This window comes from Streptomyces sp. NPDC045968, from assembly GCF_056430475.1.
This window is the reverse complement of record NZ_JBWKLF010000006.1, coordinates 126,788-184,458: the sequence shown is the minus strand read 5'-3', so window position 1 is coordinate 184,458 and position 57,671 is coordinate 126,788. Positions and strand designations below refer to the sequence as shown.

Sequence of the window (57,671 nt, the reverse complement as noted above, 5' to 3'; positions counted from 1 at the left end):
TCGTCCGGCACGTTCTCCCGGGCTCCGTTGAGGATCGTGCGCTCCTCCTCATCGAGGTGGTGGGTCACGGCTTTCGCGAGCTCCTCCAGCTTCTCGTCCCACTCGTCGGAGCCGACCTCCTCCACTTCCATCAGGGCGAGGAGCGCCTCGTTGCCCTCGTGGTGCTCCTCTTCCCCATGCTCGACTTCCTCGTTGTCCACGTTCCGGAACCGCTTGAGTGCGGGGTAGACCTCGCCCTCCTCGGCCTCTCCGTGGGCGACCAGGAGCGCGGCAAAGTCCTTCAGAGCCGCCCCTCGGTCCTCCTCGACACTCCGCATTCGCCGCAGCAGTTCCTCCATGGTGCGATGGTCCTCGAGAATCACGGCCACCACGTCACGCGCTTCGGACACCACAACAAGCTCCTTTACTCGGCCAGTGCTCCCGCTGCTACCCCCGGGAGGGGCGAACAAGCGAGGACGGGCCACGTCGGCATGCCTCGGTCAGATGTCGCGGAAGATCTCGATCTGTGCCCCCACCGAGTTGAGACGCTCCGCAAGGTCCTCGTAACCACGGTTGATCACGTAGACGTTGCGCAGGACCGACGTGCCCTCGGCCGCCATCATCGCGAGCAGGACCACCACCGCCGGGCGCAGTGCGGGCGGGCACATCATCTCGGCGGCGCGCCAGCGGGTCGGGCCCTCCACCAGGACCCGGTGCGGGTCGAGGAGCTGGAGCCTGCCGCCGAGGCGGTTGAGGTCGGTGAGGTAGATCGCCCGGTTGTCGTAGACCCAGTCGTGGATCAGGGTCTGGCCGTGTGCGGAGGCCGCGATGGCGGCGAAGAACGGCACGTTGTCGATGTTGAGGCCGGGGAACGGCATCGGGTGGATCTTGTCGATCGGCGCCTCCAGCTTGGAGGGCCGGACGGTCAGGTCCACCAGCCGGGTGCGGCCGTTGTCGGCGGCGTACTCCGTCGTACGGTCGCAGTCGACGCCCATCTCCTCAAGGACCGCGAGCTCGATCTCCAGGAACTCGATCGGGACCCGGCGGATCGTCAGCTCGGACTCCGTCACGACCGCGGCGGCCAGCAGGCTCATCGCCTCGACCGGGTCCTCGGACGGGAAGTAGTCGACGTCCACGTCGATCTGCGGTACACCGTGCACGGTCAGCGTCGTCGTGCCGATGCCCTCGACCTTGACGCCCAGCGCCTCAAGGAAGAAGCAGAGATCCTGGACCATGTAGTTGGAGGACGCGTTGCGGATGATCGTCGTCCCGTCGTGCCGGGCGGCGGCCAGTAGCGCGTTCTCGGTCACCGTGTCGCCGCGCTCGGTCAGCACGATGGGGCGGCCGGGGGTGATCGAGTGGTCGACCTGCGCGTGGTAGAGCCCGTCCGTCGCGGCGATCTCCAGACCGAACCGGCGCAGCGCGATCATGTGGGGCTCGATGGTCCGCGTACCGAGGTCGCAGCCGCCCGCGTACGGCAGGGTGAACTGGTCGACCCGGTGCAGCAGCGGGCCGAGGAACATGATGATGGACCGGGTCCGGCGCGCGGCGTCGGCGTCGATGGACGCGAGGTCGAGCTGGGCGGGCGGGACGATCTCCAGGTCCACCCCGTCGTTGATCCAGCGGGTGCGGACCCCGATGGAGTTCAGCACCTCCAGCAGCCGGAAGACCTCTTCGATGCGCGCCACCCGGCGCAGCACCGTACGGCCCTTGTTGAGGAGCGTGGCGCAGAGCAGCGCGACACACGCGTTCTTGCTCGTCTTGACGTCGATGGAGCCGGAGAGCCGACGGCCGCCCACCACTCGGAGGTGCATGGGCCCGGCGTAGCCGAGCGACACGATCTCGCTGTCGAGCGCCTCGCCGATGCGGGCGATCATCTCAAGGCTGATGTTCTGGTTGCCGCGCTCGATCCGGTTGACCGCGCTCTGGCTCGTGCCGAGCGCGTCGGCGAGCTGTGTCTGTGTCCAGCCCCTGTGCTGGCGGGCGTCACGGATGAGCTTGCCGATGCGTACGAGGTAGTCGTCTTCCATGCCCGCACGCTATCTCAGATATGAGATGAAGATCGCGGTGGGGGCGGGGTGTCGCGCACCACCGGTCGCTGCCCGGCGGTGGTCGTACCTCCTATGAAGGGTCCGTCGGGCCCGGTGAACCCGCACGCCGGATGCGCCCGTACGGGTGGCGGCGGTAGCGAAGGCGGTAGTGGCGGCGGCGGTCAGCCGAGCCAGTGGCCGTCGCGCATGAGGTCGCGTCCCCGCAGCTCGTTCGCCTCACGCCAGGCCTGGATGCGCCGCGGCCGGATCGCGAAGTACTGGTAGGCCTGGACGTCGGGTTCGCGCGGGTCGAAACCGGTCTTGGCCGCGAACGCGTCGCCCGTCCCGGGAGCGAGGTCGTCGAGGTCCACCGGCTCGGCGGTGCCGTCGACGATCACGACATCGCGGGTCGGTCCGAGGCTGAGCCGCACCCGTCCGTCCGCCAGCAGATTGCGGCCGGTGACCGAGGCGCGCGGCGTCGAGACGAGGAACGTGTTCCCGTCCCAGAGGTACGAGAGCGGGACGAGGTGAACCCCGCCCGGCGAGCCCGACGTCGCGACCCACAGGTCGATGTCGCTCTCCAGCCGCGCCCGAGTGTCGCGCAGCCTCTCCTCAAGTCCCCGCGGCGGTACGTCCGTCATGCTTCCTCCGGTTCACTTCGTGGCGGAGCCCCTCGTTCCGGGAGGGGCGCCGTCCGGTTGTCGCTCGGTTCACTCGGGCCGCGGGCCGGCACCTCAGACCGCGGTGGCCGACGATACGGCTTCCCAGGCGAACCCGTCCGGGTCCGTGAAGGCCTCTCCGTCGCCGACGACGGCGATCCGGTGTGATCCCGTGCCGTCGGGCGAGACGCCGACGTCCTTGGCCAGGGCGCGGTGCCGGTACAGCGCCAGTTTGACGGGGCCCGACCCGGCGGCGAACTGCGCGTACGTCCGGCCGAAGCTCTTCTCGACGGCAAGGCCCTGGCCGACGTAGAACTTCCTGCTCGCGGCCACGTCCGCGACTCCGAGCAGGAGCACGATGTCGTCGATCTGCCGGCTGGCGGGGCCGGTGTTCTTCTTGGCCGAGGTCGCGACCTTCCAGATCGTCCCGTCCGGGGCCTGTACGGCACCGCCGTAACCCCAGAGCGACTTCGACGCGGGCTTCACCGTCGTGGCCCCGGCGCCGAGGGCGGCGTCGATGAGACTGTCGACGTCGGCCGGCTGGGACACCGTGAGCGACAGCGTGAATCCACGGAAGCCGGTGGTGGGTGCCTCCGAGGCCCGCAGACGGATCTGCGTGTCCAGGCCGAAGGCGGTGGCGTAGAAGTGGGCGGCGGCCGCGGGGTCGGCCACGTCGAGGGTGATGTGTGCGATCGATGTCATGGTCATCACGCTAGTTGTGGCTCGGCGGCGGGCGCTTCTTGATTCCTGACCGGTCCTGTCCCCTGCTCGGCCGCGTACGGCGGCACCCCCGCGGCGCCCGTCGCGCGGCGCCGGTAGGCGCTGGGCGACATGCCGACCAGCTCGGTGAAGCGGGTGCTGAAGATGCCCGGGGACGCGCAGCCGACCGTGGAGCGGACGTCGCTGACGCTGAGGTCGCCGCGACGCAGGAGCGCTGTGGCGACCTCGATGCGACGCGCCATCAGGTACGCGTACGGCGAAGCGCCGTAGGCCAGCCGGAACCGGCGGCTGAGGTGCCCGGCGGACATGTTCGCGTCGCGGGCGAGCGCCTCGACGTTCAGCGGCCGCGCGTGCTCCCGGTCGATCTGGTCGCGGACGCGGCGCAGTCGCGCGAGTTCGTTCAGACGCTGCGCCGCGGCGCGTGCGCGGCCCCATGCGGGGTGGCACATGACAGGACTCCACTTCGTTGATGTCCGTGAGCGCCTGGGTCGCATGCCGAGGTGCCGGGCAGGGCGCTCTATGGCGAAGACCGGCTCGTCGGAGTCGAGGAGCCGGTCGCAACAGCGACAGCGGCCCGGAGGCGGGCCGCCGCATCACGCGCAGACGGTCACCGTCCGGCCGTCGGGTCCGGACCGGTGACCGGAGGACTCAGCGAAGCTCCTGAATGCGGATCAGGTTGCCCGCGGGGTCGCGGAAGGCGCAGTCACGGATCCCGTACGGCTGCTCGGTCGGCTCCTGGACGACTTCGGCGTCCCCGGCCTGCACCTTCTCGAAGGTGCCGTCGAGGTCCGGGGTGGCCAGCAGGATCCAGCCGTAGGTGCCCTTGGCCATCATCTCGACGATGGTGCGGCGCTCGTCCTCGGTGATGCCGGGGTCGGCGGCCGGCGGAGCCAGGAGGATGGACGTGCCGGGCTGGCCGACGGGCCCCACCGTGATCCAGCGCATCTTGCCCTGGCCGACGTCGCTGCGGACCTCGAAACCGAGGATGTCGCGGTAGAAGGCGAGGGACGCGTCCGGGTCGTCGTGCGGGAGCGCGCTCGTGTGAATGGTGATGTCCATGACGATCATGCTAGGACGGGCCTGGTGACCCCGCTTCTCGATTCCTGACCGATCCACCACCTGATTCCCGGGGCCCGCGCTCGCGGAGGTACGCGTCCAGCTCGGCGGCCCCGGTCAGCATGGCCCGCCCGCGGGCGGACAGCCGGGCGCGCCAGTCGCTCAGGGCGGCCTCCAGCGGCTCCAGCCCGCCGGCCGCCCGCACCTGGGCGATCAGCGGGGCGATCTGCTCCAGCAGGTAGCCGCCCCGCCTGAGTTGGTGGGCCAGCCGGGCGTCCCGTACGTCGGCCTCGTCGTAGACGCGGTACCCGGTCCGCGGGTCGCGGCGCGGGCGCACCAGCCCGGCGCGCTCCCATGCACGCAGCGTCGCGGGCCGGATGCCGAGCTTCCCCGCCAGCGGCCCGATGAACGTGCCGCCGGCCCCGGACCCCGCGCCGGCCCCGGACACCACGGCCGGCTCGGTCCCCGCGCCAGGCCCGGGCGCCGTGATGGGTTCCAGGTCGCGCAGGGCGCTCTCCACGGCCTGGACGGTCCGGCGGTCGTCGAGGAGCTGGGCGTGGCTCTCGTCGATGAGGCGGAACGCCTCCTCGGCCGCACCCTGGTTCACGGCCCGCATGACCGACGTCGCCGTCCGGTGGCCGTGGCCGGGCAGCAGGGCAAGGAACGCGCGCAGGGCCCCCGCGTGCAGCGAGGTATAGGTGCGGTAGCCGTGGGGTGTGCGGTCGGCGGCCGGAAGGATGCCGGCCTCCTCGTAGTTCCGGATCGCCTGCGTGGACAGACCGTGCGCGCGCGCCAGATCGACTGGCCTGAGCCGCTCACCACTTTTAAGGTTTTGTCCCATGGTCCTGCCGATGCGCTGCCGATATCGCGGAAAAGTTTCAACCGAAGGTTCAACGATAGCGTTGAAGGCATGGCTACTGACATCCAGGACACCGTCCATGCCGTCGAGGCCGCCGCCGTCATGGCGCTGCTTCCGGCCCGGCCTCGGCTGCTCGCCCTGGGCGAGCCCACCCACGGCGAGGACGCCCTGCTCGACCTGCGCAACGAGCTGTTCCGGCAGCTCGTCGAGGAGGAGGGCTACGGGACGATCGCGATCGAGAGCGACTGCATGATGGGCCTGGTCGTGGACGACTACGTCACCTCGGGAACCGGCACGCTCGACGAGGTCATGGAGCACGGATTCAGCCACGGCTGGGGCGCCTCCGCGGCCAACCGCGAGCTCGTGCGCTGGATGCGCGCCCACAACGCCGGCCGGCCCGCGTCCGAGCGGCTCCGCTTCGCAGGCTGCGACGGCCCGCTGGAGATCACCGGCGCCGCGAGCCCCCGCCAGGCCCTCACCGCACTCCACGGCTACCTCGCGGCCCGGACGGACGCGGACCTGCTCCCCTGCACCGGGGAAACGCTCGACCAGTTGCTCGGCGCCGACGACCGGTGGACGGAGCCCGCCGCGATGAGGGACCCGGCCCGGTCCGTGGGGCAGTCGGCCGAGGCCGGCCGGCTGCGGCTGCTCGCCGACGATCTGGTGGCCCTGCTCGACGCGCAGACGCCGCACCTGATCGCGGCGACCTCGCGGGACGACTGGGACCGGGCGTGCCTGTACGGGCGCACCGCGACCGGCCTGCTGCGCTACCACCACTGGATGGCCGACACCTCACCGGCCCGTCTGACCCGGCTGGTGGGCGTGCGGGACCAGATGATGGCCCACAACCTCCTCGCCGCCGCCGACCGGGGCCCGGCACTCGTCCACGCCCACAACTCCCATCTCCAGCGGGAGAAGAGCACGATACGCATGGGCGGGATGCCGCTGGAGTGGTGGAGCGCCGGCGCGCTGGTGAGCGCCCGGCTCGGCGAGGAGTACGCCTTCGTGGCCACGGCCCTCGGCACGATCCGGCACCAGGGAGTGGACACGCCCCCGCCGGACACCGTCGAAGGACTCCTGTACGCGCTCCCGCAGGACCGCAGCGTCATCGACGCCCGGCGGCTGGCCACCACCCTCGGCGACGCGCGCCCCGCGCCCCGCGAGTCCCCCTGGTTCGGTTACGCCCCGCTCGACCCGGCCCACCTGGCGGACAGCGACGGGATCGTGTTCGTCAAGGACGTCCCCCGGCGCTAGCGCTGTGACCGCTTACGGTCACCCGGGTCGCCACGACCTGTCACCTGGGTGGCCGAAAAAAATCTCAGTTGATCTGGAGCCTGGCGTCCGAATAACTGGCTGTCGTCCCAGTTGATCTGGACTGCTTCCGTCGTTTCGAACTGGACTAGCCGAAGGGCCTGCGAGATTGACCATGCACGATGACCAAGCGGACGTGACCACCGCCATCGTTGCGGCCTTGATCCAAGAACAGTTCCCTCAGTGGAGCGGCAAGGCGATCCGACTCCAGCCGTCGACCGGGACGGTCCACGCCATCTTCCGCGTCGGGGACGACCTCTCCGCGCGCTTCCCGCTGCGTCTGGCCGATGCCGAGGAGACGCTGGCGGTTCTGGAACGGGAGGCCCGGGCGAGCGCGGAGCTGGCACAGGTGTCCCGGTTTCCCGTTCCGGAACCCATCGCCCTGGGAAAACCTGGAGCGGGTTACCCCATGCCGTGGTCGGTCCAGACATGGCTGCCGGGAACGGTCGCCTTCGATGCCGACCCGAGCGGGTCGGACGCTTTCGCCGAGGACCTCGCGGCCTTCATCGCAGCCCTGCGGGACGCCGAGACGCGGGGGCGGCGTTTCAGCGGCGAGAACCGTGGCGGCGTTCTCGCTCACCACGACGACTGGATGGCGAAGTGCTTCGAGGAGAGCAGGGGGCTGCTCGACGTGCCCAGGCTGCGCCACGTGTGGGGGCACCTCCGGGAGTTGCCACGCACGGCTGCCGACGTGATGAGCCATGGTGACCTGATTCCCGGCAACGTACTGGTCGCGGGTGGCCGGCTCGGCGGCGTACTCGACACCGGCGGCTTCGGCCCGGCCGACCCCGCGCTGGATCTGGTCAGCGCCTGGCACCTGTTGCAGCCGGGCCCACGGGAAGTGCTCCGGCAGACACTGGCCTGCGACGATCTGGAGTGGGAGCGAGGCAAGGCATGGGCCTTCGAACAGGCGATGGGTCTTGTCTGGTACTACGTCGAGAGCAATCCGACGATGAGCGGAATGGGGCGCCGGACACTCGACCGCATTCTGGAGTCGACGACGTGATGTCGCCCCGGGCGCAGGCCGTGACGGAGACGGTCGCTGCATCCACGTACGACAGCCCGGCGTACGGCTCCGCGAGACCCGCCCGACCGGTAAGGCCGCCCAGCGCCCCCCCCGTACGTCCCCTCGCACGACCAGGTTCGCCGGCAAAGAAGCCGGAACGACTGGGTTCGCTGTCGAACGCCTCGATTGGAGGACAGCGGTCAGCGGCGCCCGGGCATGACCGCGCGGCGGCGATGTACTAGAGTTATCTCGACATCGAGATATCTGCCGAGGCGTACCGCAGCCGCCGCTCGGTAAGGGTTACCTAACTAATCCTTACCTTAGCGGATGGTGGGAGCCGTAGGCGGCACCACGCGGCGCCGGCCGCCAATGAGGCGCGGCGCGGTAGTACGCGCACATTGAAGAAGGAGACTGTCGTGTCGGCGAACAGCTTCGACGCCCGCAGCACGCTGCGCGTGGGCGACGAGTCGTACGAGATCTTCAAGCTGGACAAGGTCGAGGGCTCCGCGCGCCTCCCTTACAGCCTGAAGGTGCTGCTGGAGAACCTGCTCCGCACCGAGGACGGCGCGAACATCACCGCCGACCACATCCGGGCGCTGGGCGGATGGGACTCGCAGGCCCAGCCCAGCCAGGAGATCCAGTTCACGCCGGCCCGCGTGATCATGCAGGACTTCACCGGCGTCCCCTGCGTCGTGGACCTCGCGACCATGCGTGAGGCCGTGAAGGAGCTGGGCGGCGACCCGGCGAAGATCAACCCGCTGGCCCCGGCCGAGCTGGTCATCGACCACTCCGTCATCGCCGACAAGTTCGGCACCAACGACGCGTTCGCGCAGAACGTCGAGCTGGAGTACGGCCGTAACAAGGAGCGCTACCAGTTCCTGCGCTGGGGCCAGACCGCCTTCGACGAGTTCAAGGTCGTCCCCCCGGGCACCGGCATCGTCCACCAGGTCAACATCGAGCACCTGGCCCGTACGGTCATGGTCCGGGGCGGCCAGGCGTACCCCGACACCCTCGTCGGCACCGACTCGCACACCACGATGGTCAACGGCCTCGGCGTGCTGGGCTGGGGCGTCGGCGGCATCGAGGCCGAGGCCGCGATGCTCGGCCAGCCGGTCTCCATGCTCATCCCGCGCGTCGTCGGCTTCAAGCTGACCGGCGAGCTCCCGGCCGGCACCACCGCCACCGACCTCGTGCTGACCATCACCGAGATGCTCCGCAAGCACGGCGTCGTCGGCAAGTTCGTCGAGTTCTACGGTGAGGGCGTCGCCGCCACCTCCCTCGCGAACCGCGCCACCATCGGCAACATGTCGCCGGAGTTCGGCTCCACCGCCGCGATCTTCCCGATCGACGACGAGACGCTGAAGTACCTCCGTCTGACCGGCCGCGACGCCAAGCAGGTCGCGCTCGTCGAGGCGTACGCCAAGGAGCAGGGCCTCTGGCTGGACCCGGCCGCCGAGCCGGACTTCTCCGAGAAGCTGGAGCTCGACCTCTCCACGGTCGTCCCCTCCATCGCCGGCCCGAAGCGCCCGCAGGACCGCATCGTCCTCGCGAACGCCAAGGCGCAGTTCGCCCAGGACGTACGCAACTACGTCACGGACGACGAAGAGGCGGGCAAGGAGTCCTTCCCGGCCTCCGACTCCCCGGCCACGACCAACGGCGTCCCGTCGAACCCGGTCACCGTGACCGCCCCCGACGGCACGACGTACGAGCTCGACCACGGCGCCGTCACCGTCGCCGCGATCACCTCGTGCACCAACACCTCGAACCCGTACGTCATGGTCGCCGCCGCGCTCGTCGCGAAGAAGGCCGTGGAGAAGGGCCTGACCCGCAAGCCGTGGGTCAAGACCACCCTCGCCCCGGGCTCGAAGGTCGTCACCGACTACTTCGACAAGGCGGGCCTGACCCCGTACCTCGACAAGGTCGGCTTCAACCTCGTCGGCTACGGCTGCACCACCTGCATCGGCAACTCCGGCCCGCTGCCGGACGAGGTCTCCAAGGCGGTCAACGACCACGACCTGGCCGTGACCTCGGTGCTCTCCGGCAACCGTAACTTCGAGGGCCGGATCAACCCCGACGTCAAGATGAACTACCTCGCGTCCCCGCCGCTGGTCGTCGCGTACGCCCTCGCCGGTTCGATGAAGGTCGACATCACCAAGGACGCCCTCGGCGTCGACCAGGACGGCAAGCCCGTCTACCTCCAGGACATCTGGCCCTCCGAGGCCGAGGTCAACGAGGTCGTGGCGAACGCCATCGGCGAGGACATGTTCAACAAGTCCTACCAGGACGTCTTCGCGGGCGACGCCCAGTGGCAGGCCCTCTCCATCCCCGAAGGCAACACCTTCGAGTGGGACCCGCAGTCCACCTACGTGCGTAAGCCCCCGTACTTCGAGGGCATGCAGATGGAGACCACCCCGGTCACCGACATCTCCGGCGCCCGCGTGCTGGCGAAGCTGGGCGACTCGGTCACCACCGACCACATCTCCCCGGCCGGTGCGATCAAGGCCGACACCCCGGCCGGCAAGTACCTCAGCGAGCACGGCATCGAGCGTCGCGACTTCAACTCCTACGGCTCGCGCCGTGGCAACCACGAGGTCATGATCCGCGGCACGTTCGCCAACATCCGCCTGCGCAACCAGATCGCGCCGGGCACCGAGGGCGGCTTCACCCGCGACTTCACGCAGGCGGACGGCCCCGTGTCGTTCATCTACGACGCCTCGCAGAACTACCAGGCGGCGGGCGTCCCGCTGACCATCCTCGCGGGCAAGGAGTACGGCTCCGGCTCGTCCCGCGACTGGGCGGCCAAGGGCACCGCGCTCCTGGGCGTCAAGGCCGTCATCGCCGAGTCCTACGAGCGCATCCACCGCTCGAACCTCATCGGCATGGGCGTCCTGCCCCTCCAGTTCCCGGAGGGCCAGACGGCCGCGTCCCTCGGCCTGACCGGCGAGGAGACCTTCTCCTTCACCGGCGTGACCGAGCTGAACAACGGCACGACCCCGCGTACGGTCAAGGTCACCACCGACACCGGTGTGGAGTTCGACGGCGTCGTCCGCATCGACACCCCCGGCGAGGCGGACTACTACCGCAACGGCGGCATCCTGCAGTACGTGCTCCGCAGCCTGATCCGCAAGTAGAGCGCACCGCACACCACTGAGGGCCGCACCCCGTCGTACGGGGTGCGGCCCTTCGGTCCGTTCAGCGCTTCCGCAACGGGTCAGCCGACCGACGGGGTCCGCCGCACCTCGGTGATCCGGCACTTCACATCGCTGGGGGCCTTGTCGAGCCCCTGCGCCTTCTTCTTCGCGGTCTGCCCCGGCGCGAGGCCGACCACCCCGACGATCCCGTCCGCGACCCGGGTGCCGTCCCGGTCCACGAACTCCACGGTCACGTAGTAATCCGCCGCGCCCCCGGAGCCGTTCACTATCTCCATCCGGGCGGCCGGCCACGAGGTCAGCGAGTCCACGGCGCATCCGGCGATCCGGACGTCTTCCTCCGCGTCCGTACCGGTGGGCGTGAGTGTGGGCGTGACCGAAGGCTCCTGGCTGGGTACCGCTTCGGCCGACGCACGCGTACGCGGTCCCGCAGACTCCGTAACGGTCTTGCCCACGAAGTAGAGGAACGTCCCCAGGAGGGCCAGAACGAGGACCGCGCCACCGACGGACAGCCCGACGATCAGCCCCGTGTTGCTCTTGCCCTTGCGAGGCGGCCACGGCCCGCCCTGCCCCGGCGCCGTGGCCCATGGCGGTTGCTGTTGCTGATGGGGCGGCGGTGGCGGCGGAAAGCTGTCGGACATGAGGTCCCCCCTCGGGAAAACGTGCAGGCAGGACCCTACGGTAGGCGACTACCGCGCCACGCCCCGACGTGGCGCCGGGCGGACGCGCCGCAGGGGTGGCCGGGCGAGGCTCATCCGCAAGTGCGATCGTGGGCCCGGGCGTTCGCACCCGCGACAGCCGCGCCACCGAGACAAGAGAGCGGAACCACCATGGGCGAGCTGATCCTGATCCGGCACGGAGAGACCGAGTGGTCCCGTTCCGGGCAGCACACGAGTTACACCGATCTGCCCCTGACGGAGCTGGGGGAGCGTCAGGCGAAGGCCCTCGTGCCCCTGCTCGCCGAGCGCCACATCGGCCTCACCCTGACCAGTCCGTACCTCCGTGCCCGCCGCACCGCCGAACTCGCCGAACTGCCCGAGCCCCGCGAGACACCGGACCTGCACGAGTGGGACTACGGGGCGTGCGAAGGAGTGACCACGGTCGACATCCGCCGCACGCGCCCCGACTGGAACCTGTGGACCGACGGCGTCGCCCCCGGCCCGGCCGAACACCCGGGGGAGACCCCGGAACAGGTGGGCGCGCGGGCCGACCGGGTGCTGGCGGAGGTGGGGGTGGCGGCGGCGCGGCTCGGGGACGCCGATATCGCCCTCGTGGCGCACTCCCACTTCCTGCGGGTGCTCACCGCCCGCTATCTGCGGCTGACACCCGCGAGCGGTGAACTGTTCCAGCTCGCCACGGGAGCGGTCTCCCGGCTCGGTACGGAGCACGGCAAGCCGGTCATCACGGCGCTCAACATGGCCCTGCCGGAAAGGCTGTTCCGGGCGGTGCGGGTCTGAACAGTCGGCGCCGGGATGCGGCTCCGGACGCACGGACGGCCGGTACCTTGCCCCCGAGGTACCGGCCTGGGCCCATGGGCGGATGTCATACCGCCTTCTTCAGTGAGGTGAGGTGGGCGAAGACCACCACGTTGGCCGAGTAGCCCCCGGTCTTCTGGTCGAAACGCCCGCCGCAGGTCAGCAGCCGGAGTTCGGGCCGCCCGGTCGCCCCGTACACCTTGTCGTCGGGGAACTTGTCCTTCGTGTACGTGTTCACGGCATCGACCGTGAACACCGCGGTCTTCCGGTCCGCGCGCACCACATTGACCTTGTCGCCCCGGCGCAGCGCGTTGAGGTTGAGGAAGATCGCGGGGCCGGTCCTGGTGTCCCGGTGGCCCACGATCAGGGCCGTTCCCGCCTCACCGGGGGACGCGCCCTTCTCGTACCAGCCCGTGAGTTTGGGCTTGCTCAACGGCGGGGCCCCGAGCCGGCCCTTCTTGTCGAGGCCGAGGCCGGTGACCGGGGCCTCGATGAAGATGGCGGGAATCGCGACCTTCAGCGGTCGGGAGGGCGCCAAAGGGGCGTGTGAGGCGGGTACATGCTCCTGTGGTTTGTGCGGCGCCCTCCGGAACGGCGCCGGCCCGCCGCCCGCGGCGTCGCTGCCGCGGGCGGCGGTGACCGACGGGGTGTCCTCGGAGGAGTCCGAGGACACCCAGGCGATGCCGGTCACCAGTGAGAACGTCACGCACAACGTCATGGTGAGACGGCATGCGCGACTCGGTCCTCGTCGTCGCCGTCGGCAGCGGGCGTTACGCCTCGCCACGGGCACGGCGACGTGCGGACCGGCCGGCCATGATCAGGCCCGCGACTCCGGCGGCCCCGGCGACGAGTGCGGCGGTGGTCCCGGCGTTCGAGTCGCTCTCGGAGCTGACGGTCTCCATGTCCGGGACACCGCCGCCGCCCGCGGGCACCGCGCCGGACGGCTTGTAGTGCTTGCTGCCGCCCTGGCCCTCACCCTCATTCCGGCTCTGGTCCTGTCCCTGGCCCTGGCCGCGCTCGGGGCACTCGACGTTGAAGCTCTTCTGCTTCGGGCCCGCCGGGACCACCCACACCAGCTTGTAGGTGCCCTCGGGGAGCAGGTACGCCTGGCTGCGCGCACTGCCGTTCACGAGCGGCAGGGTGGCCAGCAGGGTGTTGCCCGGCGGCACGGTCGGGGGCTGCTCGGTGATCGTCCAGGGGACCGAGGGGAACGACTCGAAGTTGTTCGCCACGAGCACGAACTTGCAGACCTCGACCCCGTCGCGGTCACCGCTGGAGTGCCAGCTGACCGAACGGATGTCGATGTCGCCGCTGTCGCCGGGCAGGGCGTAGGCGGCGGGTGCTCCGGCCAGGGTGGCGCCGGCTACGGCGACCGCGGCGGCCACCGTGGTGCCGGTGCGGACGCTGCGGGAGCGGACGGAAGCGGAAATGCGCATGAAGGGCTCCTTCAAGTCGAGATGATTGTCGTACTGATCACCTGATCGCCTAAGGGATGCCATGAATCATCGTAAAAGTCAGGTAAGACACTGAAAACGTGTCATAAGTGCCCTGATCGGCTGACACCGCAGGAGTGGAAAACGCTCCTGCGGCCCGGAACGGGCAGGTGCCCCTCCCGGCAGACCTCGCCGGAAAGGGCACCGCGTCGGTCGAGCGTCCAGCCCGCTACTTCTGGCTGATCAGCTCGATCTCCGCCAGCGTCGCCGTGCCGTCGGCCACCAGCCGGTACGCCGTGTACGAGCCCGGCCGGCCGACCGAGAACACCCGGGTCTGCCTGTTCCAGGCGAAGGTCTGTCCGGACCGCTTGTCGAGGTCCTTCCAGGTCGTGCCGTCCGACGAGCCCTGCAGGACCCAGCCGGCCGGGGCCTTGTCCGCCGCGGACGACGTCAGCGTGTACTGGAGCGCCTTCGTCGCCGAGGCCACCGGCAGCTCCACCGACTCGACCGCGGCCGACGTGGCCGAGGTGTTGTCGAAGAGTGCGCCGTCGCCCTTGAGCGCGTCGCCCCTCGGGGCCGGCACCTCGTCGTCCTTGGTGATCGAGACCGGCGCCGCGTTCTTGCCCGTACCCCAGGCGGAGGGCTTGGAGCCCATGTCGAACTCCAGCACGCCGCCCTTGGCCAGCAGGTCGTGCGGCAGGGAAGTGGACCTCCACTTCTTGCCGTTGACCTTCAGGCCCTGGACGTAGATGTTCTTCGCGCTGTTCTTCGGGGCCTTCACCACGAGGTCCCGGCCGTTCTCCAGGTGCACCGTGGTCCTGGTGAAGAGCGGCGAGCCGATTGCGTACTCGCCACTGCCCATCACCAGCGGGTAGAAGCCGAGCGAGGAGAAGAGGAACCACGCCGACTGCTCGCCGTTGTCCTCGTCGCCGTGATAGCCCTGACCGATCTCGCTGCCCGTGTAGAGGCGGCCGAGGACCTCGCGGACCTTCTCCTGCGTCTTCCAGGGCTGGGAGGCCGCGTCGTACATGTACGTGGCGTGGTGGGCGACCTGGTTGCTGTGGCCGTACATGCCCATCCGGACGTCACGGGCCTCCGTCATCTCGTGGATGACGCCCCCGTACGAGCCGACGAACTCCGGTCCCGCGGTCTCCGGTGTGTCGAAGTACGTGTCCAGCTTCTTGGCGAGGCCGTCACGCCCGCCGTAGAGGTTGGCGAGTCCGCGGCTGTCCTGCGGGGCGGTGAAGGCGTAGCCCCAGCCGTTGGTCTCGGTGTAGTCGTAACCCCAGACCCGCGGGTCGTACTGGTCCGACGGGACGCGCCAGTCGCCCTTGGCGTCCTTGCCCTGGAAGAAGCCGGCCTTGTCGTCGAAGAGCTTGACGTAGTTGCGGGCACGGTTCAGGAAGTAGTCGGACTCCTCCTTGTAGCGCGCCTTCTTCGTCTTCTTGTAGAGGGCCTTGCCCATCTGCGCGATGCCGTAGTCGTTGAGGTAGCCCTCCAGCGACCAGGAAAGACCCTCGTGCGTCGCCGTGTTGGCGTATCCGGTGAAGGGAGAGGTCTCCATGCCCTTGCGGCCGACTCCGGCGGACGGCGGGACGACGGTCGCGTTCTTGAGCGCCGCCTCGTACGCCGCTTCCGCGTCGAACTCCACGCCCTTGACGTACGCGTCGGCGAACGCCACGTCCGAACTGGTTCCGGTCATCAGGTCCGCGTAACCGGGCGACGACCAACGGGAGATCCAGCCGCCGTCCTTGTACTGCTGGACGAAGCCGTCCACCATCTCGCCGGCCTTCTTCGGGGTGAGGAAGGAATAGGCGGGCCACGTCGTCCGGTAGGTGTCCCAGAAGCCGTTGTTGACGTACACCTCCCCGTCGACGATCTTCGCGCCCGTCCGGGTCGGGGTGTCGGGGCCGGTCCGCGGCGAGAAGGGGCTGGCGTACTTGTTCTTGCCGTCGACCTTCTCGAAGCCCGAGTTCGGGTACAGGTACAGCCGGTAGAGGCTGGAGTAGAGCGTGGTCAGCTGGTCGGCGTTGGCCCCTTCGACGTCCACCTTGCCCAGGAGACGGTCCCAGGCGCTCCGCGCCCGGCTGCTGACCTCTTCGAAGGAGGCGGACTCCGGGAGCTCCATGGCGAGGTTCTGCTTCGCCTGGTCCACACTGATGAGCGAGGTCGCCAGGCGCAGGTTGACCGTACGGTCCTTGCCCGCGTCGAAGCGGAAGTAGCCGGTGACGTCGGCGCCGCCACCACCGCTCAGCTTGCCGCTGCCGGTGACCGGCGCGTCGAAGACGCCGTAGACGAAGAGGCGGGTCGCTCCGGTCGAGCCACCGCTCTTCACGTCGGAGTAGCCGGTGAAGGAGGCGGACTTCGCGTCCAGGGTCAATCCGCCGGCGTTGGAGACGTTGTCGAAGACCATGCTCGCGTCGTCACCGGGGTAGGTGAACCGCATCCGCGCCGCGTGGTCGGTGGGCGTCATCTCGGCCTTGAGACCACTGTCAAATGTCACACCGTAGTAGTGCGGTTTAGCCGTCTCGTTCTCGTGGTGGAACGGCAGCGCGCGCGCCGAGCGCGAGGCGTCCGGAGTGCCCTCGGCAGCCGACGGCATCATCTGGAAGGTCTGGCGGTCCCCCATCCAGGGGCTGGGCTCGTGACTGGCGCTGAACGCCTGCACCTCGGGCAGGTTGTCCTCGTTGTTGCCCCGGGAGTAGTCGTACAACCAGCTCGTCGAGCCGGCGTTGGTCACCGGCGTCCAGAAGTTGAAGCCATGGGGGACGGCGGTGGCCGGGATGTTGTTGCCGCGCGAGAACCCGCCACTGGAGTTGGTGCCGCGGGTGGTCAGCGCGTAGTCCGCCAGGTGGGCCCTGCGCTTCTCCGGGGCCTTCGGGGCGATCTTGATGTCGTCGATCCAGCCCTGGAACTTCGACGGGCCCTTGGGGGAGTCGTACGCCACCAGGACGCGGTCGACGGTCTTGCCCGCCGCGACGGTACCGATGCGCGAGGCGACCTTGTTCCACTGGTTCACATACAGCCGCTTGGCGTCGGCCTGGCCCTGCGGGGTGAGCAGGCCGCCGTGACTGTCGGTCGCCTTGAGGCCGCTGAGGTACGTGCCGTCGGTGAAGGCGAGGTCGACCGCGATGTGCGTCGCGGGGTAGTCGAGATCCGTCTCGCCCATCTGCGGGTAGACGAGGTAGGAGAGCTCGGTGTCCTTCGTGACGGCGGTGTCGACGTCGAAGACCTTGTTGTACGAGTAGGCGCGGCCGTCCGGCTTGTGCGTACCGGCGTAGCGCAGGGCCTTCTTCCCGCTGAACCCGGCGCCCGACTTCGCGGTGGGGGAGCCGGACGGGCCGCGGTCGGCCTGGCTGCGCATCTCGTCCGGGGCGGGCGTGGAGGTGTCCCCGTCGGAGAACTGGACGTCGGCGAGCTGGAGCGCGTCCGAGGCGCCGTTGTTCTTCGTGATCTCCAGACGGAAGTGGCGGTAGGCCGTGTCCGCGGTGAAATCGTACGACTTCGTCTGGAACCGCTCGGAGAAGGTCTGCCCGGTCCTGGTGTCCAGGTCCTTCCACGTGGTCCCGTCGGCAGAACCCTTCAGCGTCCAGTCGCGCGGGTCGCGCTCGTCGTGGTCGTTGGCCGAAGTCAGTGCGTATGTCACGACCTTGACCGGTTCGGCAAGGTCGAATTCGACCCATCCGGACGGTGCGAAGGTGAGCCACTTCGTGCTGGACTCGACATCGACGAGGTTCTCCTTGACCTCTCCGCTGCCGGTGTTCTCGCCACTGGCGCGCAGGTCCGTCACCCTGTCGGTGACATTGCCCGGTATTCCGGCGGAGAATCCGCCATCGACACCTGACGACCTTTTCTTGCCGTCAGGACCCTCTTCCACGGTGTTGCGCCAGTCCGGCTGCTTTTCGTCCGCTTCGAAGGAGGTGCTGAACTCCCGGCCTTCACCAACCGGTTGCTCCGGAGCGGCGGAGGGCCGGGCGACGGCGGTGGAAGGAGCGGTCGCCACAAGGAGCGAAGCGGCCGCCACCAGGGCGGTGACATGGGCTCCCATATGGACTCTTGTCGCGACTGCATGGACTCTCTTGGTCCCGGTCATCCGGATCATCCCGAGCGATTCCTCCCCTGGAAAAGGCGTTCGACAACGTTGTCAAACGCGATTCGCAGGGTCCAGTAGGGAGGTAAGGGGACAGTGGTGTCAAGGGTGTTGCCGGGGAAACGGTGCTGAAATCGGCCGTCGAGGGGAAATCGATACCTTGCGCCGCGAAGCGGACGGAGCCCGGCGTGCCCCGAATGGGGAGAGCGCGGGTAGCGGTGAGGTCTCAACTCGGGAAAGACTGCCGCTCAAACCTGCACTCGATCTTGCTCAGTTGGCGACAAGTGGACTATACCTGTCGGCATCTGCACGGTCGCTTCACGCGGCGGTGCACTCGGGGGCACGGGGGACGGTTGCGGGAGATGCCTGGGGGCGTTCGAAGCGGTACGGTTCCCGGCACCCCCACCGCACGCAAGACACGGAAATCTGCACAAACCAAGCGCAACTGACCGCGGTGGCGGGACCCTTCGCCTGAGGCGATATCGATGGGTGACCGATACACCGCCTGAGTCCTGGAGAAGGCGAGGACTTGAGCATGGGATCCACCTCTGCGCAGAGCGACAACGGCGGTCTCGGCCGCCGCGATCTGATCAAGCGCTCCGCGGCGCTCGGCCTGATTGCCGTTCCGACCATGAGCTTCCTCTCCGCCTGCGCGAGTGGCGACAGCGGCAGCGACGACAAGGTCGAAAAGGGCACCAAGAGCAAGAAGAACCCGCTCGGCGTCAATGAGACCGCGGCCCTCGAAGTCGTCATCTTCGACGGTGGCTTCGGCCAGCAGTACGCGATCGACGCGGAGAAGAAGTACAACGCGGCCTTCCCGAAGGCACCGAAGGTCAAGCACGTCGGGACCCAGAAGATCCAGTCCCAGCTCCAGCCGCGCTTCAACGGCGGCACCCCGCCGGACCTCATCGACAACTCCGGCGCCGAGCAGATGGACATGGGTGTCCTCGTCGGCAAGAAGCAGCTGCTCGACCTGACGCCGCTCATGGACGCGCCGTCCTACGACGATCCGGCCAAGAAGGTCCGCGACACGCTGCGCCCCGGTGTCCTGGAGATGGGCCAGTTCGACGGCGACCCGGTCTGGATCATGTACTACGCGTACACGGTCTACGGCGTCTGGTACTCGCAGACCGCGCTCGAGAACCTCGACGCGGAGTACCCGGAGACCTGGGACGACATGCTCGCCCTGTGCGCGAAGGCGAAGAAGAAGGGCATCGCCGGCTGGACGTACCCGGGCAAGTTCCCGTACTACCTGCCGTTCTCGCTCTACCCCTTCATCGCCAAGATCGGCGGCCGTGAGGTTCTCGACAAGATCGACAACCTGGAGCCGAACGCCTGGAAGGACCCCGCCGTCAAGGCGGCGTTCGAGGCGTACTACGAGCTCTACGCGAAGGGCTACATCCTTAAGGGCACCCCGGGCCTGACCCACATCCAGTCGCAGACCCAGTGGACCAAGGGCAAGGCGCTCTTCATCCCGAACGGTTCGTGGGTGGAGAACGAGGCCGCACCCACCACGCCCCCGGACTTCAAGATGATGGTCGGCGCGCCCTCCAGCCTGGACTCGTCGGACAAGATGCCCTTCGGCACCATCTGGGCCTCCGGCGGTGAGCCCTTCGTCGTTCCGTCGAAGGCGAAGAACCCCGAGGGCGCCATGGAGCAGCTGCGCATCATGCTCAGCGAGGATTCCTCCAAGAACTTCACCAAGCAGGTCAAGTCGCTCAGCGCCTTCAACGGCGGCACCGACGGCCTGACGCTGTCGACCGCCATGCAGTCGGGTGTCGACGTGCTGGAGAAGGCGGGCGACAACGTCGTCAACCCCCGTCTGCAGGACTGGTACGCGAAGCTCCAGAAGGAGCAGATCGGCATCGCCGGCATCGGCGAGATGATGGCGGGCCGCGCCACCCCGGCCGAGACCATCAAGAAGATCCAGGCCTTCGCGGACGCGGCGGCCAAGGACCAGTCCATCAAGCACTACAAGCACCAGTGAGTAACCGTCACCAGCGGCGGCACCCGCGGACAGATCGGGGTCGGTAAACGATGCAGCACGGCAAGTACCGGTTCATCGTGGGGTTCCTGGCAGCCCCACTGGCGTTGTACGCGGTCTTCGTCATCTGGCCGTTCGTCCAGTCCATCTACTACTCGTTCACGGACTGGACCGGCCTGAGCCCGGACTTCAAGATGGTCGGCCTCGACAACTACAGCCGGATGCTCCAGGACGACATCTTCTGGAAGTCACTGCAGCACAGTGTGCTGCTCGTGCTGCTGCTGCCGCTGGTGACGTTGGGCCTCGCGCTCTTCTTCGCCTTCATGCTCAATGTCGGCGGTCGACGGCGCAAGGGTGCCGCGATCGCCGGCGTGCGGGGATCCTCCTTCTACAAGATCGCCTACTTCTTCCCGCAGGTCCTGTCGATCGTGATCGTCGCCCTGCTCTTCCAGTTCGCGTTCAACCCCGCCGACGGGATGCTGAACACGACACTGAAGGCGGTCGGTGCCGGAAGTCTCCAGCCGGACTGGCTGGGCGATCCGGATCTCGCGCTCTACTGCGTCATGGTGGTGCTGATCTGGTCGACGGTCGGATTCTTCGTCGTCCTCTTCTCCGCCGGCATGGCGTCCATTCCGAAGGACTTCTACGAGGCGGCGCTGCTGGACGGCGCGAGCCGCGTCACGACGTTCTTCAAGATCACGCTGCCACTGCTCTGGGACACCGTGCAGTCCGGCTGGGTCTACATGGGCATCCTGGCGCTCGGTGTGGAGGCCTTCACCGCCGTACAGGTCATGACCGTGGGTCCGGGTGGTCCCGACTACTCCACGACGGTCCTGCCGCTGTACGTGTACCAGACGGCCTTCCGTGACGCCCAGGCCGGATACGCGACCACGATCGGTGTCGGACTGCTCATCGTCACCATGGCCTTCGCGGCCATCGTGATGCGACTGGGCCGGCGCGAGCGGCTGGAGTTCTGATGCCACTCATTTCGGGGTACGACGCCCGGGTTCCCGGCATGCGAGACAGCTCGGCCCCGGTGGCCGGCGCGACAGCAGTACGAGGTGAGCACACGTGAAGGTGACCGAGACTCCTCCTGCCGTTCCGGCGCAGCGCTCGCCCGTGGCGAAGACGGGTGCGCCCGGCGGCGGTCCGGCGAAGAGCAGCGAGGGCAAGGTCCTCAATGTCTTCTCGCACGGTGTGCTGATCATCTGGGCGGTCCTGGTCGTCATGCCGCTGCTCTGGGCGGTGATGGCGTCCTTCAAGACCGACGACTCGATCCTGTCGACGCCGTGGAAGCTGCCCGACAAGCTGCACTTCGAGAACTGGTCGCGGGCCTGGACCCAGGCCCATATGAGCGACTACTTCTTCAACACCATCCTGGTGGTGGGCGGTTCGCTGATCGGTACCCTGCTGCTCGGTTCGATGGCGGCGTACGTGCTGTCGCGGTTCGAGTTCCCCGGGAACCGCTTCATCTACTACCTGTTCATCGGCGGGATGAGCTTCCCGATCATCCTGGCGCTGGTCCCGCTGTTCTTCGTCATGAACAACATGGGCCTGCTGAACTCGGTGCACGGACTGATCCTGGTCTACATCGCGTACTCGCTGCCGTTCACCGTCTTCTTCCTCACCTCGTTCTTCCGGACGCTGCCGACCTCGGTCGCGGAGGCGGCCATGCTCGACGGCGCCTCGCACACCCGGACGTTCTTCCAGGTGATGCTGCCGATGGCGAAGCCCGGCCTGATCAGCGTGGGCATCTTCAACTTCCTGGGTCAGTGGAACCAGTACATGCTGCCGACGGTGCTCAACACCGAACCGGACGGCAAGGTGCTCTCCCAGGGGCTGGTCGAGCTGGCCACGAGCCAGGGCTACAAGGGCGACTGGTCCGGTCTCTTCGCCGGTCTGGTGATGGCGATGCTGCCGGTCCTCGCGGCCTACATCATCTTCCAGCGCCAGGTCGTCGCCGGCCTGACCGCAGGAGCGATCAAGTAGCACCTGGCACCACAACCGAACAGGTCCACACACGGACGAACCGCCCCTCGGCCACCGGTCGAGGGGCGGTTCGTCTGCTGTCTGCGGCTTTTGTGCGTATTCAGGGGTGTGAGCGGGCCCCGGTATGTGGAGGCAGCATGCTCATCCGAGGCTCCGACTGCTCAAGGTCTTGACGGGGAGTGCCCCAAAACGCTCAGCTTAGGGTTCACATGTTAGAGAAAACGGCAGGAGTGAGAGAGTCGATGGAGACTCCGGGGTCGCAGACATCTCTGCATCGGGCCAACCTTGAGCGCGTCGTACGGGCCGTACGGATGGCGGGATCGCTCACCCAGGCGGAGATCGCCAGGGGCACCGGCCTCTCCGCGGCCACCGTCTCCAATATCGTTCGCGAGCTGAAGGACAGCGGCACGGTCGAGGTCACACCCACCTCGGCGGGTGGCCGCAGGGCCCGCAGCGTCTCGCTCAGCGGCGACGCGGGCATCGTGGTCGGCGTGGACTTCGGCCATACGCACCTCAGGGTGGCCGTCGGCAACCTGGCCCACCAGGTGCTGGCCGAGGAGTCCGAACCGCTGGACGTGGACGCCTCGTCCGCGCAGGGCTTCGGCCGGGCGGAACAGCTGGTGAACCGGCTGATCGAGGCCACCGGGATCGCTCCGGACAAGGTGATCGGGGTCGGGCTCGGCGTGCCGGGCCCGATCGACGTCGAGTCCGGCACGCTGGGCTCCACCTCGATCCTGCCGGGGTGGACGGGCATCAATCCCAGCGAGGAACTGGCCGGGCGCCTCGGCGTTCCGGTGTACGTCGACAACGACGCCAACCTCGGGGCGCTGGGCGAGCTGGTCTGGGGGAGCGGGCGCGGGGTCAGGGACCTCGCGTACATCAAGGTCGCGAGCGGGGTGGGCGCCGGTCTGGTGATCGACGGCTCCATCTACCGGGGCCCCGGCGGCACGGCCGGCGAGATCGGGCACATCACGCTCGACGAGTCGGGCCCTGTGTGCCGCTGCGGCAACCGGGGCTGCCTGGAGACCTTCGCGGCCGCGCGGTACGTCCTGCCCCTGCTCCAGCCCAGCCACGGGCCCGATCTGACCATGGAGCGCGTGGTCCAGCTGGCCCGTGAGGGCGATCCGGGCTGCCGCCGGGTGATCGGGGACGTCGGACGGCACATCGGCAGCGGAGTCGCCAACCTGTGCAACCTGCTGAACCCGAGCCGGGTGGTGCTCGGCGGCTCCCTCGCCGAGGCGGGGGAGCTGGTGCTCGGGCCGATCCGCGACTCGGTCTCCCGGTACGCCATTCCGAGCGCCGCGCGGCAGCTCTCGGTGCTGCCAGGGGCTCTCGGCGGCCGGGCGGAAGTGCTGGGCGCGCTGGCCCTCGTACTCAACGAGATGGGCGATTCGACCCTTTTGGAGAGCACCCTCTCCACGGCGACGCCTGCCTTCACTTAGATAACGAATGGCACCGTTGTCATCTCGTTAAGGATTTACTCCTTGACGCTGACGTCGCGGCCGAGTTGACTTCCAGCCACCTCGGCCGCAACGTCGCGGCCTCGTCAGGGAGGTTCGAGAATGAACACGCGTATGCGTCGTGCCGCCGTTGCCGTTGCCGCCACCGCCATGGCTGTCTCGCTCGCCGCTTGCGGCAGCGCCAAGGAGTCCGGCGACAAGGCCGAAGAGAGCTCGGCGAAGAAGGGCGACGACCTCAAGATAGGTCTGCTCCTTCCCGAGAATCAGACGGCCCGGTACGAGAAGTTCGACAAGCCGCTCATCGAGGAGAAGGTCAGCGAGCTCACCAACGGCAAGGCGAAGGTCATCTACGCCAACGCCAAGCAGGACGCCACCCTGCAGTCGCAGCAGGTCGAGACCATGATCACCAACAAGGTCGACGCGCTGATCATCGACGCGGTGGACTCCAAGGCGATCGCCAACGGCGTGAAGAAGGCCAAGGACGCGGGCATCCCCGTCGTCGCCTTCGACCGCCTCGCCGAGGGCCCGATCGACGCCTACACCTCCTTCGACAACGAAGAGGTCGGCCACGTCCAGGGCAAGGCCCTGCTGGAGGCCCTCGGCGACAAGGCCGACGGCGGCACGATCGTGATGATGAACGGCGCGATCACCGACCCGAACGCCGCCCTCTTCAAGAAGGGCGCCAAGGCCGAGCTCGACGGCAAGGTCAAGTACGGCAAGGAGTACGACACCAAGGAGTGGAAGCCGGAGAACGCCAACGCCAACATGGAGGCGGCGATCACGGCCCTCGGCAAGGACAAGATCGTCGGCGTCTACTCCGCCAACGACGGCATGGCGGGCGGCATCATCACCGCCCTCAAGGCCGCCGGTCTCTCCAAGCTCCCGCCGGTCACCGGCCAGGACGCCGAACTCGCCGGTGTGCAGCGCATCGTCGCCGGTGAGCAGTTCATGAGCGTCTACAAGCCGTACGCCCCCGAGGGCGCGGCCGCCGCCGAGATGGCCGTCGCGCTGGCCAAGGGCGAGAAGCTCGACTCGATCGCCACGTCCACGGTGGACAGCCCCACCCAGAAGGCCGTTCCCACCGTGCTGGTCCCGGTCGTCTCGCTGACCCAGGCCAACATCCAGGACACCGTCCTGAAGGACGGCATCTACACGGTCGACGAGATCTGCACGGCCAAGTACAAGGCCGCCTGCGACAAGCTCGGCCTGAAGTAACCCGTCGGGGGGCCGGCCGCTTCCGGCCGGCCCCCACGGCCGCCCGACCACCGCCACCGCGCGGTGCGAAGGCCGCCCACCGGCCGCAAGTCCGCTGACACACAAGCGGCTTGGGCCAACGAAGCCTGTCCGGTGCCCCGCCCACCAACTGTCCCGCTGCCGGGCGGGGCGCCGGATGGAACTCTTCACCGCAGCCTCCGCTGCGCCCCCTTGTTCTCTTCTGCTCGACCACCGCGCCTTCCCCCAGGCGCGGCATCCCCGCCGGTCAGGCGGCGAAGGAGATGGTTCACGTGTCCGCTACGCCCGTGTTGGCGTTGCGAGGGGTCTCCAAGCGATTCGGTGCCGTCCAGGCGCTCACCGATGTACAGCTTGAGGTCCACGCCGGCGAGGTGGTCGCCCTGGTCGGCGACAACGGCGCCGGTAAATCAACGCTGGTCAAGACGATTGCCGGTGTGCACCCCATCGATGACGGAGTCATCGAGTGGGAAGGTGACGCCGTCCAGATCAACAAGCCGCACGACGCCCAGAACCTGGGCATCGCGACCGTCTATCAGGACCTCGCGCTGTGCGACAACATCGACGTCGTCGGCAACCTCTACCTCGGCCGGGAACTCCGTAAGTTCGGAGTCCTCAACGAGGTCGAGATGGAGCGCCGCTCCCGCGAGCTCCTCAGCACGCTGTCGATCCGCATCCCCAGCGTCCGCATCCCGATCGCCTCGCTCTCCGGCGGTCAGCGCCAGACCGTGGCCATCGCCCGGTCGATGCTCGGCGAGCCCAAGCTCGTCATCCTCGACGAGCCCACGGCGGCCCTCGGCGTCGAGCAGACCGCCCAGGTCCTCGACCTCGTCGAGCGGCTGCGCGAGCGCGGCCACGCGGTCATCCTCATCAGCCACAACATGGCCGATGTGAAGGCCGTCGCCGACAAGGTGGCGGTGCTCAGGCTGGGCCGTAACAACGGGGTCTTCGACGTGAAGACCACCTCGCAGGAAGAGATCATCTCCGCCATCACCGGCGCCACGGAAAACGCCGTGACCCGTCGTGCGGCGCGCAACGCGGAGGTTCAGAAGTGAACACCGACAAGACGGCCGCCCCCGCCGGCGCCCCCGTGGTGAACCCGGACGCCGCCAAGGGCGCGGCCACCGCGGTCGACCCCCGGCTGCTCGTGCGCGAGCAGGGCCTCGGCGGATACCTCACCGAGTTCAAGCGCAAGATGAGCGCGGGTGACCTCGGCTCGATCCCCGTGATCATCGGCCTGGTCATCATCTGCGTGGTCTTCCAGAGCCTGAACTCGGAGTTCCTCTCCGCGAAGAACCTCAGCGACATCGCCGTCGCGATGGTCGCCACCGGCATGATGGCCGTCGGCATCATCTTCGTGCTGCTGCTCGGTGAGATCGACCTGTCGGTCGGCTCGGTCAGCGGCGTCTCCGGCGCACTCGTGGCCGTGCTGAGCGTCACCCAGGGCATGAACGAGTGGCTGGCCGTCTTCATCGCGATCGCCAGCGGCGCGGTCATCGGTGCGATCCACGGCTTCTTCTTCGCCAGGATCGGCGCCCCCGCCTTCGCCGTCACCCTCGCCGGCCTGCTGTTCTGGCTGGGCTTCATGCTCCAGCTCCTCGGCGACACCGGCACGATCAACCTGGACGGCGACGGCGTCGTCGGTCACCTCACCACGTACTACTTCGCCGACGTCGCGGCCGCCTACGGCCTCGCCGCGGTCTCCGTCGTGGGCTACTTCCTCTCCGCCTTCCTGGACAGCCGCCGCCGCGAGGCCGCGGGCATCCCGGCCAGGCCGCTCACCGACATCGTCGTGCGTACCGTCGTGCTCGCGGTCTTCGCCTTCGCCGCCGCGATCATGTTCAACCAGTACCGGGGCCTGCCCCTGGCCCTGGTCCTCTTCCTCGTGGTCCTGGTGGCGACGGACTTCGTCCTGCGCCGCACGGCGTACGGCCGGAAGATCTTCGCGCTCGGCGGCAGCGTCGAGGCCTCCCGCCGCGCGGGCATCAACGTTACGGCGATCCGGGTCTCGGTCTTCGCCATCGCGGGTACGTTCGCGGCGATCGGCGGCCTGTTCTGGGCCTCCAAGATCGCGGCCGTCAACCAGGGCTCCGGCACCGGCGACCTCCTGATGAACGTCATCGCGGCGGCCGTCATCGGTGGTACCAGCCTCTTCGGCGGACGCGGCCGGACCTGGAACGCGCTCCTCGGCGTCATGGTCATCGTCTCGATCCAGTACGGCCTGTCGCTGGAAGGCATCGCCACCCCGATCAACTACATGATCACCGGCGGCGTCCTCCTCATCACGGTCGTCATCGACTCCGTCACACGCAAGACCCAGAAGTCGGCCGGTCGAGCCTGACCGCCCCACCACGCCCAGGCCCGGCATCCTCCGAGGTGCCGGGCTTGTGCGTGCCCGCGTTCCCGTGTCACACATGGCACTGCAATGTCATACGTCATCCGATCGCGTGACACAGAATGCACCGCGAATGCACCGCGAATACGCCGCCCGCTGACGGCGCACGCGGGCGGAACATTAGACTCGTCGGATCGGCACGCTCGACCAGCTCAAACGCAAGGAGGCACGGGTGGATCTGCTGACCCGCATCGGGGGACCGCGCGACCTGGACCGGCTCAGCCTTGAGCAGCTGGAGCAGCTCGCCGGGGAGATCCGTACGTTCCTCGTCGACGCGGTGTCCAAGACCGGTGGACACCTCGGCCCCAACCTGGGTGTGGTCGAGCTGACCATCGCCCTGCACCGGGTGTTCGAGTCGCCACGGGACAAGGTCCTCTTCGACACCGGCCACCAGAGCTATGTGCACAAGCTGCTCACCGGCCGCCAGGACTTCTCGAAGCTCAAGAGCAAGGGCGGCCTCTCGGGCTACCCCTCCCGGGCCGAGTCCGAGCACGACGTCATCGAGAACTCGCACGCCTCGACCGTGCTCGGCTGGGCCGACGGCCTGGCCAAGGCCAACGAGGTACTGAAGAAGGACGACCACGTCGTCGCGGTGATCGGAGACGGTGCGCTCACCGGCGGGATGGCCTGGGAGGCGCTGAACAACATCGCCGCCGCCAAGGACCGCCCCCTCGTCATCGTCGTCAACGACAACGAGCGCTCGTACGCCCCGACCATCGGCGGCCTCGCGAACCACCTCGCCACCCTCCGCACGACGGACGGGTACGAGCGGTTCCTGGCCCGCGGCAAGGACCTCCTGGAGCGCACTCCCGTCGTCGGGAAGCCGCTGTACGAGACCCTGCACGGCGCCAAGAAGGGCCTCAAGGACTTCATCGCGCCCCAGGGCATGTTCGAGGACCTCGGCCTGAAGTACGTGGGCCCGATCGACGGCCACGACATCGAGGCCCTGGAGTCCGCTCTCCAGCGGGCCAAGCGCTTCGGCGGGCCCGTCATCGTCCACTGCCTCACGGAGAAGGGTCGCGGATACACCCCGGCCCTGGAGGACGAGGCCGACCGCTTCCACGCGGTCGGCAAGATCCACCCGGACACCGGCCTGCCGATCTCCACCTCCGGTCTCGACTGGACCTCCGTCTTCGGCGAGGAGATGGTCAAGCTCGGCAAGGAGCGCAAGGACATCGTCGCGATCACCGCGGCCATGCTCCAGCCGGTCGGCCTCGGCAAGTTCGAGGAGGCGTTCCCGGACCGGATCTACGACGTCGGCATCGCCGAGCAGCACGGCGCGGTCTCCGCGGCGGGCCTCGCCACCGGCGGACTGCACCCGGTCTTCGCCGTCTACGCGACCTTCCTCAACCGCGCCTTCGACCAGGTCCTGATGGATGTCGCCCTGCACAAGTGCGGGGTCACCTTCGTCCTGGACCGCGCCGGGGTCACCGGCACGGACGGCGCCTCGCACAACGGCATGTGGGACATGTCGATCCTCCAGTGCGTGCCGACCCTGCGGATCGCCGCCCCGCGCGACGCCGACCAGGTCCGCGCCCAGCTGCGCGAGGCCGTGGAGGTCGACGACGCCCCGACCGTGGTCCGCTTCTCCAAGGGCGCGGTCGGCCCGGCGGTCAAGGCCGTCGGCACGGTGGGCGGGATGGACGTCCTGCGCGAGGCCGGCACCAAGCGGCCCGACGTGCTGCTGGTGTCCGTCGGAGCGCTCGCCCCGATGTGCCTGGAGATCGCCGCTCTGCTGGAGGCCCAGGGCATCTCCACCACGGTGGTCGACCCCCGCTGGGTCAAGCCCGTCGACGAGGCCATGGCCCCGCTCGCCGAGCAGCACCGGGTCGTCGTCACCGTCGAGGACAACAGCCGCGCCGGCGGGGTCGGCTCCGCCGTCGCCCAGGCGTTGCGCGATGCCGGGGTCGACGTACCGCTGCGGGACTTCGGAATCCCGCCGGTCTTCCTCGACCACGCCTCGCGCAAGGAGGTCATGGCCGAGATCGGGCTGACCGCTCCGGACATCGCCCGTCAGGTCACCGGTCTGGTGGCCAGGCTCGACGGCCGGTACGAGAGCCGGGACGCCGAGCCGCGTCCGGTGGAGCCCGCCCGCGACTGATCGCACCACCGCGTCACCCGTCCACGCCCCCCGGTCCCCACGGACCGGGGGGCGCGGTCGTGTCGCGCGCTCCTCGGTCCCCACTGGCCCCACGGACCGGTGCGCGGTCGGTGTCCCGTGCTCCCGCCGTCCGGGGCCGCCCGCGGCTCCCGTCTACTCCGTACGGCCCAGTGGCCTTCGCTCTCCCGGGCCCCATCGGGTGAATCGCCCCGCACGACCGCCCGCATGCCGCGCGCCCTCTCGATCATGGCCGTGATTCGGGTAACGCGAGGGCCCCGGCGACGGACGAGAAGAACGATCACGGAGGCAGACCGGTGAGCACAATGTTCCGGACGAAAACGGTCGAACAGTCGATCAGGGACACCGAGGAACCGGAGCACAAGCTCAGGAAATCCCTCTCGGCACTGGACCTGACGGTCTTCGGTGTCGGTGTCATCATCGGCACCGGCATCTTCGTCCTCACGGGCAAGGTGGCCAAGGAGACGGCGGGCCCGGCCACCGCGCTCGCCTTCGTCGCCGCGGGCATCGTCTGCGCGCTGGCCGCGCTCTGTTACGCGGAGTTCGCCTCCACGGTCCCGGTGGCCGGGTCCGCGTACACCTTCTCCTACGCCTCACTCGGCGAACTGGTCGCCTGGACCATCGGCTGGGACCTGATCCTGGAGTTCGCGCTGGGCACGGCCGTGGTGGCGGTCGGCTGGTCGGGCTACGTCCGCTCGCTGATGGACAACATCGGCTGGACGATGCCCGAGGCGCTCTCCGGACCCGACGTCGCCGACGGCTTCGGCTTCGACATCCTGGCCTTCGCGCTCGTACTGGTGCTCACGGTCATCCTGGTGCTCGGCATGAAGCTCTCCGCACGCGTCACCACGGTCGTGGTCGCCATCAAGGTGACCGTGGTCCTGATCGTGATCATCGCGGGCGCCTTCTTCATCGACGCCGACAACTACACGCCGTTCATCCCCGACGCCGTGAAGCAGCCCGCGGGGGCGGGCCTGGACGCGCCGCTGGTCCAGCTGATGTTCGGTTACGAGCCCACGAACTTCGGCGTCATGGGCATCTTCACCGCCGCGTCGGTCGTCTTCTTCGCCTTCATCGGCTTCGACGTGGTCGCCACGGCCGCCGAGGAGACGAAGGTCCCGCAGCGGGACATGCCGCGCGGCATCCTCGGCTCGCTCCTGATCTGCACCGTGCTCTACGTGGCCGTGTCCATCGTCGTCACCGGCATGCAGAACTACAGCGAACTGTCGGTGAGCGCCCCGCTCGCCGACGCGTTCAAGTCCGTCGGACACCCCTTCTACGCGGGTGTCATCAGCTTCGGCGCCGCCGTCGGCCTCACCACGGTCTGCATGATCCTGCTGCTCGGACAGACCCGGGTGTTCTTCGCGATGAGCCGGGACGGGCTGCTCCCGCGGTTCTTCTCCGTGACCCACCCGCGCTTCGGTACTCCGTACCGGCCGACCATCCTGCTCGGCGTGATCATCGCGATCATCGCGGGCTTCACCAGCATCAACGAACTGGCGACGCTGGTGAACATCGGCACGCTCTTCGCGTTCGTGGTCGTCGCCCTGGGTGTGCTGGTCCTGCGCCGCAGCCGCCCCGACCTGCACCGCGCCTTCCGTACCCCGTGGGTCCCGCTGGTCCCGATCCTCTCGGTGGCCGCGTCGGTCTGGCTGATGCTGAACCTGCCGGCCGAGACCTGGGTGCGGTTCGGGGTCTGGATGGCGATCGGTATCGCCATCTACTTCCTGTACGGGCAGAAGCACAGCCGGGTGAACGAGAAGGGGGAGCGCAAGCCGGTCGCTTGAGCGGTGGCAGTCGCGGTGGCGCTCACGGTGGCCGTGGCCGTGGCGGTGCGGGGCCTACCGTGCGCGGCCCCACGCACCCGATTTCCGTGCGCACCCGCCCCGCTGCCGCAGCCCCCGGGCCGTCGTGACCACGACGCGGAGGGCGGCCCGGATACCGGGCCGCCCACGGGCCGTCAGCCGCCGGTGGCGGGAGACTTCTTCGCGGACTCCGGAATGGTGGCGTCCTCGCGGATCGCCTTCCAGAGCGTGCCGGCCTGCGGCTCGGAGGCCACGACCCGGTTGCGGTCCTGCTTGTCGTACGCGACCGGCAGCATGATCGTTTCCATCGAGGACGGGTCGACGCCGTTCATCGAGCGCGCGAAGTCCGTGAGCGACTTCAGGGAGGCGAGTCCCTCGTCGGTCGTCAGCGACTTGGTCGCGGAGCTGGCGATCTTGTACGTCGTCGTCGGGCTGCCCAGCAGGTCCTGCGACTTGATTTCGCTCAGCAGCGCCATCATGAACTGCTGCTGGAGGCCGATGCGCCCGAGGTCGCTGCCGTCACCGATGCCGTGCCGCGTACGGACGTAGGCGAGCGACTCGGTTCCGTCGAGCTTGTGCGGGCCGGCGGTGAGGCTGAGCCCGGACGCCGGGTCGTCGATGTCCTGCGGGACGTCGACCGTGACGCCGCCTATGGCGTCGACCAGGTCCTTGAACCCGGCGAAGTTGATCTCCAGGTAGTGGTCGATCCGGACGCCGGACATCTTCTCGACGGTCTTGACCACACAGGCCGGACCGGCGAGCGAGTAGACGGAGTTGAACATCACGCGGTTCGCGGAGGACATCGTCGAACCGTCGGACTTGGTGCACTCGGGCCGGGTCACCAGGGTGTCACGCGGGATGGACACGGCGACGGCCCTCGTACGGCCCTCGGGGATGTGCACCACCATCGCGGTGTCGGAGCGGGCGCCGCTGACGTTTCCGCCGCCGCCCAGCTCCTTGTTCTCGGCCCCGGCCCGCGAGTCCGAACCGAGGACCAGCAGGTTCTGCCCCGTCGTCGGCAGCTTCTCGGGACGGTCCTCACCGAGGGCCTTGTTGATGTCGACGCCCTTGATGTTGCCGTCGAGGCTGCTGTACATCCAGTAGAGGGTGCCGCCACCGGCGAGCAGGAGAACGAGGACGATCCCGAGCGTGATCTTGAGGCCGCGGCGGGGCTTGCGTGGGGAGCCCTCGTTCCGCTTGCGCCCCCTTCCGCGCGGAGCGGCATGGCTGCTGGGCGTGCCCGGTGTCATGGCGTCGTGGCTCATCCTGCTCGAGTCCTCATATCTCATTGCCCGGGATGGGCGGCGGAGTGCGTGGGACTCGGGTGGGGGGTGTGACCGGTCCGTGAATGCATGACTGACCGAGCACTATAGAACAGCCAATCGTGAGAGTGTACGTTCTGATACCTGGGATTGAGCCCTGTCGACTTCGAACTACTATTCGTTCATGACTTGGTTGATCACGGGTGGGGCGGGATTCATCGGAGCGCATGTGCTCCGGGCGATGCGGGAGGCCGGCGAGCCGGTAGCGGTGTACGACGACCTCTCGACCGGAGACCGCTCGCGCGTACCCGCGGACGTCCCGTTCGTGCACGGCTCCACGCTCGACGGCGCCCACCTGCGACGCACCATGCGGGAACTGAAGGTGCGCGGCGTGGTGCACCTGGCGGCGAAGAAGCAGGTCGCCGAGTCGGTCGAGCGCCCGCTGTACTACTACCGCGAGAACGTGGAGGGTCTCCAGACCCTGCTGGACGCCGCCGTGGACAGCGGAGTGCGCGCGTTCCTGTTCTCCTCCTCGGCGGCTGTGTACGGCATGCCTGACGTCAAGCTTGTGACCGAGGACACTGCCTGCGCCCCGATAAACCCTTACGGCGAGACCAAGTTGGCCGGTGAGTGGATGGTGCGTGCGGTGGGCAAGGCCCACGGCATGGCCACCGCCTCCATGCGCTACTTCAATGTCGCGGGGGCGGCCACGCCGCAGCTCGCCGACACCGGTGTGTTCAACCTCGTACCCATGGTCTTCGAGAAGCTGACCGAGGGCGCGGCACCGGTCGTGTTCGGTGACGACTACGACACCGCGGACGGCACCTGCGTGCGCGACTTCATCCACGTCGACGACATCGCCTCGGCACATCTCGCCGCAGCACGTGCGCTGGCCGACCGCGAGCCGGGGACGGATCTGACGGTCAACATCGGCCGGGGCCAGGGCGTCTCGGTACGGGAGATGATCGACCTCATCGGCGAGGTGACGGGATACGGGCCCGCGGCGGCTCCCGCATCCGCTCCGCGCAGGGCCGGCGACCCGGCCCGGGTCGTGGCGTCCGCGGACCGGATTCATGACGAGCTCGGCTGGTCCGCCCGGCACGACGCGCGCGAGATGGTGGCCTCGGCGTGGGACGGATGGTGCCTGCGGCACCCGGGTGCGCGCCGCTGAGGGTGCGGTGATTCCTCCCCGCACCCACGTTTCCGCCGCTGTTTATGATGTCTCGTTGCTGAGCCCTCACCCGATGAGGGCCTGATGCCTTGGGAGGGTGACGACACGCCATGAGAGGTGCCTCCCTGCACGAAGCCGAGCGGGCGGGCGGACCCGTGTCCGCCGAAGCGCGACACCCCGTCCGGGCCCTCGGGGGTCCCTGGCTGCTGACCGGTCACGACGGCCGGCTGACCGTGTTCGTGCACATCGAGGGTGCGGTCCTGCGCTGGACGGAGGAAGCTCCCGGTTCCCGGCATTGGACGGGCCCCGACGCCCTCCCGGCCAAGGGCATCACCCACCTCGCCGTCGCCCAGGGCCCCGACCGCTACGTCCACCTGCTGGGGCGCAGGGTCAGGCCACGAGCCGATGACTGGTCCACGGTGGACATCATGTACGCCACCCAGTACCAGACCGGCCGTCCGGTGACGGAGTGGCGTTCGCTGGGCAATCCGTTCAAGGAGATCGCCAAGGCGGTGGAGGTCGGGGCCCCGGCCGCGGCCGTGGCCGCGGGCGGTGCCCTCTACGTCTGTGTCCCGACGGGGCTGGGCGCGCTCGCTCTGCGCCGTGAGGACAAGAACGGCAAGTGGGAGGCGTGGCAGAGCCTGCCGGCGGCAGGTGTCACCGACCAGCCCGCACCCGCGGCGACGTCCTCCGGGCTGGTGGAGATGCTGGTTCCCGCGCGTACGGGCGCGCTCCACCTGCGCCAGGAGAAGCCGGGCGGAGCCCTGGTGCCTGGTTACGAGGTGGGTGCGGTCCCTCTGCCGGGCTCGGTGAGTTCGCTGGCGACGGCCCCCGGCCGCCTGACGTACTACCTGACCGATGTGCGGGGCGGAGGGGTTGTCGCCTTCCGGGCCGGGCGCTGGCCCGTTCCTCTGGGGGGCGACCCGGGGGACGGGCGGGTCAGCGCCGTGCGCACCATGCTCGACGGACTCGACTGCACGGTGATCGCCTTCAGGAGTGCGGGCGGGGCGCTCGCCCTGGGTGCCTGTACGACCGAAGGGGAGCAGGACGGTGTCTGGTGGACGGACACCGGCATGGCCTGTGCCGGCGATCCTTCGCTTGCCCTCGACGGGCGCGGGCGGATGGCCGTCGCGGTCATGCGCAAGGACGGCCGTCCGGCCGTCGCGCGGCAGGAGGACGGCCAGGGCCTGACCCTCGGCGACTGGTGCCGGATATGAGGACGCCGACGCCGGGTGACACCTGGAAGGACGGGAAGACATGGCTCGCAGGACCGATGGCGGCCCGGTGAGGAAGGCGCAGGCCGACGGGGCTGCGCGGGACGCCTTCCCCAAGGTGGCGGTGATCGCTGCGAGCCCACGCGACGCGGTGCCCCTCGTGGCGGCCGAGGAGGCCGGGACCGAGATCGGCGTCGTGTGTGCCGACGAGGGCGGCAAGGAGGAGCGGGCCGCGCTGGAGCAGGTACTCGCCGAGGCCGTCCGGCGTGGATGCCGGGTCATGGGCACTCCGGTGTTCGTCGGCGGGGGTGCCGGCGACAGCCGCGAAGAGCTGTTGCGTGAGCTGCGGGAACTGCGCCCGCGGTGGGTGCGGCTGCCGGACCCCGATCCGGTGCATGTGGGATATGACGAGGACCAGCGCGTACCGGTGCTCGACGAGCCCCCCCGGCGCGCGGCCGCGGCGCTGGACGCGCTGGCGGCGGCGCGCGCGTATCAGCTGGAGTCAGGAGCTCCGGTCTTCGTCGACTGTCGTCGGGCAGGGGCGGACGACATGCTCGGTGCCGCTGCGACGTCGCGCTATCCCCGTACGGCGAACTGGCTGACCGAGGGGTTCGACGGCAGGCTGTCGGCGTTCCTCCCGTCAGCCGCCGGCGTCGTGCGCTGGGTCCAGTCCGAGCCGGGCGGCGCGGACTGGCAGGGGCCGGAGCTTCTGCCCGGTCCACGGCTGATGCCCGGTCTCTCCGTCGTCCGGGATCTCCACGGGTTCGTCCACCTCCTCGCTCTGCGCCGGACCGCGCGCAAGGACGGCGGCGATGATGTGGAGATCGTCCATGCCGTGCAGTACCGCACCGGACAGCCCCTGACGCCGTGGAACTCGCTGGGCTCTCCCAACCCGGGAGACCGGTACAAGAGCAGGGAGGGCGGATTCCCCGCGGCCGGTTTCGACTACGCGGGCAACTTCTTCGTGTTCGCCCGGAACTTCGGGCACAGCGTGAGTTACCGCCAGCAGTCTCCCGACGGGGCATGGGCGCCCTGGCGGCACCTGGGAGGTCTCCGGGTCGCGGACGATCTCGTGGCTGTCACCACGGCGCGGGGCGAGATCGAAATCCTGGCCAGGACGCGCGACTCCGCCGCCGTGGTGCGCTGGTACCGGTCCGGGACCGACGGCGCTTGGGCGGAGGACCGGAGTGTGCCGTTCTCGCCCCGGCCCGGCTCCATGACGGCGGGCCCGGAACCGGGCACCGTTCTCTTCCGGGACCTGCTGACGAACGAGCCCGGTATGTGGTGGCCCGGTGCCGCGGGCCCGGTGCCGCTCGGTGGCGCCGACGGCGACGGGCCGATGGGCGGGGCTCCTCGGGTCGAGGTGGACGGCTGGACCTACGGGCTTCTCGTCCGTTCGGGGCCGGGCGGGGCGAGTGTGGTCGGGGCGTACGCCGAAGGGCGCCCGGACGCGGGTGTCTGGTGGAACGAGGCAGGTACGAGATCGCGCCTCACGCCCGCTGCTGTCCGGTCCCGTACCGGGATGGTCACATTGGGAACGCTCACGGCCGCGGGGCAGCTGGCGATTGCCCACCGAGAGTCACGAGCAGGCGGCTTCGAGTTCGACTCCTGGCACACAGTGTGACAATTCCCGGTCAAAGCTGATCATCTGGGGCTCGGAATGATGACGACACTGGTCTCGAACAGTTCAGTTCTTGATAAAGTCTGTGAATCTTTCATGTGAAGGACCGGGGGGTACCTCGTGAACATGGAGGCGCCTCGTTTCTGCCCATGCATGCACGAGGGCTGTTTGCTGGTGTTCTCGTGACTGAGGGGTTATGGCCAAGCTGTCCCTGCGTGCCGTCCAGAAGCTGACATGCAAGAAGCGTGACGCCTGGTGGACGGTGGTCCTGGTCGACCCCGTCGCGACCCGCATGCTGATCGTCATGGCGCGGTTCGGTTTCATCACACCCAACCGGGTCACGTGGGCCGCACTGTTCGTGGGACTCGGCTCCGCCGGGTTCTTCCTCAAGGGCGACATGCTGTCCCTTGCCATCGGCGCGGCGCTGTACCACCTGAGCTTCATCCTCGACTGCATCGACGGAAAGCTCGCGCGGCTGAAGGGCAACGGCACCGTTTTCGGTGGGTGGCTCGACTACGTCTTCGACCGCATCCGTGTGCTGTTCTGCGCTCTCGCCCTGATGGGCGGTCAGTACCTGCGCGGCGGCGACGAGCGCTACCTCCTCGCCGCGTTGATGGTCGTCTTCCTCGACATGCTCCGCTACGTCGACGCGCTGCAGATCTACAAGATGCGCATGTCGATGCGCGCGAAGATCGAGAAGGTGACGCGCGAGAAGCTGGAGGCCGAACGGGCGGCGGCCATCGAAGCGGCGGCGGGCCACCTGCACGCCGGGCCGCAGGAGCCGCAGATCCAGTTCATGGAGGATCTGCTCCGCGAGAACCCCGAGGCCGAGGCGGAGACGCTCAAGGAACAGGCCTCGGCGAGTCACGTCGTGGACCTGCACGCACAGTTCCGCCACCGCTTCCCCTGGTACCAGCGGGTACGGCACGCGATGCTGCGCAGTCGCATCAGACCGCACCTCATCAGCGGCATCGAGTTCCAGATGTTCATCTTCATCATCGGGCCGCTGATCGGCCAGATCCTGATGACGACGCTGGTCTCCGCAGTGCTGCTGGGGATCTTCGAGCTGATCATCATGTACAAGTTCTGGCTCTCCACCCGCGACTTCACCGCGGTCATGGCCGACCTGAGCACGGCCCCTTCCACGGCCGGCACGATCGCCCCCCATCTGCATCGGGGCCGTCACCGCCGCGGTGTCGAGGAAGGCCTGCTCGACGCGGAGCGCCTGCTGGACGCGCAGCCCGACGAGGACCCGGGCTTCCAGCCCTACCCCCAGCCGTACACGGCCTACACACCGAACGAGCAGTACGCGTACAACGAGGCGTGGCCCGCTGCGGGAACGTATCAGCAGGCAGGTCGCGCCTACGGTTATCCGGATCAGGGTGAGCGGCTGTACGCCGCCCCCCACGCCCCCCTGCCGGAGCAGAGCGGATATCCGGGCGACCGAGAAGGCAATCGATGAGGCACGAACAGGACACCCCTGACGTATGGGTGACGGTCGTCATCCCCGCGTACAACGCGGCGACGACCATCGGCAAGGCTCTCCAGTCCGCCGTCAACCAGACGTACGAACTGGTCGAGGTCGTCATCGTCGACGACGCCTCGACGGACAACACTCTGGACGTCGTCGCGAGCTTCGCAGGCGGCAACGGCCGTGTGCGGGTGCTGCGCCGTTCCACCAACAGCGGGGGTGTCGGGGCGCCCCGCAACATGGGCATAGCCCAGGCCGCCGGCCGTTACGTGATGTTCCTGGACGCCGACGACGAACTGCCTCCACGCGCCTGCGAGCTGCTGCTGGCCAGCGCCCTGGAGACCGGGAGCGACATCACCGCCGGCCGGGCGATCAGGGTCAACCGCGCCACCAACGAGACCGAGGGCTGGGCGCCGGAGGTGTACGCCATGAGGCGCACCGTTCCCGGTCTCGTCGAGTTCCCGCTGATGCTCACCGACCCCATCGCCGCGGCGAAGCTGTACCGCGTCGACTTCCTTCGCGACGGCGGGGTGTGGTTCCCGGAAGGCGTGTTCTACGAGGACACCTACTTCTCGACCGTGGCCGGCTGCCTCGCCGACGGGATCACCGTCATCACGGACCCCGTGTACCGCTGGATGTGGGAGCCCGACGGCGGCTCGATCACCGGCCGCACCGGGGAACTGCGCAGCATCACGGACCGGGTCGCCGTGCACCGTGCCACCGACGCCTTCCTCCTCGACCGGGGGCTCTGGACGCTCAAGGTCCGCAAGGACTCGAAGTTCCTCGCGCACGACCTGCGGCTGTACATGCGCGCACTGTCGGAGGGCGACGCGGAGTTTCAGCAGGGCTTCGCCCAGATCGCGAGCAACTACCTCTTCTCCATCAGCGACGAGGCCTTCGAACTGTGCGACCCGGTCGACCGGGTGCGTGCCTTCCTCCTCATGTACCAGGAGATCGAGGCGGCGCTCACGACACTCGACTACGCACAGCGCAAGAGTGTGCTGTCGTCCTTCCTCGTCGAGGAGGACGGACGCGTCTACTGGTCCGGCGACCATCTGCATCTGCCGGACGCCCGGCGCATGCTTGACGTGACAGAGCTCGGGCTGTCGGCCGCGAACCTCTCCCAGGTTCCGCTCTTCGCCCAGCTCGACCGCTGGTCCGTCACGGGTGTGAAGCTCCGGTTCGAAGGCCGGCTGGTCAATCGGTTCGGGCGGATCGAGGCGGGCGACGACCTCAAGCTCTCCCTGGTCGTACGCAATCGGCACACCAAGCACGACATCACGGTGCCCATAACCGGCACGGAGGCCGACGAACGGTTCGTGAGCTTCAGCGGCCAGGCGAACCTGGAGTCGGTGCTCGGCCCGGACTTCTCGGACAGCACGGTCTGGAACGTCTCCGTCATCGTCGAGTGGAAGCGCACCCGCTCCCGGTCGCCGCTGAACGTACGTGACATCGACCTCTCCGGCTTCACCTTCCGGTCCGAGGGCGAGGACCTGGAGGGGTACCGCACCGTCAGCGGAAATCTCGCTCTGCGGTGTGCCGCGGACGGCCGCAAGTCGTTCGACGCCGAGCAGAGCGACCCGACCGCACCCTGGATGTGGTGGCGGGACAAGATCTCCGCGCCACTGCCGTACGCGCCCGGACAGTACGACCTCGCGGTGGTCGTTCCCTGCTACAACGTCGAGAAGTACCTGGACGACTGCCTTGGCTCGGTCGCCGCTCAGCGCGGTTTCGCGGCGACTCAGGTGATCCTCGTCGACGACGGCGCCACGGACGATACGCCGCGCATGCTCGACCACTTCGCCCAGTTCTACGCCAACGTCGTCGTCGTCCACCAGCAGAACGGCGGCCTGGGCAACGCCCGCAACAACGGCCTCGCCCATGTGACGGCGCCCTATGTGACGTTCCTGGATTCCGACGACATCCTCGGTGAGGACGCGCTGTGGGAGATGCTCCAGGCGGCCCGCCGGGACGCGTCCGATGTCGTCGTCGGGGACCTGGTGAACTTCCCCGACCGCCCGTACGGCCCGTGGAAGCAGTATTTCGGGGCCGGTGACCGTCTTGTCCGGGACTTCTCCGAGGTTCCGGACCTGATTTTCAGCGGTTCGGCGTGCAACAAGCTCTTCAGTACCCGGTTGCTCCGTGACGAGGGTCTGCGCTTCGGGGAGGGCGTCCACTTCGAGGACGCGTGGCTGACCCTTCCCGCCATGCTCCGGTCTCGTGCCATCAGCATCGTCGACCGGCCCGTCTACTACTACCGGGGCCGCCCCGACGGTTCGTCCATCATGGACTCGCTGTGGAGCAAGCCGGCGAACTACTGGGACCACCTGAAGCTCAATCACTTCCTTCTGAACGTTTCCGCGAAAGAGTCGCCGGAAATCCGCAGAATGTTCCACAGGTATGTGACCCGAACCTATAAGGGTTTCCTCTGCAACGCTCGGAACATGATGGGGAGGACGCAGCTCAGGGAGATATTTCCGGGTCTTCAGTCGCACTATGCGGAAATTCCCGATGATGTCATCGATGAGTTCGTCACCAATCCCACCCAGCAGCTGGACCACTACGCTGCAAAGACAGGGAACTTCGCGCTCTTCGCCGCCCCGGAGGACGTTCTCGAAAATTCCCCGCTTGCCGTCCAGATAGATGACGAAGGATTCTTCCGCACATTCGGAAGACCGGTGCACCAGTCGAGCTCGGCTCGTGTGAACGACCCCAACGTCGTGGTGGAGTCCGTCCGGTCGCGCGGGTCCGTCCTTGTGGTCGAGGGCTGCATGTCCTTCCCGGGGATGAACATCGACTCGAAGTTCGTCAATCGTCTGGAATTCGTTCACCAGACGCGGGCGGAAAAGATCGTCGTCCCGCTGCGTCAGATCTATCGCCGGGACCTCAATAATGCCAGGAACGGGCGGGACGTCTACGCCGGGTGGTATGCCGAGATCCCGGTGAGCGAACTCGTCACCGGGGGATTCAAGGCCGGTGACTTCCGGCTGCGTGTGCATTCTCCTGATGGTGCGCGCCACCGTAACGTGGTCATGAAGGCGCGCCTTCCGCTGCACCGGCTCAAGGGTATGGGCGAAGTCGGCCGATACCAGTACATGATGACAATCGGTGACGGCGACTCTCTGCACTTCAGATTGATCAACCGTACTGTCGGGGCGCGGCTGAAGCAGACTTTCTGGCGGACCGCACGCGAACTCCGCATCATGAAGAGGCGTAACCCCGGCTGGCGCATGAGGCTGGCCTACTGGCTCACGTACCCCCTGTTGCATTCTCGCGAGATATGGCTCATCGGGGAGCGCTCCGACACTGCCCAGGACAACTCGTACCACTTCTTCAAGTGGGTCAGGCAGAACCGGAAGCGACGTAAGGCCTATTACGTCATCGACGGTGACTCCGCCGACTACGCGAAGGTGAGCCCCTACGGGAACATCCTGAAGCTGGGCTCATGGAAGCACCGCATGTACCTGCTCCATGCGACCAAGCTGATCGGGGCGTACGACTCCGAGTCCTACCTGGTTCCGCAGGGGTACCGGAAGGCGCTCTATCTGCACCGGTTCGGCGAGCTGATCCGGTATCAGCGGATCTTCCTGCAGCACGGGATCACGTACAACGACGTGACCAGTGGTGCGTCGCAGTGGGTCACCAGTTACGACATGATCATCACTGGTGGACGGCAGGAGCGTGACTTCTTCGCGGAGGAGGCGGGATACGGTCCGCGCGCGGTGCTGGCCGGTTTCACCCGGTTCGACGCCCTGCGCAAGGAACAGAGGGAACGCCCTCGCATCCTTCTCATGCCCACCTGGCGCCAGTGGATCGTCACGGCCTCCTACAAGAAGTCGGCAGGACCGGCGAAGACCTCCTTCACGCAGTCCGAGTACTTCCGCTTCTACCGTGCGCTGCTGTCGGACCCCCGGTTGACTCAGGCGTTGGAACACTTCGGTGTGGACCTCGAGTTCTTCCCGCACTACGAGATCCGTCCGTACCTGCACCACTTCCAGCTCGACTCGCCGTCCATCATCGTCGCCGACCCGAAGTCGCGGAATGTTCAGCAGGCCATGAAGGAATGCGCGTTGATGGTGACCGACTATTCATCGGTCTTCTTCGACGTCGCGTACATGGACACCCCGATCGTGTACGTCCCCTTTGACGAGGAGGACTTCTACGGTCGTCACTACAAGCGGGGCTATTTCAACCTTTCGACGGACGGGTTCGGTCCGGTCTGCCGCACGGTGGACGAGGCCGTGACCGAGATCATCACCTCGATCATGGACCGTTTCGTCGTTCAGTCGCCCTACCGTGAGCGGGCCGAGAACTTCTTCGCCCACCGCGATGACCGGAACTGCGAGCGGGTCTACGAGGCGATCGACGGGCTGGGTGCCGGCGGAGCGAGTTCGCTCGGGCCTGAAGGTCCTGTGGTTCCGGAACATGTGAGGCAGACGGAGGGGGTGTGGGAAAGTGCTGCCTGAGCACCGGCCGAACAGCGCTCCCACGTGCCGGATCTTCATCGCCGGCGATTCGACCGCGGTCGCGCGAGAAAAGAGCCGAGCGCCGATGACGGGCTGGGGGCAGGTTCTTCCGCTCTTCTTCACCCGTGAGGCGGAAATCGTGAACTGTGCCCGCGCGGGTGCCAGTTCCCGTACGTTCATCGAACGTGGCCGGCTCGCCTGGATCGTGGAGAACATCAGGCCGGGCGACTACCTGCTCATCTCGTTCGGAATCAACGACGCCAAGCCCGAAAAATGGCTGAGAACAGAGGCGTTCGGCGACTTCCGGGCCGACCTGCGCGGCTTCGTGGAGGCTGCTCGGTCGCGCAACGCGCATCCCGTTCTGGTGAGCACGCACGAACGCGACACGCATGACGCACACGGCAATCTCTCACGCGAGCACGTGGAATACGCCATGGCAATGAGCGATGTTGCGGTGGAGACCAGTACGCCCTATATCGATCTGTACGGCCAGAGCCTGTCGTGGTGGACCGATCTGGGCGAGCAGAACACGCGCTCCTTCTTCGTCCACCTTCAGCCGGGTGAGCACCCGAACTATCCCGAGGGCTTCGACGACCCGGGGCACCTGGTTCCGGCCGGGGCCATCGCCTGCGCACGTTTCGTCGCCTACTCCCTCGTGGCGCAGCAGATCGTTCCGCAGCACTGGGCCGTGAACCTCGACCGGCAGGACTTCCCGCCGGACGCGGTGACGTGGCCCGACGACGAGACACACGCCGCCATCACCCGGGCACGTACGTCCGGTGCGGGGACGGAGCTGTGAGCGACGCCCCGTGCACCTACCCGATCGCCCGCCTGAGAAGTATCCAGCAGGACAATCCGGCGATCGTCTGCACGGTCGAGCTCTACGCGGACAAGGACCCGGCCCTGCCGCTGCGGCCGGGCGACACGGTCGAATTCGAGTTGAAGGTCATTCCCGAGGGGCCTGGGTTCCGCTACTACGGCTATCTGATGGTCGATTCGTTCGACGGAGCCGCGGTTGTGGAACGGGCGGCCGGTATGAGCCTCCTCGCCGTGGGCGACCGCTATGCGACCTCCACCGTCACGGGAGAGGAAAGAACCGCCAGGATCGCGCTGACCGTCCATGAGCACGTGGCCCCGGACGCCTTTCTCGTCCCCAGGCTGCGAGCGGGAATCATCTCCGACGGCGGCAGCAGCCTCACCTCGAGCACCCGCTCGATCAAGCAACTCGGCTATCGCATCGCTCCCTTCCCTCCCCAGGGCAGAAAGCTCGTGGTGCCACCGGGGTACCGGGGCGCGCTCAACGGGCTCACCGATGGTCTGGGCGAGGGAGCCGAGCTCGTCGGCGTCGGTCCGGCCCGCTGCGGTGAGACCGGCGTCGCCCCGGACGGCCTGGTGACGTACAGCCCGTTCGCCGGATTCACGGGCTACGACGCGTTCGACTATGTGCTGGCCGACGCGGCGGGCCGGCTCATGCGTACCCAGGTCACCGTGTTCGTCGGGGACCTGGGCGCGACCCCCGGCGTCATCGCGGGCTGACGCCGCAGGTGGTCGCGCGCCCGTTCACGGGCCGAGTCGTTCAGTGTGATCGGAGAGGGCGGTATGGGGCGGGCACGTCACTGGGTGTGTGCCCTGACCGTCGGGATCTCGGTCGTGGCGTGCGGCCCGGGTCACGGGCCGGGCGGGGCCCACGGCCCGGCCCCCGCCGACCGGTCGGCCGGGCCACGGACGGACACACCCCCACCGTCCCCGCCGCCCGGAGTGGAACTCAAGCAGTCCACCTACCGGTTGACCGATGGAAACCCGGTCCGGGTCAGCACGATCGCCGTGTCGCCGGGTGCACCGGTCACGGTGAAGGGCGTGCACGGTGCGAGCCTGGCCGTGCCCGAGACGGTCCGGGAGATGGCGGACCGGGCCGGTGCGTGGGCCGCGGTGAACGGTTCCTTCTTCGACATCCGCAGCGGGCCGTCCTTCAGCGGATTCGAAGGGGACCCGCTCGGTGCGTACGCGACCGGAGGCAGCCTGTTGAGCGAGGCGGCCCGGGGAGGAACCGCCCTCATCCTCGGCGGTCCCGCAGTGCGGCCGCGTATCGATGAACTCACGACGTCTTCGTCCCTGGTGGCGTCCGACGGCGCGCACCGCGTGCTGGACGGGATCAACCGGGCACCGGGGCGGATCGTGGGCTGCGGGGGCACCGGCGGCGACGTGCTCGTCCGCACCGGGGAACCGGTCTCCGGGCCCGTTCACAACCAGCTGTGCGTGGATCCGGACGAGATCGTGGATATGAGAGCCGTCTGGGGCGATGTCTCACCGGAGGGCGGTGAGGGCAGCGCGGAGGCCGTGCTCGACAGCACCGGAAGGGTGACGGAACTACGGGTTCCGGCAGGGGGCCGGATACCGCCGGGAGGCCGGACCTTGTCCGGGATCGGCGAAGGCGCGGCGTGGCTCACGTCCCATGCCCGCACAGGTGAGTCCGTCCAGGTGGCGTCCGCCACGTACGACAGCACGGGGGCGCGGGTGGCCGGTCCCGAGACCTCGGTCATCGGCGCGGGGCCCGCGCTGGTCCGGAACGGGCGGACCTGGATCAACGTCGAGGCCAACGGATTCTCCCGTACGGCGATGACCGGGCGGGAACCCCGGACCGCGGCAGGCGTCACCGCTGACGGGACGCTTCTCCTGGTGACACTCGACGGCCGCAGGCCCGGCACCAGCGTCGGCGCGTCGCTTCAGGAGGCGGCGGACATCATGAGAGCGATGGGTGCGGTCGACGCCGTCAATCTGGACGGCGGAGGGTCGACGACCATGGTGGTCGAAGGCAGCGTATGGAACAGCCCGACGGAGACCGTGCGGGGCGAGCGGACCGAACGTGCGGTGGCCACCGCCCTGGCCGTGATCGGCGGTTGAGCTGTTTCCCGGCACTCCCGTGCCGGGAAACAGCTCGAACGGGGCCGGGTGTTACGCGGGAACGCTCGCCACGCCCGGTGCCAGGAACTTCTTGCCGTTGACGCGCTCGGAGATGCCCGCCCGGTCCAGGTACGGCGTGATGCCGCCCAGGTGGAAGGGCCAGCCCGCGCCGGTGATCAGGCAGAGGTCGATGTCCTGCGCCTCGGCGACGACACCCTCGTCCAGCATCAGGCCGATCTCCTGCGCCACCGCGTCCAGGACGCGGTCACGGGCCTGCTCCTCGGTCAGGACGACATCGCCCTGCTTCAGGAGTGCGGCGACCTCCGGGTCCAGCTCCGGCTTGCCGGATTCGTAGACGTAGAAGCCGCGCTTGCCGGCCTTGACGACCGCGGCCAGGTTCTCGGAGACGGTGAAGCGCTCCGGGAAGGCGCCGTTCAGGGTCTCGGAGACGTGGAGGCCGATGGCCGGTCCGACCAGCTCCAGGAGGACCAGCGGGGACATCGGCAGGCCGAGGGGCTCGACGGCCTTCTCGGCGACGGCGACCGGGGTGCCCTCGTCGATGACGTTCTGGATCTCGCCCATGAAGCGGGTCAGGATGCGGTTGACGACGAACGCCGGGGCGTCCTTCACCAGCACCGCGGTCTTCTTCAGCTTCCGCGCGACACCGAAGGCCGTGGCCAGCGAGGCGTCGTCGGTCTGCTCGCCACGGACGATCTCCAGCAGCGGCAGGATCGCGACCGGGTTGAAGAAGTGGAAGCCGACGACCCTCTCGGGGTTCTTCAGCTTCGACGCCATCTCGGTGACCGAGAGGGACGAGGTGTTGGTGGCGAGGATCGCGTGCGCCGGGGCGACCGCCTCGACCTCCGCGAACACCTGCTGCTTGACGCCGATCTCCTCGAAGACGGCCTCGATGATGAAGTCGGCGTCGGAGAAACCCTCCGCCTTGTCCAGCACACCGGAGACCAGGCCCTTGAGACGGTTGGCCTTGTCCTGGTTGATGCGGCCCTTGCCGAGCAGCTTCTCGATCTCGGCGTGGACATAGCCCACACCCTTGTCGACCCGCGCCTGGTCGATGTCCGTGAGGACGACCGGGACCTCCAGGCGGCGCAGGAAGAGCAGCGCCAGCTGCGAGGCCATCAGGCCCGCGCCGACGACGCCGACCTTGGTGACCGGACGGGCCAGCGACTTGTCCGGGGCACCGGCCGGGCGCTTGGCGCGCTTCTGGACCAGGTTGAAGGCGTAGATGCCGGAGCGCAGCTCGCCGCCCATGATCAGGTCCGCGAGGGCCTGGTCCTCGGCGTCGAAGCCGGCACTCAGGTCGCCGTCCTTGGCCGCGGCGATGATGTCCAGCGCGCGGTACGCGGCCGGGGCCGCCCCGTGCACCTTGGAGTCGGCGATGGCCCGGCCGCGGGCGACGGCCTGGTCCCAGGCGTCACCGCGGTCGACGTCGGGGCGCTCCACCGTGACCGTGCCGTTGAGCACGGACGCGGTCCAGATCAGCGACTGCTCCAGGAAGTCGGCGCCGTCGAAGAGCGCGTCGGCGATCCCGAGCTCGAAGACCTGCTTGCCCTTGAGCTGACGGTTCTGGTTCAGCGAGTTCTCGATGATCACCGAGACCGCGCGGTCGGCGCCGATCAGGTTGGGAAGCAGCGCGCAGCCGCCCCAGCCGGGAACCAGACCGAGGAAGACCTCGGGCAGCGAGAAGGCGGGGAGCGCCTTGGAGACGGTGCGGTACGAGCAGTGCAGACCGACCTCGACACCGCCGCCCATGGCAGCGCCGTTGTAGTACGCGAACGTCGGGACCGCGAGACCGGAGAGCCGGCGGAAGACGTCGTGGCCGCCCTTGCCGATGGCCAGCGCGTCCTTGTGCTCCTTCAGGAGCTCGACACCCTTGAGGTCGGCGCCGACCGCGAAGATGAACGGCTTGCCGGTGATGCCGATACCGGTGATCGCGCCGTCGGCGGCCTCCTTCTCGACCTGGTCGATGGCGGCGTTCAGGTTCGCCAGCGACTGCGGTCCGAAGGTGGTCGGCTTGGTGTGGTCCAGGCCGTTGTCCAGCGTGATCAGCGCGAACCTGCCGGCGCCCGCCGGGAGGTCGAGGTGGCGCACGTGGGCCTGGGTGACGACCTCGCCGGGGAACAGCTCGGCCGCACCCTTCAGAAGCTCAGTGGTGGAGCTCACTTGTTGCCTCCGTTGAAGTTCGGGTTCTCCCAGACGACCGTCGCGCCCATGCCGAAGCCGACGCACATCGTCGTCAGGCCGTAGCGGACCTCGGGCTGCTCCTCGAACTGGCGGGCCAGCTGCGTCATCAGACGGACGCCGGAGGAGGCCAGCGGGTGACCGTAGGCGATCGCGCCGCCGTACTGGTTCACGCGGGCGTCGTCGTCGGCGATGCCGTAGTGCTCCAGGAAGGCGAGCACCTGCACGGCGAACGCCTCGTTGATCTCGAAGAGACCGATGTCGGAGATGGAGAGGCCCGCCTTGGACAGGGCCTTCTCGGTCGCCGGGATCGGGCCGTAGCCCATGACCTCGGGCTCGACGCCGGCGAAGGCGTACGAGACCAGGCGCATCTTGACGGGGAGGCCCAGCTCGCGGGCGACGTCCTCGGCGGCGAGCAGCGAGGCGGTGGCGCCGTCGTTGAGACCCGCGGCGTTACCGGCCGTCACACGGCCGTGGGCGCGGAACGGGGTCTTCAGACCGGCCAGGGACTCCATCGTGGTGCCCGGACGCATCGGCTCGTCGGCGGTGACCAGGCCCCAGCCCGTCTCACCGGCCTCGGCGTTGGTGCGGCGCACGGAGACCGGCACCAGGTCCTGCTGGATCTTGCCGTTGGCGTACGCCTTGGCGGCCTTCTCCTGCGAGCGGACCGCGTACTCGTCGGCGCGCTGCTTGGTGATCGTGGGGTACCGGTCGTGCAGGTTCTCCGCGGTCATGCCCATGAACAGGGCGGACTCGTCGACCAGCTTCTCCGATACGAAGCGCGGGTTCGGGTCCACGCCCTCACCCATCGGGTGGCGGCCCATGTGCTCGACACCACCGGCGACGACGACGTCGTACGCGCCGAAGGCGATGGAACCGGCCGTCGCGGTGACGGCGGTCAGCGCGCCCGCGCACATGCGGTCGATCGAGTAACCGGGGACGGACTGCGGCAGACCGGCCAGGATTCCGGCGGTGCGGCCCAGCGTCAGGCCCTGGTCGCCGATCTGCGTGGTCGCGGCGATGGCGACCTCGTCGATCTTCGCGGGGTCCAGATCCGGGTTGCGGCGCAGCAGCTCCCGGATGGCCTTCACGACGAGATCGTCGGCGCGGGTCTCGTGGTAGATGCCCTTCGGGCCCGCTTTGCCGAACGGGGTGCGGACGCCGTCGACGAAGACGACGTCCCGGATGGTACGAGGCACGGTGGCTCTCCTCCAGGGTGCGGGATGGCACTGCTGCGGGGCGCGCTCGGAAAAGCGCGCCGCCACCCTCATGCTACTTGCGGGTAACCAGACTGCCCACCCCCCACGACCGGAGCGGTGAACGTCACACGGGCAGACCTGCCGACAGTAACGCGCAGTGATCACTCGGGCTCGACGGCACCGGATGACACCCGAACCGCCCGGCTCCGTCAACCTGGCGCGAATTCGATCCTCCGCCACGGCCGCCGGACCGCTCCCGTGTCCGCCGCACCAGCAGAACACCCCCGGCCGGCCGGCCGGGGGTGTCGGTGTCCTGGGTGGGGCGGGATCAGGCGTCGGTGCTCAGGGCCCGGAACAGGAGCGGGGCGACCTGTTCGATCTGCCAGCGTCGCGCCCCGTAACCGGCGAGCGTGTCCTCCAGCGAGGACGGCGTCATGCTCTGCGGAGGCTCCCAGCAGACCCGGCGCACGGTGTCCGGCGTGATCAGGTTCTCCTGGGGCATGTTCAGCCGCTCGGCGAGCTCCGACACCGCGGCGCGGGCCGCCGACAGACGGGCCGCGGCCGCCGGGTCCTTGTCCGCCCAGGAGCGGGGCGGAGGCGGACCCGCGAGCTGCTGGCCCGGCTGCGGGAGCTCGGACTCCGGCAGCGCCCTGGCCCGGTCGATGGCCGCCTGCCACTGCTCCAGCTGACGGCGGCCCATGCGGTGGCCGAAGCCGGGCAGCGCCGTCAGGGCCTGGACGTTGAGCGGGAGCGCCAGCGCGGCTTCCACGATCGCGCCGTCACCGAGGACCTTGCCGGGCGAGATGTCACGGCGCTGCGCGACCTGGTCGCGGCTGTTCCACAGCTCCCGTACGACCGCCATCTGACGGCGGCGGCGCACCTTGTGCATACCGGACGTGCGGCGCCACGGGTCCTTGCGCGGGGGCGCGGGCGGCGCCGAGGCGATCGCCTCGAACTCCTCCTGCGCCCACTCCAGCTTGCCCTGCCGGTCCAGCTCCTCCTCCAGGGCGTCGCGCAGATCGATCAGCAGCTCGACGTCGAGAGCGGCGTAGCGCAGCCAGGGGTCGGGAAGGGGGCGGGTGGACCAGTCGACGGCGGAGTGCCCCTTCTCCAGCGCGTAACCCAGCACACTCTCCACCATCGCGCCGAGGCCGACGCGCGGGAAGCCCGCCAGCCGTCCGGCGAGCTCGGTGTCGAAGAGACCGGTGGGGATCATGCCTATTTCGCGCAGACAGGGAAGGTCCTGGGTCGCGGCGTGCAGAATCCACTCGCTGTCGGACAGCACCGTGCCGAGCTCCGACAGGTCGGGACAGCCGACCGGGTCGATGAGCGCACTGCCCGCGCCCTCGCGGCGCAGCTGGACGAGGTATGCGCGCTGGCCGTAGCGGTACCCGGAGGCACGCTCGGCGTCGACGGCCACGGGGCCGGTGCCCGCGGCGAAGGCGGAGATCACCTGGGCCAGGGCGTCGTCGGACGCCACCACCGGGGGAATGCCCTCGCGCGGTTCGAGCAAGGGGATCGGCGCCGGGGCGACGTCGTCCGGGGGAGCGCCCCCGGTGGTTCGCAGTGAAGTGTCTTCTGCGGTCTCTTGGGCGTCGGTCACATGTCAAGGGTATCTGTGTATGTACAGCGCCCGTCGACGGAATGATCCGTCGACGGGCGCTGATGCACGTATTCCAGCCGGGGCCGCATCCGTGCACGTGGCGGCCGGGGGAGTGGCGGTCAGTGGATGATGCCCGTCCGCAGGGCCACGGCGACCATTCCTGCGCGGTCTCCGGTGCCGAGCTTGCGGGCGATGCGGGCGAGATGGGACTTGACGGTCAGGGCGGAGAGGCCCATCGAGACGCCGATGGCCTTGTTGGACTGGCCTTCGGCGACCAGGCGGAGCACCTCCACCTCGCGGCCTGACAGTTCGCGGTAGCCGCCCGGGTGGCTCGGGGAACCGGGAGGCCGACGGTGCATACGGGCGGCATTGGCGCCGATCGGTGCGACGCCGGGGCGGGTGGGATGGCCGATGTTCGTGCGGGTGCCGGTGACGACATAGCCCTTCACGCCGCCCGCGAGGGCGTTGCGTACGGCACCGATGTCGTCGGCGGCGGAGAGGGCGAGGCCGTTGGGCCAGCCCGCGGCTCGGGTCTCGGACAGCAGGGTCAGCCCGGAACCATCGGGCAGGTGGACGTCGGCAACGCAGATGTCGCGCGGGTTGCCGATTCGGGGACGGGCCTCCGCGATGGACGACGCCTCGATGACGTCACGAACTCCGAGTGCCCACAGGTGCCGGGTGACGGTGGAACGGACACGGGGGTCGGCGACGACGACCATGGCCGTCGGCTTGTTCGGGCGGTAGGCGACCAGGCTTGCGGGCTGCTCGAGGAGAACGGACACCAGGCCTCCTGGGGAGTGGCGGGACGGGCCGGCTCAGGGATGAAGCCGGGGCGAACCGTGCTTGAAGGGTCATTGACCTCTTCGGCAGCAGACCCGTCCTCCTTTAGAGGAAGATCACGATTTGGTGAGTAACAATTCGGGCAAATAGGACGCGCGATCGATTGTACGAAAAGAGAGCCGGTGATTGTGCGATCAATGTGACGCAGTGTTACGAAACCTGGGGCCCCCGCCGCTGGGGCAGCGTCACCACCGTCGCGTCGGAGACGTCCGACGGCGGCAGCCCCGCGATCTGGCAGAGCAGATCGCCCCACGCCACCAGATGCGCCGCCGCGTCCGGAACCCCGCCGCGCCCCTCGCGCGGCGTCCAGGAGGCCCTGATCTCGATCTGGGTCGCGGGCCGGCGCGAGGAGAGCGCACCGAAGTAGTGCGATCCGGCGCGCGTCACGGTGCCGCCCGCCTCCCCGTACGACAGACCGCGCGCGTCCAGCGCACCGGTCAGCCAGGACCAGCACACCTCGGGCAGCAGCGGATCGGCCGCCATCTCCGGCTCCAGCTCCGCCCGTACGAGCGTCACCAGGCGGAAGGTGCCCTGCCACGCGTCGTGCCCGGACGGATCGTGAAGGAGTACGAGACGGCCGTCGGCGAGATCGTCCTCGCCGTCGACGACCGCCGCCTCCAGGGCGTACGCGTGCGGAGCGAGGCGCTGAGGCGGCCTCGTCGGCTCGACCTCGAGTTCGGGGCGGAGCCGCGCGGAGCGCAACGCGTCGACCGCCGACCGGAACGCGGGCGGGACGGATGCCTCCTCCGTACTCTCCTTGCTGTCAGCGCCATCGGAATGATCGGAATATTGTCCCTGAGCCGGAGCCATGCGGGGAAGAGTAGGCGGAACCGGAGCCTCGCGCAGGGAGGGACACCCGGGCGGCACAAGCTCCTTACGGCTTCGTGCGAAGATTCTTGGCGTGAGTGCCAACGAACGCCCCCTGGGCCAGCAGACGAAGTCATCCGCCACCCATGAGTCGGCGTTCCTCAAGGCGTGCCGGCGCGAACCGGTGCCGCACACCCCGGTCTGGTTCATGCGGCAGGCGGGGCGCTCACTTCCCGAGTACCTGAAGGTCCGCGAGGGCATCGCGATGCTCGACTCCTGCATGATGCCGGAGCTCGTCACCGAGATCACGCTCCAGCCCGTGCGCCGCCACAAGGTCGACGCCGCGATCTACTTCAGCGACATCGTCGTCCCCCTCAAGGCCATCGGCATCGACCTCGACATCAAGCCCGGCGTCGGCCCGGTGATCGCCGAGCCCATCCGTACGCGTGCCGACCTGGCCCGGCTGCGCGACCTCGCGCCCGAGGACGTCCCGTACGTCACCGAGGCCATCGGCATGCTCACCGCTGAACTCGGGTCAACTCCGCTCATCGGTTTCGCCGGAGCGCCGTTCACTCTCGCGAGCTACCTCGTCGAGGGCGGCCCGTCCCGCAGCCACGAGCGCACCAAGGCGATGATGTACGGCGACCCGGAACTCTGGGCCGACCTGCTCGACCGCCTCGCGGAGATCACCGGCGCCTTCCTGAAGGTCCAGATCGAGGCGGGCGCCTCGGCGGTCCAGCTCTTCGACTCCTGGGTGGGCGCCCTCGCCCCGGCCGACTACCGGCGCTCGGTGCTGCCGGCCTCCGCGAAGGTCTTCGACGCCGTCGCCCCGTACGGCGTCCCGCGCATCCACTTCGGTGTCGGCACCGGTGAGCTCCTCGGGCTGATGGGCGAGGCCGGCGCGGATGTCGTCGGTGTCGACTGGCGGGTCCCGATGGACGAGGCCGCGCGCCGCGTCGGCCCGGGCAAGGCGCTTCAGGGCAACCTCGACCCCGCGGTCCTGTTCGCCCCGACCGCGGCGGTGGAGCAGAAGACCCGCGAGGTGCTGGACGCCGCCGCCGGCCTGGAGGGCCACATCTTCAACCTGGGCCACGGCGTGATGCCGACGATGGACCCGGACGCGCTGACCCGGCTCGTGGAGTACGTGCACACGCAGACGGCGCGCTAGACCGTGTCCGGTACGTCAGGCGGTGCCCGCCTGACGTACCGCCGCGTTCGCCTTGCGGGCCGCCACCAGGACCGGGTCCCAGACCGGTGAGAACGGCGGGGCGTAGCCGAGGTCGAGCGCCGTCATCTGGTCCACGCTCATCCGCGCGGTGAGCGCCACCGCCGCGATGTCCACGCGCTTCGCCGCCCCCTCACGGCCCACGATTTGCACGCCGAGCAGCCGGCCCGTGCGGTACTCCGCGAGCATCTTCACCGTCATCGGCCGCGCCCCCGGGTAGTAACCGGCCCGGCCGGTCGACTCGATCGTCGCCGTGACGAACCGCAGCCCGACCGCCTTCGCGTCCTTCTCGCGCAGCCCGGTCCTGGCGATCTCCAGGTCGCAGACCTTGCTCACCGCCGTACCGACGACTCCGGGGAACGTCCCGTAGCCGCCGCCCACGTTCGCCCCGATGACCTGGCCGTGCTTGTTGGCGTGGGTGCCGAGCGCGACGTGCCGGAGCCGGCCCGAGACCAGGTCAAGGACCTCGACGCAGTCGCCGCCCGCCCAGATGTTCTCGTGACCCGTGACGCGCATCGACGGGTCCGTCAGCAGGCCGCCGTGCGCCCCGAGCGGAAGCCCCGCAGCGCGGGCCAGCGTCGTCTCCGGCGTGACGCCGATGCCGAGGACCACCACATCGGCCGGATAGGTCTCCGCGTCCGTGGCGACGCCCGTGACCCGGCCGTCGGGGCCGGTGAGGATCTCGGTGACCGCCGCACCGCCCACCGTCGTGATGCCCAGGCCGTCCATCGCCTCGTGCACGAGGCGGCCCATGTCGGGGTCGAGCGTCGCCATCGGCTGCGCCCCGCGGTTGAGCACGGTGACCTCGAAGCCGCGCTTCAGCATCGCCTCCGCCATCTCGACGCCGATGTAGCCCGCGCCGACGACGACCGCACGCCGCCCCGGCGCCCGGTCCAGGGAGTCCAGCAGCGCCTGCCCGTCGTCCAGGGTCTGCACCCCGTGCACCCCGGCGGCGTCCATCCCCGGCAGCTCAGGGCGCACCGGGCGGGCGCCCGTCGCGATCACCAGCTTGTCGAAGCCCGTCCAGGACGTCTCGCCGCTGTCCCGGTCCACGCTGCGCACCCGCTGTCCGGCAACGTCGATCTCCGTCACCTCGGTGCGCATCCGCAGATCGATGGCGCGGGCCCGGTGCTCCTCGGGCGTACGGGCGACGAGGTCGTCCCGCTGCTCGACGTCGCCGCCCACCCAGTACGGGATGCCGCAGGCGGAGTACGAGGTGAAATGGCTCCGTTCGAAGGCGACGATGCTCAGTTCGTCCGGCCCCTTGAACCTGCGGGCCTGCGACGCGGCGGACATGCCCGCCGCGTCGCCCCCGATGACGACCAGTCGCTCCGCTGCCATGCCGGGTCCCTTCGCCGCGATGTCCTGGGCCCACGCTACGGCGTCGTGCGGACTGCCGGGCCTGCGGCCCCGCTGTGCCTCAGTCTCCGGACGGGCCCGAATCCGGTGCCGCCGGGGCCTGCGGGGTGCGGCGACGCAGGCGGCGCCAGACCAGCAGGGCGATCACCGCCACCGCCAGGAACGGGGCCGACGCTCCGATCGCCATGGCGATCCAGCGCAGCATCGTCACGAACGCGTCCCAGCCGCCGCCCAGCGCGTCCAGGAAGCCCGGCTCGTCGTCGCCCGCCCCGGCCGCCGGGGAATCGGGCTCGACGAGGTCGAGCGTGATCGTCGCCAGGGAGGTGCGGTCCTTCAGACTGGCCTGCTGCGCGAGGAGCGACTCCAAAGTCGCCTGACGGGTGCTCAGTTCACCTTCCAGCGTGACCACGTCGGAGAGCTTCTCGGCCTGGTCCATCAGCTTGCGGACCCGGGTGACGCTCGCCCGCTGCGTGGCGATCCGGCTGTCGACGTCGACGACCTGCTCGGTGACGTCCTTCGCGTTCGACGTACGCGACAGCAGCTTCCCGGACCCCGCGAGGCTCCGCAGGACATCCCGGTACCGGTCCTCGGGCACACGCAGCACGAGGTGCGAGCTCTCGTGCTCGTCGTCGACCCGCTCCGTCGTCTCGTTCGACACGAGACCTCCGGCACCCTCCGTCGCCGCCCGGGCCGCGACGACCGCCTTCGGCACGTCCTTCACCTCGACGAACAGCGTGGCCGTGCGGATGACATGGGTGACGGCCCCCTTCGGCCTGTCGGGCTCCGCCCCACTCTTGGAGCCGTCGGCCTTGTACGCCGCCGAACCGGCACCCTCCCCCTTCGCATCCGCCTGCGCCAGGCTCTTCTCGGACACTCCCTCGTCGGAGCCGGCGCCGCACCCGCCGACGGCCAGCAGGGCGGCGAGCAGGCCGGCGGCCAGGGCCGCGGTCGTGCGACGGGTCCTTGGCCCGTGCGGTGGCAGTGCGTGTGGTCGGTCCGTGTGCCGTTCGGTGGTGTCCATAACCGGTCCCCCCAGGGTGGTGGTCGACGTTGCCGGTTCGACGTGAGGACCCCGGTGGGGGTTGCCGTCAGCGGTTTCGATGCGGTCACGGTCGGGACTCGGTACGGGTTTGAGAGAGTGGACCCATGCAGGGTTCTCATGAGCGCGTGAACACGCGCACGGGTCATGTCGTCGTCATCGGCGGTGGCATCGCCGGTCTGGCCGCCGCGCACCGGCTGCTCGCCACCGGGCTGCGGGTCACGCTCCTGGAGGCGACGGACCACGTCGGCGGCAAGCTCATGACGGGCGAGATCGCGGGGACGCGGGTCGATCTCGGCGCGGAGTCGATGCTCGCGCGCCGCCCCGAAGCGGTCGAGCTGGCCCGGGCCGTCGGGCTCGGCGACCGTCTCCAGCCGCCCGCCACCGCCACCGCATCGGTGTGGACCCGGAACGCACTGCGACCCATGCCCAAGGGCCACCTCATGGGCGTCCCGGGCGACCCGGCGGCGCTCAGCGGAGTGCTCTCCCCGGCGGGCCTCGCCCGGATCGCCGAGGAACGCGACCTGACCCCCACCGCCGTCGGCGACGACGTCGCGGTGGGTGCGTACGTGGCCGACCGGCTCGGCCGTGAGGTCGTCGACAGGCTCGTGGAGCCGCTGCTCGGCGGGGTGTACGCGGGCGACGCCTACCGGATCTCGATGCGGGCCGCCGTACCCCAGCTCTTCGAGGTGGTGAAGGAGGGCGGCTCGCTGCTCGACGGCGTACGGCGCGCCCAGGAGAGGGCCGCCGCCCGGCAGCGGTCGGGACCGGTCTTCCAGGGCATCGACGGCGGCATCGGCACCCTGCCCGACGCCGTCGCCGCCGCGGTACGCGCCGGCGGGGCCGAGATCCTCACCCGTACGCCCGTGCTCGGCCTGACCCGGACCGCCGCGGGCTGGGAGGTCCGTACCGGCACCCGGGTGATCACCGCCGACGGGATCGTCCTGGCCACCCCCGCCTGGTCCGCCTCCACGCTCCTGGCCGCCGAGTCCCCGGCCGCCTCCGCCGAACTGGCCGGGGTCGAGTACGCCTCGATGGCCCTGGTCACCATGGCGTTCCGGCGCTCCGACATCGCGGCGACCGAGGCGCTCCAGGGGCGCTCCGGCTTCCTCGTACCGCCGGTCGACGGCCGTACGATCAAGGCGTCCACCTTCTCCAGCCACAAGTGGCAGTGGGTGGCGGACTCCGCCCCCGACCTCTTCGTCCTGCGCACGTCCGTCGGCCGGTACGGCGAGGAGGACCATCTCCACCGCGAGGACACCGAGCTCGTCGACGTGTCCCTGCGCGATCTCGCCGACGCGACCGGACTCGCGGCGACGCCCGTCGACACCGAGGTGACCCGGTGGATCGGCGGCCTCCCGCAGTACCCCGTCGGCCACCTCTCCCGCGTCGCCCGCATCCGCGAGGAGGTCGCCAAGCTGCCGGGTCTCCGGGTCTGCGGAGCGGTGTACGACGGTGTCGGCATCCCCGCCTGCATCGCGAGCGCGCACCGTGCGGCTGACGAGATCGCCCGCGACATCACGGGAGAGATCATCGACACCCCACCCCTGGTTCAGGGCACGCGGAGCGAGGCGGGACAATAGCCGTATGAGTGCTGCTGAGACTGCGACATCAAGCAAGGCCCCGAACGCCGGCAAGAAGGCCAAGGACCTCAACGAGGTCATCCGCTACACCCTGTGGTCGGTCTTCAAGCTGCGCGACGTGCTGCCGCTGGACCGCGCCGGGTACGCCGACGAGGTCCAGGAGCTGTTCGACCAGCTCGCCGCGAAGGACATCACCGTGCGCGGCACGTACGACGTGTCCGGGCTGCGCGCCGACGCCGACCTCATGATCTGGTGGCACGCCGAGACCGCCGACGAGCTCCAGGAGGCGTACAACCTCTTCCGGCGCACCAAGCTGGGCCGCGCTCTGGAACCGGTCTGGTCGAACATGGCGCTGCACCGCCCCGCCGAGTTCAACAAGTCGCACATCCCGGCCTTCCTGGCCGACGAGACGCCGCGCAACTACATCAGCGTCTACCCCTTCGTGCGCTCCTACGACTGGTACCTGCTGCCGGACGAGGACCGTCGTCGCATGCTCGCGGACCACGGCAAGATGGCCCGCGGCTACCCGGACGTCCGCGCCAACACCGTCGCCTCCTTCTCCCTCGGCGACTACGAGTGGCTTCTCGCGTTCGAGGCCGACGAGCTGTACCGCATCGTCGACCTCATGCGTCACCTGCGCGCCTCCGAGGCGCGGATGCACGTCCGCGAAGAGGTCCCGTTCTACACAGGCCGTCGCAAGTCGGTCGCAGACCTGGTGGCCGGGCTCGCATAGCCAGCGATTCCCGACCACCCCAACCCGGAAGATCAGACGGCGGGCACCGGCATCACTCGCCCCGCCCGTCGTTCCAGCGACACCGGGTTCGGCTCCCGGTGGGGGGGGGGGGGGGGGGGGGGGGGGGGGGGGGGGGGGGGGGAGGGGGGGGGAGGGGGGGGGAGGGGGGGGGGGAGGGGAGAGGGGGGGCGGCTAGAGGGGGGGTGTACGGCCTTGTGCGGGTATGGTT

At 69.0% G+C, this 57,671-nt stretch carries 43 protein-coding genes (1 of these 43 cut by a window edge); 24 read left to right on the top strand and 19 right to left on the bottom strand.

Annotation, left to right across the window (positions count from 1 at the left end):
- The 7 genes from AC07FA_RS19130 to AC07FA_RS19100 form a co-directional block, all read right to left on the bottom strand.
- Window positions 1–389: the 5' portion of a hemerythrin domain-containing protein gene (locus AC07FA_RS19130; protein WP_479076847.1), read on the bottom strand. The gene continues 106 nt to the left of window position 1, outside the view; the window shows 389 of its 495 coding nt (coding positions 1–389); the start codon lies at window positions 387–389; its stop codon lies beyond the left edge, outside the window.
- Window positions 390–479: 90 nt separating this feature from the next.
- Window positions 480–2,009, bottom strand: a complete 1,530-nt coding sequence (locus tag AC07FA_RS19125) for a helix-turn-helix domain-containing protein (protein ID WP_479076846.1) — start codon at window positions 2,007–2,009, stop codon at window positions 480–482.
- A gap of 182 nt (window positions 2,010–2,191) precedes the next feature.
- On the bottom strand, window positions 2,192–2,650 hold the full coding sequence (locus AC07FA_RS19120; RefSeq protein ID WP_479076845.1) for a pyridoxamine 5'-phosphate oxidase family protein: 459 nt from the start codon (window positions 2,648–2,650) through the stop codon (window positions 2,192–2,194).
- A 93-nt stretch (window positions 2,651–2,743) separates the two neighbouring features.
- Window positions 2,744–3,370, bottom strand: a complete 627-nt coding sequence (locus AC07FA_RS19115) for a glyoxalase (RefSeq protein WP_479076844.1) — start codon at window positions 3,368–3,370, stop codon at window positions 2,744–2,746.
- A gap of 5 nt (window positions 3,371–3,375) precedes the next feature.
- A complete protein-coding gene (locus AC07FA_RS19110; RefSeq protein WP_479076843.1) occupies window positions 3,376–3,837 on the bottom strand; it encodes a helix-turn-helix transcriptional regulator in 462 nt (153 codons plus the stop codon).
- A 199-nt stretch (window positions 3,838–4,036) separates the two neighbouring features.
- Window positions 4,037–4,447, bottom strand: a complete 411-nt coding sequence (locus AC07FA_RS19105) for a VOC family protein (protein ID WP_479076842.1) — start codon at window positions 4,445–4,447, stop codon at window positions 4,037–4,039.
- Window positions 4,448–4,457: 10 nt separating this feature from the next.
- The gene (locus AC07FA_RS19100) at window positions 4,458–5,285 is read right to left on the bottom strand and encodes a TioE family transcriptional regulator (protein ID WP_479076841.1); all 828 of its coding nucleotides are present in this window, start codon (window positions 5,283–5,285) and stop codon (window positions 4,458–4,460) included.
- Window positions 5,286–5,354: 69 nt separating this feature from the next.
- On the opposite strand from AC07FA_RS19100, the gene AC07FA_RS19095 reads away from it, so the two are divergent.
- From AC07FA_RS19095 to acnA, 3 genes are all read left to right on the top strand, one after another.
- Complete coding sequence (locus AC07FA_RS19095; RefSeq protein WP_479076840.1) at window positions 5,355–6,557, top strand: erythromycin esterase family protein; 1,203 nt, start codon at window positions 5,355–5,357, stop codon at window positions 6,555–6,557.
- 172 nt (window positions 6,558–6,729) lie between these two features.
- Window positions 6,730–7,620 (top strand): aminoglycoside phosphotransferase family protein, encoded by an 891-nt coding sequence (locus tag AC07FA_RS19090; protein WP_479076839.1) that lies wholly within the window; start codon window positions 6,730–6,732, stop codon window positions 7,618–7,620.
- Between the two features lie 416 nt (window positions 7,621–8,036).
- On the top strand, window positions 8,037–10,751 hold the full coding sequence (gene acnA, locus AC07FA_RS19085) for an aconitate hydratase AcnA (RefSeq protein WP_479076838.1): 2,715 nt from the start codon (window positions 8,037–8,039) through the stop codon (window positions 10,749–10,751).
- A gap of 80 nt (window positions 10,752–10,831) precedes the next feature.
- Here acnA and AC07FA_RS19080 read toward each other — a convergent pair whose 3' ends face one another.
- Window positions 10,832–11,410 carry an FxLYD domain-containing protein gene (locus AC07FA_RS19080; RefSeq protein ID WP_479076836.1) on the bottom strand — a complete coding sequence of 193 codons (579 nt, stop codon included), beginning with the start codon at window positions 11,408–11,410 and terminating at the stop codon, window positions 10,832–10,834.
- 189 nt (window positions 11,411–11,599) lie between these two features.
- Between AC07FA_RS19080 and AC07FA_RS19075 the strand changes: the two genes are divergently transcribed.
- Window positions 11,600–12,226, top strand: a complete 627-nt coding sequence (locus AC07FA_RS19075; RefSeq protein ID WP_479076834.1) for a histidine phosphatase family protein — start codon at window positions 11,600–11,602, stop codon at window positions 12,224–12,226.
- 85 nt (window positions 12,227–12,311) lie between these two features.
- On the opposite strand, the gene AC07FA_RS19070 is transcribed toward AC07FA_RS19075, so the two are convergent.
- The 3 genes from AC07FA_RS19070 to AC07FA_RS19060 form a co-directional block, all read right to left on the bottom strand.
- Window positions 12,312–12,962: a class F sortase gene (locus AC07FA_RS19070; protein WP_479076832.1), complete on the bottom strand. Its 651-nt coding sequence runs from the start codon at window positions 12,960–12,962 to the stop codon at window positions 12,312–12,314.
- A gap of 52 nt (window positions 12,963–13,014) precedes the next feature.
- Window positions 13,015–13,680 carry a hypothetical protein gene (locus AC07FA_RS19065; RefSeq protein ID WP_479076831.1) on the bottom strand — a complete coding sequence of 222 codons (666 nt, stop codon included), beginning with the start codon at window positions 13,678–13,680 and terminating at the stop codon, window positions 13,015–13,017.
- A gap of 226 nt (window positions 13,681–13,906) precedes the next feature.
- Window positions 13,907–17,725, bottom strand: coding sequence for a GH92 family glycosyl hydrolase (locus AC07FA_RS19060; RefSeq protein WP_479076829.1), 3,819 nt, complete (start codon window positions 17,723–17,725; stop codon window positions 13,907–13,909).
- 577 nt (window positions 17,726–18,302) lie between these two features.
- Between AC07FA_RS19060 and ngcE the strand changes: the two genes are divergently transcribed.
- From ngcE to AC07FA_RS19015, 9 genes are all read left to right on the top strand, one after another.
- On the top strand, window positions 18,303–19,754 hold the full coding sequence (ngcE, locus tag AC07FA_RS19055; protein ID WP_479076827.1) for an N-acetylglucosamine/diacetylchitobiose ABC transporter substrate-binding protein: 1,452 nt from the start codon (window positions 18,303–18,305) through the stop codon (window positions 19,752–19,754).
- Window positions 19,755–19,804: 50 nt separating this feature from the next.
- Window positions 19,805–20,728: a carbohydrate ABC transporter permease gene (locus tag AC07FA_RS19050; protein WP_479076826.1), complete on the top strand. Its 924-nt coding sequence runs from the start codon at window positions 19,805–19,807 to the stop codon at window positions 20,726–20,728.
- A 94-nt stretch (window positions 20,729–20,822) separates the two neighbouring features.
- Window positions 20,823–21,740 (top strand): carbohydrate ABC transporter permease, encoded by a 918-nt coding sequence (locus AC07FA_RS19045; RefSeq protein ID WP_479076825.1) that lies wholly within the window; start codon window positions 20,823–20,825, stop codon window positions 21,738–21,740.
- Between the two features lie 242 nt (window positions 21,741–21,982).
- A complete protein-coding gene (locus tag AC07FA_RS19040; protein ID WP_479076824.1) occupies window positions 21,983–23,182 on the top strand; it encodes an ROK family transcriptional regulator in 1,200 nt (399 codons plus the stop codon).
- Window positions 23,183–23,302: 120 nt separating this feature from the next.
- Entirely contained in the window at window positions 23,303–24,415 is a 1,113-nt protein-coding gene (locus AC07FA_RS19035) for a substrate-binding domain-containing protein (RefSeq protein WP_479076822.1), read from the top strand.
- A 281-nt stretch (window positions 24,416–24,696) separates the two neighbouring features.
- The gene (locus tag AC07FA_RS19030) at window positions 24,697–25,485 is read left to right on the top strand and encodes an ATP-binding cassette domain-containing protein (RefSeq protein ID WP_328906463.1); all 789 of its coding nucleotides are present in this window, start codon (window positions 24,697–24,699) and stop codon (window positions 25,483–25,485) included.
- On the top strand, window positions 25,482–26,771 hold the full coding sequence (locus AC07FA_RS19025) for a sugar ABC transporter permease (RefSeq protein ID WP_479076821.1): 1,290 nt from the start codon (window positions 25,482–25,484) through the stop codon (window positions 26,769–26,771). The genes AC07FA_RS19030 and AC07FA_RS19025 overlap by 4 nt, the downstream gene beginning before the upstream one ends.
- A gap of 226 nt (window positions 26,772–26,997) precedes the next feature.
- On the top strand, window positions 26,998–28,926 hold the full coding sequence (gene dxs / locus AC07FA_RS19020) for a 1-deoxy-D-xylulose-5-phosphate synthase (protein WP_479076819.1): 1,929 nt from the start codon (window positions 26,998–27,000) through the stop codon (window positions 28,924–28,926).
- Between the two features lie 323 nt (window positions 28,927–29,249).
- Window positions 29,250–30,731, top strand: a complete 1,482-nt coding sequence (locus AC07FA_RS19015; RefSeq protein WP_479077236.1) for an amino acid permease — start codon at window positions 29,250–29,252, stop codon at window positions 30,729–30,731.
- Window positions 30,732–30,904: 173 nt separating this feature from the next.
- On the opposite strand, the gene AC07FA_RS19010 is transcribed toward AC07FA_RS19015, so the two are convergent.
- Entirely contained in the window at window positions 30,905–32,014 is a 1,110-nt protein-coding gene (locus AC07FA_RS19010; RefSeq protein WP_479076817.1) for an LCP family protein, read from the bottom strand.
- A 181-nt stretch (window positions 32,015–32,195) separates the two neighbouring features.
- Between AC07FA_RS19010 and galE the strand changes: the two genes are divergently transcribed.
- From galE to AC07FA_RS18970, 8 genes are all read left to right on the top strand, one after another.
- On the top strand, window positions 32,196–33,182 hold the full coding sequence (galE, locus tag AC07FA_RS19005) for a UDP-glucose 4-epimerase GalE (protein WP_479076815.1): 987 nt from the start codon (window positions 32,196–32,198) through the stop codon (window positions 33,180–33,182).
- 110 nt (window positions 33,183–33,292) lie between these two features.
- Window positions 33,293–34,399 carry a PLL family lectin gene (locus AC07FA_RS19000; protein WP_479076813.1) on the top strand — a complete coding sequence of 369 codons (1,107 nt, stop codon included), beginning with the start codon at window positions 33,293–33,295 and terminating at the stop codon, window positions 34,397–34,399.
- A 40-nt stretch (window positions 34,400–34,439) separates the two neighbouring features.
- Window positions 34,440–36,020 (top strand): PLL family lectin, encoded by a 1,581-nt coding sequence (locus AC07FA_RS18995; protein ID WP_479076811.1) that lies wholly within the window; start codon window positions 34,440–34,442, stop codon window positions 36,018–36,020.
- A 193-nt stretch (window positions 36,021–36,213) separates the two neighbouring features.
- Window positions 36,214–37,479, top strand: a complete 1,266-nt coding sequence (locus tag AC07FA_RS18990; protein WP_479076809.1) for a CDP-alcohol phosphatidyltransferase family protein — start codon at window positions 36,214–36,216, stop codon at window positions 37,477–37,479.
- A complete protein-coding gene (locus tag AC07FA_RS18985; protein ID WP_479076807.1) occupies window positions 37,476–41,954 on the top strand; it encodes a bifunctional glycosyltransferase/CDP-glycerol:glycerophosphate glycerophosphotransferase in 4,479 nt (1,492 codons plus the stop codon). Before AC07FA_RS18990 ends, AC07FA_RS18985 begins: the two co-directional genes overlap by 4 nt.
- Window positions 41,944–42,753 (top strand): rhamnogalacturonan acetylesterase, encoded by an 810-nt coding sequence (locus AC07FA_RS18980; RefSeq protein WP_479076805.1) that lies wholly within the window; start codon window positions 41,944–41,946, stop codon window positions 42,751–42,753. The genes AC07FA_RS18985 and AC07FA_RS18980 overlap by 11 nt, the downstream gene beginning before the upstream one ends.
- Window positions 42,750–43,490: an Ig-like domain-containing protein gene (locus tag AC07FA_RS18975; protein WP_479076803.1), complete on the top strand. Its 741-nt coding sequence runs from the start codon at window positions 42,750–42,752 to the stop codon at window positions 43,488–43,490. Before AC07FA_RS18980 ends, AC07FA_RS18975 begins: the two co-directional genes overlap by 4 nt.
- 222 nt (window positions 43,491–43,712) lie before the next feature.
- Window positions 43,713–44,855 carry a phosphodiester glycosidase family protein gene (locus tag AC07FA_RS18970; RefSeq protein ID WP_479076802.1) on the top strand — a complete coding sequence of 381 codons (1,143 nt, stop codon included), beginning with the start codon at window positions 43,713–43,715 and terminating at the stop codon, window positions 44,853–44,855.
- Window positions 44,856–44,906: 51 nt separating this feature from the next.
- Here AC07FA_RS18970 and AC07FA_RS18965 read toward each other — a convergent pair whose 3' ends face one another.
- The 5 genes from AC07FA_RS18965 to AC07FA_RS18945 form a co-directional block, all read right to left on the bottom strand.
- Entirely contained in the window at window positions 44,907–47,036 is a 2,130-nt protein-coding gene (locus tag AC07FA_RS18965; protein ID WP_479076801.1) for a 3-hydroxyacyl-CoA dehydrogenase NAD-binding domain-containing protein, read from the bottom strand.
- Entirely contained in the window at window positions 47,033–48,253 is a 1,221-nt protein-coding gene (locus AC07FA_RS18960; protein ID WP_351180318.1) for a thiolase family protein, read from the bottom strand. Before AC07FA_RS18960 ends, AC07FA_RS18965 begins: the two co-directional genes overlap by 4 nt.
- A 328-nt stretch (window positions 48,254–48,581) precedes the next feature.
- Window positions 48,582–49,856, bottom strand: coding sequence for an HRDC domain-containing protein (locus AC07FA_RS18955; RefSeq protein ID WP_479076799.1), 1,275 nt, complete (start codon window positions 49,854–49,856; stop codon window positions 48,582–48,584).
- A 119-nt stretch (window positions 49,857–49,975) separates the two neighbouring features.
- The gene (locus AC07FA_RS18950; protein WP_185297704.1) at window positions 49,976–50,638 is read right to left on the bottom strand and encodes a response regulator transcription factor; all 663 of its coding nucleotides are present in this window, start codon (window positions 50,636–50,638) and stop codon (window positions 49,976–49,978) included.
- Between the two features lie 208 nt (window positions 50,639–50,846).
- Complete coding sequence (locus tag AC07FA_RS18945; protein WP_479076797.1) at window positions 50,847–51,506, bottom strand: DUF3000 domain-containing protein; 660 nt, start codon at window positions 51,504–51,506, stop codon at window positions 50,847–50,849.
- Between the two features lie 91 nt (window positions 51,507–51,597).
- Here AC07FA_RS18945 and hemE point away from each other — a divergent pair, with 91 nt between their 5' ends.
- Window positions 51,598–52,671 (top strand): uroporphyrinogen decarboxylase, encoded by a 1,074-nt coding sequence (hemE, locus tag AC07FA_RS18940; protein ID WP_479076795.1) that lies wholly within the window; start codon window positions 51,598–51,600, stop codon window positions 52,669–52,671.
- A 15-nt stretch (window positions 52,672–52,686) separates the two neighbouring features.
- Here the strand turns inward: hemE and AC07FA_RS18935 are convergent, their stop codons facing one another.
- Together AC07FA_RS18935 and AC07FA_RS18930 are read right to left on the bottom strand one after the other, a co-directional pair.
- Window positions 52,687–54,069 (bottom strand): FAD-dependent oxidoreductase, encoded by a 1,383-nt coding sequence (locus AC07FA_RS18935; RefSeq protein WP_479076794.1) that lies wholly within the window; start codon window positions 54,067–54,069, stop codon window positions 52,687–52,689.
- A gap of 79 nt (window positions 54,070–54,148) precedes the next feature.
- The gene (locus AC07FA_RS18930; RefSeq protein ID WP_479076792.1) at window positions 54,149–55,108 is read right to left on the bottom strand and encodes a DUF4349 domain-containing protein; all 960 of its coding nucleotides are present in this window, start codon (window positions 55,106–55,108) and stop codon (window positions 54,149–54,151) included.
- A gap of 125 nt (window positions 55,109–55,233) precedes the next feature.
- Here AC07FA_RS18930 and hemG point away from each other — a divergent pair, with 125 nt between their 5' ends.
- On the top strand, window positions 55,234–56,709 hold the full coding sequence (gene hemG / locus AC07FA_RS18925) for a protoporphyrinogen oxidase (protein WP_479076790.1): 1,476 nt from the start codon (window positions 55,234–55,236) through the stop codon (window positions 56,707–56,709).
- Between the two features lie 4 nt (window positions 56,710–56,713).
- Window positions 56,714–57,442, top strand: coding sequence for a hydrogen peroxide-dependent heme synthase (gene hemQ, locus AC07FA_RS18920; protein ID WP_479076788.1), 729 nt, complete (start codon window positions 56,714–56,716; stop codon window positions 57,440–57,442).
- Window positions 57,443–57,671 lie beyond the last annotated feature (229 nt).

What these genes read in the sequence shown, in the direction of transcription:
- AC07FA_RS19125 (WP_479076846.1), bottom strand. Translation starts at nt 2,009, where the DNA reads ATGGAAGACGACTACCTCGTACGCATCGGCAAGCTCATCCGTGACGCC.
- AC07FA_RS19120 (WP_479076845.1), bottom strand. Translation starts at nt 2,650, where the DNA reads ATGACGGACGTACCGCCGCGGGGACTTGAGGAGAGGCTGCGCGACACT.
- AC07FA_RS19115 (WP_479076844.1), bottom strand. Translation starts at nt 3,370, where the DNA reads ATGACATCGATCGCACACATCACCCTCGACGTGGCCGACCCCGCGGCC.
- AC07FA_RS19110 (WP_479076843.1), bottom strand. Translation starts at nt 3,837, where the DNA reads ATGTGCCACCCCGCATGGGGCCGCGCACGCGCCGCGGCGCAGCGTCTG.
- AC07FA_RS19105 (WP_479076842.1), bottom strand. Translation starts at nt 4,447, where the DNA reads ATGGACATCACCATTCACACGAGCGCGCTCCCGCACGACGACCCGGAC.
- AC07FA_RS19100 (WP_479076841.1), bottom strand. Translation starts at nt 5,285, where the DNA reads ATGGGACAAAACCTTAAAAGTGGTGAGCGGCTCAGGCCAGTCGATCTG.
- AC07FA_RS19095 (WP_479076840.1), top strand. Translation starts at nt 5,355, where the DNA reads ATGGCTACTGACATCCAGGACACCGTCCATGCCGTCGAGGCCGCCGCC.
- AC07FA_RS19090 (WP_479076839.1), top strand. Translation starts at nt 6,730, where the DNA reads ATGCACGATGACCAAGCGGACGTGACCACCGCCATCGTTGCGGCCTTG.
- AC07FA_RS19080 (WP_479076836.1), bottom strand. Translation starts at nt 11,410, where the DNA reads ATGTCCGACAGCTTTCCGCCGCCACCGCCGCCCCATCAGCAACAGCAA.
- AC07FA_RS19075 (WP_479076834.1), top strand. Translation starts at nt 11,600, where the DNA reads ATGGGCGAGCTGATCCTGATCCGGCACGGAGAGACCGAGTGGTCCCGT.
- AC07FA_RS19070 (WP_479076832.1), bottom strand. Translation starts at nt 12,962, where the DNA reads ATGACGTTGTGCGTGACGTTCTCACTGGTGACCGGCATCGCCTGGGTG.
- AC07FA_RS19065 (WP_479076831.1), bottom strand. Translation starts at nt 13,680, where the DNA reads ATGCGCATTTCCGCTTCCGTCCGCTCCCGCAGCGTCCGCACCGGCACC.
- AC07FA_RS19060 (WP_479076829.1), bottom strand. Translation starts at nt 17,725, where the DNA reads ATGGGAGCCCATGTCACCGCCCTGGTGGCGGCCGCTTCGCTCCTTGTG.
- ngcE (WP_479076827.1), top strand. Translation starts at nt 18,303, where the DNA reads ATGGGATCCACCTCTGCGCAGAGCGACAACGGCGGTCTCGGCCGCCGC.
- AC07FA_RS19050 (WP_479076826.1), top strand. Translation starts at nt 19,805, where the DNA reads ATGCAGCACGGCAAGTACCGGTTCATCGTGGGGTTCCTGGCAGCCCCA.
- AC07FA_RS19040 (WP_479076824.1), top strand. Translation starts at nt 21,983, where the DNA reads ATGGAGACTCCGGGGTCGCAGACATCTCTGCATCGGGCCAACCTTGAG.
- AC07FA_RS19035 (WP_479076822.1), top strand. Translation starts at nt 23,303, where the DNA reads ATGAACACGCGTATGCGTCGTGCCGCCGTTGCCGTTGCCGCCACCGCC.
- AC07FA_RS19030 (WP_328906463.1), top strand. Translation starts at nt 24,697, where the DNA reads ATGGTTCACGTGTCCGCTACGCCCGTGTTGGCGTTGCGAGGGGTCTCC.
- AC07FA_RS19015 (WP_479077236.1), top strand. Translation starts at nt 29,250, where the DNA reads ATGTTCCGGACGAAAACGGTCGAACAGTCGATCAGGGACACCGAGGAA.
- AC07FA_RS19010 (WP_479076817.1), bottom strand. Translation starts at nt 32,014, where the DNA reads ATGAGCCACGACGCCATGACACCGGGCACGCCCAGCAGCCATGCCGCT.
- galE (WP_479076815.1), top strand. Translation starts at nt 32,196, where the DNA reads ATGACTTGGTTGATCACGGGTGGGGCGGGATTCATCGGAGCGCATGTG.
- AC07FA_RS19000 (WP_479076813.1), top strand. Translation starts at nt 33,293, where the DNA reads ATGAGAGGTGCCTCCCTGCACGAAGCCGAGCGGGCGGGCGGACCCGTG.
- AC07FA_RS18995 (WP_479076811.1), top strand. Translation starts at nt 34,440, where the DNA reads ATGGCTCGCAGGACCGATGGCGGCCCGGTGAGGAAGGCGCAGGCCGAC.
- AC07FA_RS18990 (WP_479076809.1), top strand. Translation starts at nt 36,214, where the DNA reads ATGGCCAAGCTGTCCCTGCGTGCCGTCCAGAAGCTGACATGCAAGAAG.
- AC07FA_RS18985 (WP_479076807.1), top strand. Translation starts at nt 37,476, where the DNA reads ATGAGGCACGAACAGGACACCCCTGACGTATGGGTGACGGTCGTCATC.
- AC07FA_RS18945 (WP_479076797.1), bottom strand. Translation starts at nt 51,506, where the DNA reads ATGGCTCCGGCTCAGGGACAATATTCCGATCATTCCGATGGCGCTGAC.
- AC07FA_RS18935 (WP_479076794.1), bottom strand. Translation starts at nt 54,069, where the DNA reads ATGGCAGCGGAGCGACTGGTCGTCATCGGGGGCGACGCGGCGGGCATG.
- AC07FA_RS18930 (WP_479076792.1), bottom strand. Translation starts at nt 55,108, where the DNA reads ATGGACACCACCGAACGGCACACGGACCGACCACACGCACTGCCACCG.
- hemG (WP_479076790.1), top strand. Translation starts at nt 55,234, where the DNA reads ATGCAGGGTTCTCATGAGCGCGTGAACACGCGCACGGGTCATGTCGTC.
- hemQ (WP_479076788.1), top strand. Translation starts at nt 56,714, where the DNA reads ATGAGTGCTGCTGAGACTGCGACATCAAGCAAGGCCCCGAACGCCGGC.